Origin of the sequence: Caballeronia sp. dw_276, from assembly GCF_018449635.1 — a bacterium.
Lineage (GTDB): Bacteria > Pseudomonadota > Gammaproteobacteria > Burkholderiales > Burkholderiaceae > Caballeronia.
This window is the reverse complement of record NZ_JAAVUV010000020.1, coordinates 1-57671: the sequence shown is the minus strand read 5'-3', so window position 1 is coordinate 57671 and position 57671 is coordinate 1. Positions and strand designations below refer to the sequence as shown.

The following is a 57671-nucleotide window of genomic DNA, read 5'->3' as shown; positions in this document are numbered from 1 at the left end:
GTATTCCTTCGAAGCCGATCTCGAAGACGAGCGTCGGCGTGACGCTTCGCACCGGTCCGAATTTTTCGATGGTCGTCTTGCGCACGATGGCATCGACCTTGCGCATTTCTTCATCGGTGAGGCCCGAATAGGCTTTCGCGAAAGGCACGAGCGTGCGCACGCCGTCGGCTTCGTCCCACACGGCGAACGTGAAGTCGGTGTACAGACTCGCCCGGCGTCCATGACCGCGTTGCGCGTAGAGCAGCACGGCATCGATGGCATATGGCTCGATCTTCCACTTCCACCACGTTCCCGATGCCTTCGTGCGGCCGACGCCGTACATCGAATCACGGCCTTTGAGCATCAGCCCTTCCACGCCGCGGCCGCGGCTTTCTTCGCGCAATGCGGCGAGCGCGGTCCAGTCGCCGGCATTCACGACCGGCGAGACACGCAGCAAATCCACCGCGAGTTCGTTCGCCAATGCATCGAGTTGCGTGCGGCGTTCTATCAAGGGCGTCATGCGCAGGTCGCGGCCTTCGGCTTCGAGCAAATCGTAGGCAAGAAACGTCGCGGGTGAATCGGCGAGCACTTTCTTCGATAAGGTCTTGCGCGTGATCCGCGGTTGCAGACGCGCGAACGGCAAGGGCGCATCGGCGCCCGGTTCCCACGCGAGTATTTCGCCATCGATCACAGTGCCGTCGGCGAGCGCTTCGCCCAGGGCGGCGATCTCCGGAAAGCGGTCGGTGATGAGATCTTCACCACGCGACCAGACCCACACGCGCCCGCCGCGCTTCACCAGTTGCGCGCGAATCCCGTCCCACTTCCATTCGATGACCCAATCCGCCGGTGCGCCGAGCGTGGCCGGATCGGCTTGCAAGGGATGCGCGAGAAAGAACGGATAAGGCAAGCCGATATCGCTTTCATGCGGGGCGGCGGTTTCATCGTCGGGTGAGGTTTCGGGCGCGACCAGCCGGAGATAGCGCGCGGCGTCCGGCGCCTGGCGCGAGTCGGTCCAGCCGACCATGCGTTGCGCGATGCGTTTGTGATCGACGCCCGCGACCTCCGCCAGCGCGCGCACGACAAGCTGCCGCGCGACGCCGACGCGAAATCCGCCGCCAATCAGCTTGGTCAGCAAGAAGCGCTCGCCCCAGTCGAGTTCGTCCCAGTATCCGAGCAAACGCGTCTTGAGTTCATCGGGTTCGACGCCGCGCAAGGTCAGCACGCGGCTTTCTATCCATTGCGCAAGGCCTAGCTCGGACGTGCGTTCCGCGGGCGGCAAAATGTGCGCGATGGTTTCGGCGAGGTCGCCGACGGCCTGATACGACTCTTCGAAAAGCCATTCGGGCAGCCGGGCGCGCTCGCGGGCAAATTCGCTGAGAAGGCGCGTGGGTACGGATTGGCGCGGCTTGCCGCCGCTCAGGAAATACGACGCCCATGCCGCGTCCTCGGGCTCCGCCGCCGAGAAGTACGCGATCAGCGCCTCGAGTTTTTCTTTCGTCGATGTCGTGCCGTCGAGCGCGGTGTATAACGCGGCGAAGCGCTTCATTGAGGGGCCGCCTCGGCTTGAGTGGCTTGGGTGGCTTCGGCGGCATCGGCCGCGTCCGCTTCGATCGCATCGTCGCCGTATTCGGTCGTGAACGCGCCGGCTTCGAGTCCTTGCTCGCGCAGCCACCGGACCATCGGTTCAATCTGGCCGTGCGTGACGATCACGCGTTCAGCCTTCGTCGCGCCGATAGCCTGCTGCAGGCCCGGCCAGTCCGCGTGATCGGACAGCACGAAACCGCGATCCAGGCCGCGCCGGCGCCTGGTGCCGCGCAAGCGCATCCAGCCGGAAGCGAAGGCATCGCTGTAATCGCCGAAACGCCGCATCCACGTGCTGCCTTGCGCCGACGGCGGCGCAATGATCAACGCGCCCTTGAACACGGCTTTGTCTTTCGCGGCGATATCGCTGACAAGGCGCGTTTCCGGCAACGCCACGCCCGATGCCCGATACGCCCGGTTCAGCGGTTCCACGGCGCCATGACAAAAGATTGGCCCGATAGTCGCATCGACGCCGGCAAGAATCCGCTGCGCCTTGCCAAACGAATAGCAGAACAGGACGGATGCGCGTCCTTCTGCCGCGTTGTGCCGCCACCACGAATCGATGCCGCCGAAGGTGACGTGCGACGGATCCCATCTGTAGATCGGCAGGCCGAAAGTGGACTCCGTAATGAAGGTGTCGCAGCGAACGGGTTCGAACGGCGCGCAGGTCGGGTCGGGGTCGACTTTGTAGTCGCCCGATGCAACCCATACGCGGCCTGCATGCTCGACGCGCACTTGCGCCGATCCGAGCACGTGCCCGGCGGGGTGGAGCGAGACGGTGACGCCATTGATCACAAGGCGCTCGCCGTACGGAACGCCTTGCAGGTCGATGCCGGGTAAGCGCGAGAGCAATACACCAACGCCCGCATCTGCCGCAAGATAGCGGGCGTGTCCGAAACGGGCGTGATCTGCATGGGCGTGCGTGATGATTGCCCGATCGACCGGCCGCCATGGATCGATAAAAAAGTCGCCCGGCGGGCAATAAAGGCCTTCAGGCCTCGCAACAATCAGGTCTTTCGATTCGTCCAACCCGCCACCCGCTTGGAAAAGGCACAAAACGACCGGAAGCGGTCGATAGGGCTATTACCCAAGCAAATGGTGTGCCTTTGCAAATGGATCAGATAGACATCTTCCCTTTTTAATTTGTATGAAGAATAGAAAAGTTAATAAAAATGTCCGGACTAATCAATTGCCCGGTTTCAAATTATCTTATTGGATCGCGCATTGCCAATGCGCGATGTCCGAATGAGAAGTTTTAGAAATCTGTTTGATTACGCGGTGAACCGTCAAACCACGCTTTTACGTTTCCAAGTGTCGTGTTTGCAATCTCGCTCAGGGCTTCCCGCGTAAAGAACGCCTGATGAGAAGTAACGATCACATTTGGAAAGGAGAGTAAGCGCGCAAGGACATCGTCCTGAAGCAGATGATTCGAATGGTCTTCGAAGAACAGTCCGCCTTCTTCTTCATAGACATCCAGTCCCAGGTGACCCAGTTGTCCGCTTTTCAACGCATCCACGAGCGCGCTGCTATCGATTAAACCGCCGCGGCCCGTATTGATCAGCATTGCCCCATGTTTCATCTGTGCGAGCGCATCTGCGTCGATCAGGTGATAAGTGGAAGGCAGGAGTGGGCAATGCAGACTGACAATATCGGATTGAGCAAGCAGTGCTTCAAGCGGCAGATAACGCGCCCCGGCCGCAATCAGGTCCTCTGCGGGCGGCCCTGGATCGTGTGCCAGCAAAGTCATACCGAAACCGGCCATGATTTTGCCGAACACACGTCCAATGACTCCTGTACCGACAATCCCGAGCGTCTTGCCGTGCAAATCGAAACCCAGCAAGCCGTTAAGCGAAAAATCACCATCGCGGGTTCGGGCATAAGCGCGATGCAACTTGCGGTTAAGCGTCAGGATCAAACCAACTGCATGCTCGGCGACCGCGTGCGGCGAATAAGCCGGCACCCGGACCACGCCGATTCCAAGCCGCTTTGCGGCAGCCAGATCGACGTGGTTGAAACCCGCCGAGCGCAGTGCCACAAGTTGAGTGCCGCCGTCGTGAAGCGTTTCCAGCACGGCTTCGTCGACGACGTCATTGACAAATGGGCATACCACTTTGCAACCGTGCGCCAGTACCGCCGTCTGCGCGTCGAGTTGCGATTCCTGGAACTGCAGGGCGTAGCCGAATGCCGCGTTTGCCTCGGTGAAGACGTCGCGATCATATTGACGGCTGCTGAAGACGATCATTGAGACCGACATCGAGTTCTAACCCCGCTTTCATGCACAAAACGTTTTAATTGGCGATAGCAGTGGCCGGACGCGCCATCGAAAGCCGGGCCAGAACGCTGTCCGGATGCTGCGGTACGCCGACTTCGCCCCCCGGGCCCATATGTTCGAGAGTGTAATCGATGAAAGCACGGGTTTTGGCAGGCAGATACTGGCGCCCGGGATACACGATCGATACCTTGACATCGGGGTCGTCGATCGCGTAATCGCCGAGCACGCGCACGAGCGATCCGTCCTCCAGATCCTTTGACACAACGCCTTCCGGAAGGATCGAGATGCCCATGTGAGCGAGCGTGCCGAGCCGGACCATCAGCGCGCTGTTGACCGTGTAGACGGGCGCGAGCGTGACCTGGTCGGCGCTGCCGTTGCTGCGATGGCGGAAGTGCCACGTCGCGCTGCGCATCTCGCTTGGCAACGCCACGAATGAATGATGCAGCAGATCGGCAGGCTGGCTGGGCGAGCCGTGCTCCTCGAGATAGGCGGGCGTGGCGACCGGAATCAGCGTGTTGGTGGCGACAGGACGTTCGACCAGCGCCGTGCTCGACACCATGAATGCAGTCACGATTCCCACGTCGAAACCATCTTCGACCAGATCGACGTGACGCTCTGAAAGCGTAAGGCGGACATTCACCTTTGGATAAACCTGCCGGAATCCGTCGATGAGCGGCGTAAGCGCCATGAGCGACAGCGATCCGGACGCCACCACGCGCAATGTTCCGCTGGGGTCGCCTTCTGTATGGGCGACCATCGATTCCAGATGGTCGAGCTCTTCGAGTAATGCACGGCAACCTTCGAGATAACGAGTGCCGGCTTCCGTCAGTGAGAGGTTACGAGTCGTTCGATTGATCAGGCGCGTACGCAAATGCGCTTCGAGCATCGCAATGGCGCGAGTAACAAGGGCGTTCGATACATCGAGTTGTTGTGCGGCGCGTCTAAAACTCTCGGTTTCCGACACCCGCACGAACACTCGCATTGCATGGATTTGATTCATCGTCTCTTACCTCTCAGTGTCCTAAATAAATGTTGTGCTGTATTGCGTATCACCCACGCACGCAGCGTTTTTTGTTTCGGTATCAATCGACCACATTGACACCTATGCGGAATTGCAATATCTACTTTATTTCTCGTCTGCATTCCGCATTAACGTAAGACTTTCACATTTGGAAAATCATTGCAATGAAAAATTACACTTCTACCGATTTTGGAATGGATCGTCAGATTTATGCAGGTTTGTGTTTCACGACTCGGACCAGGTGATTTGACCTTTGACATGGCGTTAAACGCATGGCGGTTATTTTTGATCGAAACAATGGACTTTGTCCCAACAATTGCTTCTTGCGGATACGCAGGCCGTGCAAAGCTTCCGGGCGCGTTCCACCTGAATGAGGTATTGGTCTCATCACAAACCACGACATTGCCGTGACTATAAAAAATTTGCAGATCCGGGTTATCGGGATCTTGACAATTGCCAGTCCAGCAGACAGCCAGGCAATATGATTTAACTTTAACGATAATAAATTAGTTAACCGGATCCTTAATTCGAATGCTTTTGAGTGTTTAATCGTTGCAATTCGATATTCAATCGAGGCGATAATTTCATGATTTGGAACTTGTTGGCGCGGCAACCGGAAATTGCCTTATTTGCCAGCCTGGCAATCGGCTTTTTCATCGGTTCTTTCAAGTTGGGTCCAATACAACTGGGAGGTGTGTGCGGAACGCTGATCGTTGCATTGATTCTCGGTCAAAGCGGCGCGCGGCTTTCTCCGGACCTGAAGAACATTGCGTTTGCACTGTTTATCTTTGCACTCGGTTTCACCGGCGGGCCGCAATTCTTTGCCAACATCGGCAGGGGCTGGCGGTATGGGCTTCTGTCGATAGTGGAAATCATCGTCGTGCTCGGACTGGTGCTCGGCGCCGTGGCCTTGTTCAAGCTGGATCGCGGGACGGCGGCCGGCCTGCTTGCCGGCGCCGCGACGGAATCCGCCGTGGTCGGTACGGCGTCTGAAGCCATCGGCAAGCTGGCTTTGCCCGCGGCCGAGATTGCTCGGCTCCAGGCCAATATCGTCACCGCGTATAGCGTGAGTTACCTCTTCGGGCTTGTCACCATTGTCTTATTCACGAGCCAGATCGCGCCGCTGATGTTGCGCGTGAATCTGCGCGACGAGGCCGAGCGTCTCTGGCGCACGCTGGGCGGCGACAGCGCGCTGGGCGAGGGGCAGAAGCTCGCGGCGCCGTCGCTCGTGGCGCGGGAAGTGCGCGTGACGGTTGCGGCGCAAATGCGGATCGATGCGCTGGAAAAGCGCTTCGGCAACGAAATCACCGTTGGGCGTGTCGTGCGCGGCCGCGCGATAGTCAAGGCGCAGCCGGCGCTGGTGTTGAAGCGCGATGACCGCATTGTGGTCGGCGGCCGACGCGCGGTGTTGCTGGAAGCGCTGCCATCGATTGGCGAGGAAGTCACGGGCAGCGATGTCGCCGATGTCTACGCCGAGACGCTCGATGTCATGCTCACCCGGCGCGAGATACATGGGCTGACGGTTGCGCAGGTACGCGCCCGCGCCACACCCGCCGATGGCCACGGCGTCTACATCTCGGCCGTCACGCGCCTGGACAGCACGATTCCGGCGCTGCCCGGAACGGAGTTGCATCGTGGCGATGTGCTGACGCTGATCGGCGCTCCCGAAGACGTCCGGCGCGGCGCGGCGAAGCTGGGTTACATCGTGCGCGCGACGCTCAAGACCGACTTCGTGTTCCTCGGCATTGGCGTGATCCTCGGGATCCTTATCGGACATTTGAGCGCGCAGCTGGGCGATATCCAGATTGCGCTCGGGACGGGCGGGGGATGCCTGCTGTCGGGCTTGCTGTTCGGCTGGATTCGTTCGCGCTTTCCGGTTATCGGCTCGCTGCCTTCCGCCGCCGCGCAAGTGCTGAAGGATTTTGGGTTGTGCACGTTTATCGCGGCCGTGGGTCTTGGCGCCGGCGCCGATGCGATCCGCCTCATCCGTGAATACGGTATTGCCTTGCCGCTCGCGGGCGTTGTCATTACGCTCGGACCGGCGCTCGTGTCGCTCGTGATCGGACGATGGTTGCTCAAACTGGAAGTGCCCATGTTGCTTGGTGCAATAGCGGGCCAGCAATGCAGCACACCTGCAATCAGCGCACTCGTTGGCGTGACGGGCAACGCAACACCTGTTATTGGTTACACGATCACCTATGCGCTGTCGAACGTGTTGCTGCCGCTGATGGGCCCGTTGATTGTCGGGCTCGCTGGCAAGCTCGGATAAGAAGCGAAAAAGCAACAGAAGCGCGAAGCGAAACGCGCTGACGAGAAAGGTCGGACGGGAACACACTCTAGCGAGGGCATTATGGAATGGATACACCAGATTTTCACGAAGTCTCCGGAAATAGCGCTGTTCCTGTCGCTCGCGGCGGGTTACTTCATCGGCCAGATCAACTTTGGTAAGTTCCAGCTGGGCGGGGTCGGCGGGTCGTTACTGGCCGCAGTGGTCATCAGCCAGTTTGGCGTGCAGATCGATAGCGGCGTGAAGTCCGTGATGTTCGCCATCTTCATCTATGCAGTGGGTTACGACTCAGGTCCGCAGTTTTTCAATTCGTTGTCGCGCAAGACGCTGCGTGAGATCGCGATGGCGGTGTTTCTCGCGGTATCGGCGCTGGTCACCGTGCTGATCTGCGCGAAGCTCTTCGGGCTGAACAAGGGCATCGCGGCGGGGTTGGCCGGCGGCGCGCTCACGCAGTCGGCGATCATCGGTACAGCGGGCGATGCCATCGCGCGTCTCGGTCTGCCTGTCGCCGAGACCAAGTCGCTGCAATCCGATGTCGCCATTGCCTACGCCGTGACCTACGTGTTCGGGTCACTCGGGGCGATCATCGTATGCGTCAACATCCTGCCGAAATTCATGGGGCAAGGTTTGAGAGAGGCTGCAGTCGAAGCCGAGAAAAGCTTGCTCGGCGGGACCACCGCGCGTGGGCCGGGACAAACGGCGGCGTTGCCGGAACTCGTCGGGCGCGCTTATCGGGTAACGGGAAACAACGCGGGAGGCGTGGTTACCGGAACAGGCGGCGGGGCGGGGCGGACGGTTGCCGAGATCGAGCTGGCCGGGTCGGACATGATCACCATCGAGCGAATCAGGCGGGCCGGCAAGGCACTCGAACCGCGTCCGGACGTAATGCTGCAGGTCGATGACGTCGTGCTCGTAGTAGGACGGCGCGAGGTGATGGTCGCGACGGCGCCGAACATTGGTGAAGAGGTGGCGGATACGGATGGCATCAGCGTCGTGATGCAGAATCGCCAGGGCGTCTTTACGCGCAAGGGCATGAATCACATGACGATCGCCGCGGTGCGCACGACGGTGGATCGCGACCTGCGTCATGGCGTGTTCGTGCAGGAGATCAGGCGTGCCGACCAGCCGTTGCCGATTCTGCCCGAAACCAAGCTCGAACACGGTGACGTGATCACGTTCTACGGCTCGCCGCAGGATACGAAACGCGCCGTCGATGCAGCCGGTTACGAACTCCCCGTCACCAACAAGACCGACTTCATCTATATGGGCGTGGGGATCGTGCTGGGTCTGCTGATCGGTTTGATCGTAGTGAATGTGGGGGGCGTGCCGTTGACGCTGGGTTCGGGCGGCGGCTGCCTGCTCGCCGGCTTGCTGTTCGGCTGGATGCGCGGCAAGCATCCGATGTACGGCGTCATGCCGTCGGCGGCATCGCAATTGATGAAGGACTTCGGGCTTGCCGCGTTCGTGGCTGCGGTCGGCTTGAACTCGGGATTGCAGGCGGTGGTGACGGTGAAGCAAAGCGGCATGACCATCTTCCTGCTGGGCGTGGTCGTGACCGTACTGCCGCTCATCCTGACGATGATCTTCGGGCGCTACGTCCTGAAGTACAACAACGCTGCGCTGCTGGCAGGCGCGCTAACCGGCTCGCGCAGCGCGAACCCGGCGTTTGGCGCATTGCTGGACAAGACGGAAAGCGCGGTTCCTACCGTGCCGTTCGCGATCACCTATGCGCTCGCCAATGTCTTGCTGACGTTGCTCGGACCGTTGCTCGTGGGTCTGGTCTGATCATTGGGCGAAGGCGTGCGCAGCAAGGGCACGCCTTCGCGCATTGAAATGTTGAACTGCTACGCTCATCCGCGGCCCAACGAGACTTCAGACCGAGCGAGACATCCGATGACTTCACTGCAAAAAACCGTTCAACTGCCATCCGGCGAACAGATTCCCGCCTTGGGCCAGGGGACGTGGGAAATGGGCGAGAAATCGCGTGCGCGGGCCGATGAAATCGAGGCGCTGCAAACCGGCGTGGACCTGGGCCTGACGCTTATTGATACCGCGGAAATGTACGGCGATGGCGACAGCGAAAAGCTCATTGCCGAGGCGTTGGGTCATCGGCGGAATGAACTCTTTATTGTCAGCAAGGTGTATCCGCATAACGGCAGCGAAACCGGCGTCAAGGCAGCGTGTGAGCGCAGCCTGAAGCGTTTGCAGACTGACTGTATCGATTTGTATTTGCTGCATTGGCGGGGCGGTGAAGATCTGGAAGGCGTGATTGCGGGGTTTGAGAATCTCAAGGCTGCCGGCAAGATCCGTCACTGGGGCGTGAGCAATTTTGACACTGAGGACATGGTCGAGCTTTTTGCGCTTGAGAACGGCAACCGGTGCGCGTCCAACCAGATCTTGTACAACGTCGCGCGACGCGGACCTGAGTTCGATCTCTTGCCTTGGATGCGTGAACGAAACATGCCTGCGATGGCCTACAGCCCGGTCGATCACTCGCGTTTGCCCAAGCAAAGTGTACTGAACGATATTGCCGAGGCACGCGGTGTTTCACCGACGCAAATCGCGCTTGCGTGGGTCTTGCAACAACCTGGAGTGCTTGCGATTCCAAAGGCGTCCACGATTGCGCATGTCAAAGAAAACGCGGCCGCGCGGGATATTGAATTGTCGTCGGAAGAACTCGCACAAATCGATGCGCAATTCAAACCGCCGAAGTCAAAGCGTCCGCTGGAGATGCTTTAAATCAGTTGAGATGGCGCAAGTGTCAACGGCGGTCCAAGTACCTCGGGCATTTGAACTTGCCCGAGAGCACTGGTGGCGAAGCGTGTGGATGTAAGGGTACGGAGGGGGAGGGTTTCAAGTGTTCTTGACTGCGGCGTCGAGCGTGCTTTTGGGGTACCAAATAGTTGTAACTGCACGCTTGGGACACTTATGAGCCGATTGTTGGAAGGCGTTTTCTTTGCTTCGTTTCTTTGTCGCCGTTGGACAAAGAAATGAAGTGCCGCCACGCACAGTGGCTAACGGTGCTAAAGAGGACAGCCAAAAACGAACGCGCGAAGACCTAAAAAGCAGCAACCCGGCACAAACCCCGCCCACTAAACCGCCCGTCCAAGCGCCAGCGACCCCACCCTCACATACAAGCATGATGCGAATGCACCGACCCCAAAACGGCGACTTCGGCCGGCGTCCGCTTCAGTGCATCTTCATCGACTTGTTTCGCATCGGCGAGGAACTCGTCCACCAGCGTTGCGACTGGCGTATTGGTCAAACACAACGACACCGCTTGCGTCTCATTAGGATTCAACTGCGAACGCTGCCCTAGAAACAGCACCCCATACTGATACCCTCGCACGATCCCGCGCACCGCGCCTATGCATTGTCCTGACGCGGCGTTATCGCCTTTCTGGGCACACTCCTGCACGAGCGTGTAAGCAGAAAAGCTCGGATCGACGGAAGGTGTCTGCTGCGCCTGGGCAAAAGAAACCGCCCCAAACGTGGTGACCATTGCAAGCGCAGAAGCCGCGAAGAAATTTCGTTTCATGTTGTATCCCTCGTGTCGGACGTTGAACTCGATATGAGACGACGCACGGCGATTGGTTCCATCGGCGTCGTTCCCGGCTCACCCGGCCTTCTGCAATTGCCTCAACTCTTCCAGCGGAATATGGCAGCGGATCCTGTGTCCATTCGCAGCATCCACATAAGGCGGTTCCTGCTGCTCGCAAACGGCGCCGATCTTCCTCGGACAACGCGTATGAAACACGCAGCCCGAGGGCGGATTCGCCGCGCTCGGCAATTCACCCGATAAACGGATCCGTTCCCGCGGAACGCTCGCGCCGTCGAGCGCCGGCACCGATGACAATAGCGCCTCCGTATAAGGATGATGCGGACCGTCGAAGACATCGGCGGCGCGGCCGATTTCCATCAACCGTCCGAGATACAGCACCGCGATCCGGTCCGACAGATACCGCACCACATGCAGATCGTGCGAAATGAAAACGTAGCTCACGCCGCGTTCGCGCTGCAGGTCTGCGAGAAGGTTGAGAATCGCGGCCTGCACGGAGACATCGAGCGCGGAAGTGGGTTCATCGCAGACAACCACGCGCGGATCGCCCGCAAACGCGCGCGCAATCGCGACGCGCTGCTTCAACCCGCCGGACAACTGCTGCGTGCGCGAGCTCAGATACCGTTCGGGCAACCGCACGGCGGCGGTCAGCGATTGCAGACGCGCTTCCTTCGCGGCGCCGCGCAACGCGCCGAGTTTCGACAACGACCGCGCGATCAGACGTCGTACCGAATGCGCGCGGTTCAACGCCGAATCCGGATTCTGGAACACGATCTGCAGCGACTTCACTTGCTCGTCGTTGCGGCTGGTGACGCGCGGCGGGAGCGGGGCGCCATCGAGTTCGATGGAACCGCCTTCGTCCGGCGACAACAAGCCGAGCAAGAGCTTCGCAAGCGTCGTTTTACCGCTGCCCGATTCACCCACGAGGCCGAGCGTTTCGCCGAGCGCGAGTTCCATCGATACATCGTGGACCGCGCGTATGGATTCCCCACCGACATTAAACGTCTTCGATAAACCCACTGCCCGCAACGCGATCGCCGTGTCATCACGTTCAACATGCTCGCTCAGCACCTCGGGCGTCGCACGTGGCAATTCGGTTGCGCGCTCGTGGTAATGGCAACGCGACATCTGGTCGCCATGCGCGGCTTGAACGCGATAAGGCGGCGGCGCTTCACGATGACACCGGTCATCGGCGAGCTTGCAGCGCTGCGCGTAGATGCACCCCTGCGTCACGGTTCCCGGCAGCGGCAGCGACCCGGGAATAGTGTCGAGGCGCCCCGTGTCCTTGCTGCGTCCCGTGGTCGGCAGGCAGCGCAAAAGCCCGACCGTGTATGGATGCCGTGGCTTTGCAAACACATCCTGCGTTGCGCCTTCTTCGACCAGCTTCCCCGCGTACAACACACCGACGCGATCGCACATGCGCCCGATCACCGCGAGGTTGTGGCTGATGAAAAGCACCGCCGTGCCGAGTTCCTCGCGCAGTTGCGCAATCAGGTCGAGCACTTCGGCTTCCACGGTGGCGTCAAGCCCGGTCGTGGGTTCATCGAGGATCAGCAGTTCCGGGTTGCACGCAAGCGCCATGGCGATCACCACGCGCTGCTGCATGCCACCCGACAATTGATGTGGGTAGCTTTCCATCACGCGCTCGGGCGACGAGATGCGCACGCGCCGCAGGATATCGATGGTGCGCTCCAGCGCCTCGCTCACCGATGACCCTGCCAGCTCGAACGCCTCCGACACTTGTCGCGCGATCGTCAGCGATGGGTTCAGTGCGCGCCCCGGGTCCTGATATACCATCGATACCGCGTTGGCGCGCATGTGCCGCAACGCATCGGCGTTCATCGAGGAAATGTCGTGTCCGGCGATAGAAATCTTGCCCGCCTTCACGCGCCCGTTGCGCGGCAGATAACGCAGAACGGCGAGCGCGGCGGTGGACTTGCCGCAACCCGATTCGCCGACAAGCCCATACGCCTCGCCGCGTTTCACCCGCAGCGATATGTCCTGCAGGACTTCACGATCCCGCCCGCGCATGCGATACGCGACCGTCAATCCAACGATGGTCAGCGCATCGGTTTCGGCGCTCTTCGATCCATCGAAGATGGGGAAGGCTGATGGAGGCGGGCCGTTCATCGGTCGAGCACTCCCTGAATGCCATCGGCGACGAGGTTCACGCCTACGACCAGCGAGGCGATCGCGGCGGCATCGAAGACGACCGTCCACCACGCGCCGCCCGCCATCAGCGTGTAGCACTCGGAAAGCGCAAGGCCCCAATCCGCCGATGGCGGCTGAATCCCAAAGCCAAGAAACGACAGCGTCGCGACGGAAAAAATCGCGTAGCCGAGCCGCACGGTCGTCTCCACGATGATCGGCTGAAGCACGTTCGGCAGGATCTCCGCGAACATGATGTAGAAGGCGTTCTCGCCACGCAGTTGCGCTGCGAGCACGTAGTCGAGGTTGCGTTCGGCGAACACGGCGGCGCGTACGGTGCGTGCGGTGATTGGCGTGAACGTGATGCCGATCACGAGAATCACGGTGAGGTTGCTCGCGCCCACGGCGGCAAGCGCGAGCAGCGCGACGATCACGAGAGGCAGCGCAAGAACGGCATCGATCAGGCGGCCGACCACGTTGTCCACCCATCCGTCGAAATAACCAACGATCAAGCCGACCGCCGTTCCCGCGACTGTGCCGAGCAGCGTCGCCAGCGGGGCAATGGTGAGAATGTCGCGCGCTCCGACGATAACGCGAGCGAAGACATCGCGGCCGAGTTGATCGGTGCCGAACCAGTGCGTACCGTCGGGCGGCGTGAGGGAATTCAGCGGATCGGACGCGTAGGGATCTTGCGGCACGACCCAATGTCCGCCGATTGCGCACGCGACCCAGAACAGCAGGATCAGCGCGCCAACCAGGAACGTGGGCGAGCGCAAGAGCGCTTTTGTGCGTTCGTACTTTGGTGCTTTGTATGTTGGCGCTGCGGTCGTCGTGCTCATTGGGCGTTCCTCACCCGCAAGCGCGGATTCAGCACCACATACAACGCATCGGCGATGAGATTGGCCGTCGTATAGATCACGCCGATTGTCAGTACGCCCGCTTCGAGCATCGGGAAATCCTTGCCTTTCGCCGCGTTGTAGATCAGCGAGCCGATCCCCTGATAGTGGAACAACGTCTCCACCACGACCAGTCCGCCGATCATGTAGCCGAGCTGCGTCGCGGCGACGGTGACAGTCGGCAGCAACGCGTTGCGCAACACGTGCCGCATAATCACGACGCGGCGCGGCAAGCCTTTGAGTATCGCGGTGCGCGTATAGTCGGCGTCGAGCGCTTCAACCGTCCCGGCACGCGCCATCCGCGCGATATAACCAAAGAACACAAGCACGAGCGGCAACACGGGCAGGATCAGATGCTTCAACTGAACCAGCACGTTCGCTTCAGGCGGATAAGTCGCTTCGATCGGCAGCCATTGCAGCCAGATGCCGAACACGAGAATCAGCACGATCGACGAAACAAACTCAGGCACGACCGTCGCCGACAACCCGGTGATGCTGATCGTCCGGTCGATCCATCGGCCTTCGTGCAGCGCGGCGTACACGCCGCCGGCAATCCCAAGCGGCACGACGACGATAAACGCCAGCGCCCCAAGCTTCGCCGAGTTGAGCAACGCAGCGCCAATGAACGGCGCGACCGGCGCGCGATACGAATACGACTCGCCCATATCGCCACGAAGGAAATGCCCGATCCATCCGGCGTATTGCGTGAGCAAGGGCCGGTCTACACCAAGCTGATGATTGAGCGCGGCGACGGCGCGTGCGTCTGCGAGCGGCCCGAGGATTGCACGGCCGACATCGCCGGGAAGCAACTGGCCGCCGGCGAACACGATGACCGAAAGCAGCCACAAAGTGATCGCCGCCAGAAACAGCCGCACGCCGATAAACCGCGCGATGCGCAGCGCGCTGCCTGCATTGGAACGTGACGCGGCTTTCGAAGCGACCGGTGGAGAAACCGTGTTCATGGATCGAGGCGTCCTGTGATCATCGACGAATCACCAACTAAGCGCCGATGGTCGCGCGTTCGAAATACAACTGCGAAATGGCGTTGAAACGCACGCCCTTCACGTTCGCCCGCGTGACGATCAACTGGTCGTAGAAATACGGAATGATGACCGGGGTTTCATCGAGCAGAAGATTTTGAATCTGACCGGAAAGCTTTTTCTGCGATGCCACGTCGAGCGCCGCCACAAAGTCGGCGACCAACTTGTCGTATTGCGGGTTCTTGAAATGCGCCGCGTTCCACGTGCCTTCGCTTGTCAGCGGCGCGTTCAGGAACACGTTCGGCACGCCACGATGCCCGTAATCCGTGATGCCCAACGGCGAATCGAGCCAGTCCGATTTGCCGAACGTTCCCGCGCCGTAATACAACTCCTGGCTCTCGACTTTCAGCGTGATCTTGATGCCGATTGCCTTCGCCGCGTTCTGGATCACCACCGCAAGATCGGGGATCTCCATGTACTTTTCGGTCGTGAGCGTGACATCGAAACCATTCGGCACGCCGGCCGCCGCAAGCAGTTGCTTCGCTTTTGCGATATCCAGCTTGCGTTGCGGCACGCTCAAATCACTCGATGGAAACACCGGCGAGAATGGACTGTCGTTGCCCAGCGCCGCATGGCCCTTGAACAAGCCCTTCACGATCACATCCCGATTCACCGCAAGCGCCAGCGCCTGACGCACGCGCTTGTCCTTGAACGGACCGGTGTCGATGCGCATGTGGATCTGGCGATGCGCGCTAGATTTCACGCCCAGCACCTTGAACTCGGGGTTCGTCATCATGCTCAAGCCGCCCTGGACGGTGAAGTCGCCCATTACGTCGGCCTGACGTCCCTGCAATGCGAGGAGTTCGGATTGTTCATCGGCGTAGAAGGAGAACTTAATGCGTTCCGGCAGCGCCTTTTCGCCCCAATAATCCGGGTTTCGTACGAACGATGCACCCACCTTCGGCGTGTACGACTCGAACTTGAACGGTCCCGTGCCGGGAAACGACTTCTCGTAGGTGCCGCTGAAGTTTGCCGGCAAGATCACGGCGTTGTAGGTATCGGACGAAACGTAGTACGGGAAATTGCCGTTCGGCGCATCGAGATGAAACTCGACCGTCATGTCGTCGATAGCCTTCACCGCGCCCTTCGACAACACGCCCTTGAGCACGGACAGCGCCGCCGAGCCGCTGCCCGGATCGGCCAGACGGTTGAACGTTGCGGCGACGTCCTTGGCGGTCATCGGCTGGCCGTCGTGGAACTTGACGTTCGGGCGCAGCTTGAACGTCCACACATCGCCCTTCGCGTTCGGCTTCCAGGAAAGCGCGAGAGAAGGGCGCAGCACGAGCGCCTGACCGTCGTCATCGATGAGGAATTCGCCGGTTTGATTGATCAGCGCCAGACCGGCCGGATCGGTCACGGTCAGCGGATCGACCTGACCCGATGGCGTCAAGTGCGCCACGCGAATCGTGGCTCCGGGCTTGCCGGCAGGCGCCTGGGCACGCGCGGAAGGCATGCCCAGCAGCCCACCTGCCGCCATCGACAGACCGAGCAGGCTCGCATGCCTCAGCAATTCGCGCCGCGAGAGCCGTCCGGCCTTGAATTCGTCGATGGCATGATTGCCCAGTTCTCCCGCTGAGTTGCGCGCTGCGTCGAGCGCGGAATCGGAGAAAAAAGGCGAGGTGGTTTTCTTCATCGGGCTGTCCGGTTCGGGGTTCGGGTTGTTGTTCTCGACTCGACGACACTGCGCGCACCGGCGCGGTTCAAAGCCGCTTTCCGATGCACATCCAGTTTAGCGGAGCAAATTGCGTTCCGATTCCCGGTCCGCGTTTCGCCGCGCAAAATATTCGCCCTGGAAAAGCGCGGTCTATCAGTGCTGATGCGGATGCTTATGGATTGGATCGACCCAGAACACTTCCTCGGGTTGCTCCACCGCGTCGATGTTCAGGTTCACCACGACCGCCTCGTTGTCGCTCCTCACGAGCACGCATTCGAGCGGTTCATCGGTCAGCGCGTTGATCTCCTGATGCGGCACGTACGGCGGCACGAAGATGAAATCTCCCGGGCCGGCCTCGGCAGTAAATTCCAGATGATTGCCCCACTTCATGCGCGCTTGTCCACGCACCACGTAGATCACGCTTTCCAGCGCGCCGTGATGATGGGCGCCGGTCTTGGCGTTAGGGTGGATCGTGACCGTGCCGGCCCAGATTTTCTGGGCGCCGACGCGCGCCGCGTTGATCGCGGCGGCGCGGTTCATGCCGGGCGTCTGCGCGGTGTTGGTATCGAGCTGATCGCCCTTGATGACCTTGACGCCGTTCTCGCGCCAGTCGGTGTGCTCGTGGTCATGCTCGTGCTGATGTTCGTCGCTCATTCTGTTCCCCGGCTGGACGATGGATTAAACACATGAAAAAAGTCCGCTGCCACCGGCAGGCAACAGCGGACTTCATATGAACTGCCAAGCTTCGAACTTGACGAGATTTATTTCGACTTCGAATTGACGATAGCTTCCGCGACGTTGTTCGGCGTCTCGGCGTAATGCTTGAATTCCATCGTATAGGTTGCGCGACCCTGAGTCAGGGAGCGCAGCGTGGTCGAGTAGCCGAACATTTCCGCCAGCGGCACTTCGGCGCGAACCAGCTTGCCGCCGCCGCCCGCGATGTCTTCCATGCCCTGAACAATGCCGCGCCGTGACGACAGATCGCCCATCACGTTGCCCATGAAGTCCTCGGGCGTTTCAACTTCCACGGCCATCATCGGTTCGAGCAGCACCGGTTTGGCCTTGCGCATGCCGTCCTTGAACGCCATCGACCCAGCCATGCGGAACGCGTTTTCGTTCGAGTCGACGTCGTGGTACGAGCCGAAAGTCAGCGTCACTTTCACGTCGACTACCGGATAACCCGCCAGCACGCCGGCCTTCAGCGTTTCCTGAATGCCTTTGTCGACCGCCGGAATGTATTCGCGCGGGACCACGCCGCCCTTGATGGCATCGACGAATTCATAACCCGTGCCGGGCTTTTGCGGTTCCAGTTTCAGCACCACGTGACCATATTGGCCGCGTCCGCCCGACTGCTTGACGAACTTGCCTTCGATGTCTTCCACCGGAATGCGGATCGTCTCGCGATACGCCACCTGCGGTTTGCCGACGGTCGCTTCGACATTGAACTCACGACGCATCCGGTCGACCAGAATTTCCAGGTGAAGCTCGCCCATGCCCGAAATGATCGTCTGGCCGGACTCTTCGTCGGTCTGAACGCGGAACGACGGATCTTCCTGCGCGAGGCGATTCAACGCGATACCCATCTTTTCCTGGTCGGGTTTCGTCTTCGGCTCGACGGCCTGGGAGATCACCGGTTCCGGGAAAATCATGCGTTCGAGAATGATCGGATGAGCCGGATCGCACAGCGTGTCGCCGGTCGTGGCTTCCTTCAAACCCACGGCCGCAGCAATGTCGCCGGCCCGCACTTCCTTGATTTCCTGACGCTCGTTCGCGTGCATCTGGAGAATCCGGCCGAGCCGCTCCTTCTTTTCTTTGATCGCGTTGTAGACCGTGTCGCCGGAATTCACCACGCCCGAATACACGCGGAAAAAGATCAACTGGCCGACAAACGGGTCTGTCATGATCTTGAACGCGAGCGCGGAGAACGGGTCTTCATCGGTCGGATGACGTTCCGCTTCCTTGTCGTATTCGTCCACGCCCATGATGGCGGGCACGTCCGCTGGCGACGGCAGATAGTCGATAACCGCGTCCAGCATGGCCTGCACGCCCTTGTTCTTGAATGCGCTGCCGCAGAACATCGGCACGATTTCGCTGCGCAGCGTACGTGCGCGGATGGCGGCCTTGATCTCGTCTTCGCTGATTTCTTCGCCGCCGATGTACTTGTCCATCAACGCTTCATTTGCGTCCGCGGCGGCTTCGATCATCTTTTCGCGCCATTCTTCGGCGGTCGCGCGCAGGTTGTCAGGGATTTCCTGATACTCGAACAGCACGCCCTGGCTCGCTTCGTCCCAAATGATCGCCTTCATCTTCACCAGGTCGATCACGCCCTGGAAATGATCTTCGGCGCCGACGGGGATTTGCATGGGCACGGCGACGCCTTTCAGGCGCTCGCCAATCTGCCGCTGCACGCGGAAAAAATCGGCGCCCACGCGGTCCATCTTGTTCACGAACGCAATGCGCGGCACCTTGTACTTATTGGCCTGGCGCCACACGGTCTCGGATTGCGGCTGCACGCCGCCGACCGAGTCGTAGACCATGCACGCGCCGTCGAGCACGCGCATCGAACGTTCGACCTCGATGGTGAAGTCGACGTGTCCGGGTGTATCGATGATGTTGATCCGGTGCTCCGGATAATTCCCGGCCATGCCTTTCCAGAAGGCCGTGGTGGCGGCGGAGGTGATCGTGATGCCGCGCTCCTGTTCCTGCTCCATCCAGTCCATCGTCGCCGCGCCGTTGTGAACCTCACCAATTTTGTGGTTCACGCCGGTGTAGAAAAGAATGCGTTCGGTGGTCGTGGTCTTGCCGGCATCGATATGAGCGCTGATACCAATATTCCGATAGCGGTCGATGGGAGTCTTGCGGGGCACTTGAACCTCCTGTTGATTGGATGGAGCTTTTTGATGCCAGACCGGCGCGAAATGCTGAAAATGGCGGTTTGGCGGCTCCGGAGCGAAGCGTTATGCGCGTTTCGCTGGTTTATTAGGATAGCGCGTCGAGGCTCTCTTTGCAGGAATCTTGCCAGGGCGGCGAAAACTGTAAATCGACGCGCGTAAGGCAAAGGAAGCGCTTTAAGCGCCGCGAAATGCAAAAAGCCGGCGCGCGCTCGAAAGCGGCGGCCGGCTTCAAAGTCCGACACTGGCGCGGCCGGCGATTCGGGGCGCCAGAGAAAATGCTTATTGAACGGGCGGCAAGCCCTGAATTTTCATGCCCGGCTTGATTCCCTTCGCGGTGAACCAGCCCTTGCTCATCTCGAGCGCGTACACGCCGTTGTTGCGCGGGCAATGGTTGTTTTCCGTCTCGGCCTGCATTTCATCGATATCCGTCACCGTGCCGTCCTCGCGAATAAACGCGATCGACAACGGGATCAGCGTGTTTTTCATCCAGAAGCAATGCACCGCGCGCTCGTTGAACACGAACAGCATGCCTTCATTAGGCGCGAGCTTCGTGCGATACATCAGGCCTTGCTCGCGATCGGCATCGGTGGAAGCGATGGCGGCGTCGATCACATACATGCCGGCCGTCAGCTTGGTGTGCGGAAAATCGCCGGGTTGCTTCGCGCCCGGCGGCATTTGCTGCGCATGAGCGCCCAGCGAAACCAGCGGCACCGCAAGTGCCACGAGCGCACGGCGAACCAGCCGGCCAAGGTCAAACGATGAAACTGAGCGGGGTGAAAACCTGGAAAGCCACGAAAGACGCACGGCGAAACTCCTCACGGGATAAAGCCGGTTGACTGAATGATCCGGCATGACTGGCGCATGTTACTTGAGCACGTGCAAAAAGAAAAAGGCAGAACCTGTGTAGGTGTCTGCCTTTGAATGCCGCTTGCGCGGCGGCACTACTTGGTCTTAGCGCCGCGTTACCGCGATCTATGACCAATTGATGCGACTTACTCCGACGCGGCCGAAGCTGCAGCAGCCGAAGCTGCCTTGTGGTGCGTAGCCTTCTTGTGGGTCGACTTCTTGTGTGCCGACTTGTGAGCGGTCGAAGCAGCTGCAGGAGCCGATGCTTCCGGTGCCGAAGCTTGTGCGAATGCAGCCGTTGCGAACAGGCCAGCGACGAGAGCAGCGATCAGTTTGTTCATGTTGCGAATCCTCAGCTTTAGTTTGATTTAACCTTGTGACCCGGTCGTTGGAGTCATGTCGGTAAACGAGCCATCCACCTTTTGGTTGACAGGGGTTTCGAACAAAAGCTCGATCCCGCTGCGAGCACTTGAACCTTACGTTAGGCCTTCATAAAAGGGTCGTTCGTTGCAGTTCTTCGCTAATGCCGGATGGCGTTTTAAGGCATCTGCTGCGAATAACGCCGCATGCGGGAAGTCGGTTGACGTGAATTTTCAGCGGAGTTAAATATGAATTCGTTTGGAAAACGAAATGAATTCGTAATGTGATGCGCGGGCTGAAACCAGCATCATCTAGACAATGCCATTCCACGGCGCGCGAGGAGACAGGGCCATCGATGCGCCGGGTTCAAGACCGAGACCGAATATGTCGAGCGCGCCGATACCTACGCGCACCAGCCGCAAGGTTGGATGACCAACCGCTGCGGTCATACGGCGTACCTGCCGGTTGCGCCCTTCAGTAATCTGCAACTCGATCCACGTTGTGGGGATTGCAGCGCGGTATCGGATAGGCGGGTTGCGCGGCCAAAGCGCTTGCGCCGATTCGACGAGCTTCACCGTGCAGGGTCGCGTGACGAAATCCCCGAGGTCGACGCCCGCGGCCAGGCGTTCGAGCGCCGCTGCATCGGGCGCGCCTTCGACTTGCGCCCAGTATCGTTTCACGAGTTTGTGACGCGGTTCTGAAATGCGCGCTTGAAGCGTGCCGTCGTCGGTGAGAAGGAGCAGGCCTTCGCTGTCTGTATCGAGCCGGCCTGCCGGATAAACACCGGGCGTCTTCACCCATTCAGCCAGCGACGGATGTTTTTCGTGCGCCGAAAACTGGCAGATCGTGCCGAACGGTTTGTTGAGGGCAATCAGCGGCATGGCATGGGTGCGATGTTGATGCAAAGTGAGTGCGTGAGCGGGCGGATGCCGGCATCTTAATGCACCGCCTTCAGCGGCCCGGCGTGAAGCGCGATCCGGGCGGACGCTCCATACCGTGGGCTAGAATAGCCTTCGAAGCCGTCTCGGGCGTGCCCCGGCCCTGGCAGCAAGGCCGCTGACATTGCCTGGCTACCTCCTTTTTTGCCGCCGATTTCCGTGCCTTTCCTTAATCTACAGCCCAGCTTTAATTGGAGTCGATCATGCCGTATCAGCACATCCAGGTTCCGACGGACGGTGAGAAGATCACCGTCAACGCCGATTACACCCTCAACGTGTCCGACCAGCCGATCATCCCGTTCATCGAAGGCGATGGCACGGGCGTGGATATCACCCCGGTGATGATCAAGGTCGTCGATGCAGCCGTGGAAAAAGCGTACGGCGGCAAGAAGAAAATCCACTGGATGGAGATCTTCGCCGGCGAGAAGGCGACCAAGGTGTACGGCCCCGACGTGTGGCTGCCGGATGAAACGCTGGACGTGCTCAAGGAATATGTCGTCTCCATCAAGGGGCCGCTCACCACGCCGGTTGGCGGCGGCATCCGTTCGCTGAACGTCGCGCTGCGCCAGCAACTCGACCTGTACGTCTGCCTGCGCCCAGTGCAGTATTTCAAGGGCGTACCGTCGCCGGTGCGCGAGCCGGAGAAGACCAACATGGTCATCTTCCGCGAGAACTCGGAGGACATTTACGCCGGTATCGAATGGCCGGCGGAGTCCGACGGCGCGAAGAAGATCATCAAGTTCCTGCAGGAAGAGATGGGCGTGAAGAAGATCCGTTTCCCGGAGACATCGGGAATCGGGATCAAGCCGGTGTCGCGCGAAGGCACCGAGCGCCTGGTTCGCAAGGCGATCCAGTACGCGCTCGACAACAACCGCAGCTCGGTCACGCTCGTGCACAAGGGCAACATCATGAAGTTCACGGAAGGCGCGTTCCGTGACTTTGGCTACGCGCTGGCGCAGAAGGAGTTCGCGGCTGAACTCATCGATGGCGGTCCGTGGATGAAGATCAAGAATCCGAAGGGCAATGACGTCGTGATAAAGGATGTGATCGCCGATGCATTCCTGCAGCAGATCCTGTTGCGTCCGGCAGAATACGACGTCATCGCGACGCTGAACCTGAACGGCGACTACGTTTCGGATGCTCTGGCGGCGCAGGTTGGCGGAATCGGCATTGCGCCGGGCGCCAATATGTCCGATTCGGTTGCCATGTTCGAAGCCACGCACGGCACGGCGCCGAAGTACGCGGGCAAGGACTACGTCAATCCGGGCTCGGAAATTCTTTCGGCGGAAATGATGCTGCGCCATATGGGCTGGACCGAGGCCGCTGACATCATCATCAAGTCGATGGAAGCATCGATCCTGCAGAAACGCGTCACGTACGACTTCGCGCGCCAGATGGAAGGCGCGACGCAGGTGTCGTGTTCAGGGTTCGGGCAGGTGCTGGTCGAGAATATGTAGGCTTGTAGCTTTTATCGAAAAACCCCGGCAGACCAAAGTCTCCGGGTTTTTTATCAAGTCGTTGAAGCGTGTAAGCGGATGCCGAGTGCGCGAACGACTTTCCAGATTGTGGCGAATTCCGGATTGCCTTCGCCGGACAGGGCACGATAAAGGCTTTCGCGCTTCACTCCGGTATCTCGCGCAAGCTGGGACATACCGCGAGCGCGCGCTATCACGCCCAGCGCGTGGGCAATGAACTTCGGATCGTCGCCGGCTTCCTCAAGGCATGCATCGAGATAGGCCGCCATTTCCTCTTCGGTGCGCAGGTGCTCGGCAGAATCCCAAGCTGCAGTTTTCACTTTGGTCATGATTCAGTCCGTGTCGAGGTTTGCTGCAAGGCTCTTCGCCCGGTCTATGTCAGCTTGCTGCGTGGATTTATCGCCTCCGCACAGCAGAATTACCAGTACTCCGCCGCGTTGCGTGTAATACACCCGGTAACCGGGACCTTCGTCGATCCTCAACTCGCAGACGCGGCCCCCGACCAACTTATGATCACCGGGGTTGCCGCTCGCCAACCGGTCGATTCGCGCCTGAACCCGGACCCTGCCACGCAGGTCGCGCAAACGGCTAAACCATTGGTCGAAAACTTCGGTGGTACGAATATTCAGCATGCTGAATTGTAATCCATGGGGGACAACAAATCAATGTTACCCATGGATCGCATCGTTTCGCCTTGCTGATCCCCCAACAAAAAAACCCGGCTCGCAGCCGGGTTTCGAGGACAGTGCGCTAATTCGAACGGTCAGGCAGATTCCTGGATGTTCGATGCCTGTTTGCCCTTCGGTCCCTGGACAATCTCGAAGCTGACCTTTTGGCCTTCCTTGAGCGTCTTGAAACCATTCATCTGTATCGCCGAGAAATGTGCAAACAGATCCTCGCCGCCTTCATCGGGCGTGATGAATCCATAGCCTTTCGCGTCGTTGAACCATTTGACCGTACCTGTTGACATCACTTCCCCTCTTACTCTCGTCGCTACCACGAGCACGCTCGAAAAGCTTGACGACCCACTATGTGAACCGCCCCCTCCTCACAAGCTCACCTCGGCCTTTCTTCACCTGAAACGCTTCGGAAAAAAATGCCAATTTGATTGTTTAATCTCTTAAATCAGGTGTCAAGAAAATTTTGAGATGGCCGTAAAGCCGTTGTAAATATCTCATTTCAAGGGTTTTTCCCGCTTTGCGCGTATCCCGCCGCACAAGCACGCCATCTTGAAAAGTCGCATAATCGTCGCACATGCAGTACAGGCGAAAAGCGGCACGGGACATGCGCAGTACTAGCGGGCCGCAGCGCTCCTGTTCACAGCAGCAAAGTCGTCTGGGAAGCGATTAAGGCAGGCCGCACAAGGTGAACAATTCGTTTTTTTGAGAGCTGTGCGATACTGGATTCAACGGTGTTTCAAGAGGGTCGGTTCGGTAAGAAGAGCCGGCGGAATTCAGCAAGCGACAGGTTGCGCGAAGTGTGCGGCGACATCGATTCGGCCTATATGGCGAACGGAGTTTTGGCGAGATGGCGAGCCTGTCCAAGTTGTTTAGAATGGGCGTATGGCGATCAATCCCAACAAGCAGGATGGCACCGTACTGGAGCGGCAGGAACAAAAGCTGAAACAGCCGTCCATGTACAAAGTGGTGCTGCTGAATGACGACTTCACGCCGATGGAATTCGTCGTGTTCGTTGTGCAGGAACATTTCAATAAGGATCGTGAGACTGCGACGCAGATCATGCTGAAGGTTCATCGCGAGGGCAGGGGAGTTTGTGGGGTCTATACGCGGGACATTGCGTCGACCAAAGTTGAGCAAGTCGTTAGCCACGCGAGGCAAGCGGGTCATCCGCTGCAGTGTGTGATGGAGGAAGCATGATTGCCCAGGAACTGGAAGTTAGTCTGCACATGGCGTTTATGGAAGCACGTCAGGCGCGGCACGAGTTCATTACGGTCGAGCATCTTTTACTGGCCTTGTTGGACAACCCGACCGCGGCTGAAGTGTTGCGTGCATGCGCAGCAAACATTGAAGATTTGCGGCAAAACCTGCGCAATTTCATTCATGACAATACGCCCACCGTACCCGGTACGGACGACGTCGATACTCAGCCCACGCTTGGTTTTCAGCGCGTAATTCAGCGCGCGATCATGCATGTGCAATCAACGTCGAACGGTAAGAAGGAAGTCACCGGCGCGAACGTGCTGGTCGCTATCTTCGGCGAAAAGGATTCGCACGCCGTCTACTACCTGCAACAGCAGGGTGTGACTCGCCTCGACGTTGTCAATTTCATCTCGCACGGTATCGCGAAGACGAATACGGGTGACGCGGCGAAGGCGAGCAGCGACGCGAATCCGGAAGCGGAAGACGCGGCTGCGCAAAAGGAAACACCGCTCGCGCAATTCACGCAGAACCTTAACCAGCTCGCGAAGGACGGCAAGATCGATCCGCTGATCGGCCGCGAACTGGAAGTGGAGCGCGTTGTTCAGGTGCTGTGCCGCCGCAGGAAGAACAATCCGTTGCTCGTAGGCGAAGCTGGCGTGGGTAAGACCGCCATTGCTGAAGGGTTGGCCTGGCGCATTACGCGCGGCGAAGTGCCGGATATTCTTGCGGATGCACAAGTGTATTCGCTCGATATGGGCGCCTTGCTCGCCGGTACTAAATACCGGGGTGATTTCGAGCAGCGTCTCAAGACGGTGTTGAAGGAGTTGAAGGAACGCCCGCACGCGGTGTTGTTCATCGACGAAATTCATACGTTGATTGGTGCGGGCGCGGCATCGGGCGGTACGCTGGATGCATCGAATCTGCTGAAGCCGGCGTTGTCGTCGGGTCAGTTGAAGTGCATCGGTGCCACCACGTTCACGGAATATCGCGGGATCTTCGAAAAAGACGCAGCATTGTCGCGTCGTTTCCAGAAGGTCGATGTCGCCGAGCCGACCGTCGAGCAGACTGTTGCGATCTTGCGCGGCCTGAAGTCGCGCTTCGAAGAGCATCACGGCGTGAAGTATTCGTCGGGTGCTTTGTCGGCTGCCGCTGAATTGTCGGCGCGTTTCATCACGGATCGTCATTTGCCGGACAAGGCGATCGACGTGATCGATGAAGCGGGCGCGGCGCAACGCATCCTGCCGAAGTCGAAGCAGAAGAAGACCATCGGCAAGAACGAGATCGAAGAGATCATCTCGAAGATCGCGCGCGTGCCGGCGCAAAGCGTTTCGCAGGACGATCGCAGCAAGTTGCAGACGCTGGATCGCGACTTGAAGAGCGTGGTGTTCGGGCAGGATCAGTCTATCGACGCTCTCGCGGCCGCCATCAAGATGGCGCGTGCTGGTCTCGGCAAGACGGACAAGCCGATCGGCGCATTCCTCTTCTCGGGTCCGACGGGCGTCGGCAAGACGGAAGTGGCGAAGCAGCTGGCGTTCACGCTGGGTATCGAGTTGCTGCGCTTTGACATGTCCGAGTACATGGAACGTCACGCGGTGAGCAGGCTGATTGGCGCGCCTCCTGGATATGTCGGGTTCGATCAGGGCGGTTTGCTGACTGAAGCCGTCACGAAGAAGCCGCATTGCGTGCTGTTGCTGGACGAAATCGAAAAGGCGCATCCGGATATCTACAATGTGCTGCTGCAGGTCATGGACCACGGCACGTTGACCGATAACAACGGTCGCAAGGCGGATTTCCGTAACGTCATCATCATCATGACGACGAACGCGGGTGCCGAAGCGATGCAGAAATCGGTGATCGGCTTCACGAACCGTCGCGAAACCGGCGACGAAATGGCCGATATCAAGCGGATGTTTACGCCTGAGTTCCGGAATCGTCTGGACCAGATCATCAGCTTCCGTTCGCTCGATGAAGAAATCATCATGCGCGTGGTCGACAAGTTCCTGATGCAACTGGAAGATCAGTTGCACGAGAAGAAGGTCGATGCCGTCTTTACCGACGCCTTGCGCAAGCACCTGGCGAAGCACGGTTTCGATCCGCTGATGGGCGCACGGCCAATGCAGCGCCTGATACAGGACACGATTCGTCGTGCGCTGGCGGACGAACTGCTGTTCGGCAAGCTGATGACGGGCGGCCGCGTGACGGTCGACGTGGACGAAAACGACAAGGTGTCGCTGACGTTCGACGAAAGTCCGGTCCCGCGCAATCCGAATCCGGAAGCGGTCGAGGTGGAGTAAGCGACAAGCAGGTGGTGACTGAAGTCAGATGACGCGAGCGTAAGGTGTGTCATCATCGGCGAGGCGGCGCGGAGAAATTTTCCGCGCCGCCTCGCTTTTTTGTGTCCGCGATCGTTGCGGATCTTGACTTCAAGAGGTTGATTTGAGCTTTGAACGTGGGTCGTTCGAGACCATTGTCGAACGGGAGAAAGGGCTGCACCGGAGTCTGACGGCCGGACAGATGTCGATGATCGCCATCGGCGGCGCGATTGGAACGGGGTTGTTCCTGGGCAGCGGTTTTGCGATCGGCTTCGCCGGGCCGAGCGTCTTGCTGAGCTACGCAATAGGCGCGGTCATTGCGTTGTTGCTGATGGGCGCGCTTGCTGAAATGACCGTCGCGCATCCGACGTCGGGATCGTTCGGCGCGTACGCGGAGTTTTATATCGGGCCGCTTGCGGGTTTTCTCGTCCGATACGCGTACTGGTCGGCGGTTGTGTTCGCCGTCGGCACCGAGGTCAGCGCGGTGGCTGTGTTCATGAAGTACTGGTTTGCGAATGTGCCGGGCTGGTACTGGATCGTTGGATTTTCAGGCGCGTTGATCGCCGTGAACGCGGCGAGCGTGAAGGTGTACGGCGTCATCGAATACGCGTTTTCGATGTTGAAGATCGTTGCGATCGTCGCGTTTATTCTGCTTGGCGCCGTGTTTGTGTACGGCGCGCCGGTCTCTTCTGGTGTGGGTTTCAGCAATTTCACCGCGCACGGCGGGTTCTTTCCGCACGGCTTGAAAGGGATGTGGTTTGCGGTGATCGTGTCGATCTTCAGTTACCTGAATATCGAGACGATTGCGGTCGCGGCGGGCGAAGCGCGGGACCCGCAACGTGCGGTTGCGAAAGCGTTCAGGTCGACCGTGTTCCGGCTCGTGCTGTTCTATTTGCTCACGCTCGCGTTGATGCTTGCCATCGTTCCATGGACGCAGGCGAGCACCGACGAAAGCCCGTTCGTCAAAGTGATGGCCGCCACGCACGTCCCCTACGCGGCCGGGGTGATCAACTTCGTGGTGCTCGTCGCGGCGCTTTCGGCCATGAACAGCCAGCTCTATATCACCACGCGCATGATGTTCAGCCTGTCGCGCGCGGGTTACGCGCCGGCGCGCTTCGGGCGCCTCAGCGCGAACGGCGTGCCGACCGCAGCGCTTTCCATCTCCACGATCGGCATCGCGCTCGCGACCATCCTGACAGCGTTCTGGCCGACGATGGCCTTCGGTTTGATGATGTCGCTCGCCATCTTCGGCGCGATGTTCGCGTGGCTGATGATCTTCGTCACGCATCTCTTTTTCCGTGCGCGTTACCGCGGTCCCGCATTGTCCTTTCGCATGATCCTGCATCCAATCGGCAGTTTGCTCGGCGCGGGCCTGATGGCGTCGATCATGATCACGACCGCGTTCACCTCGGAATTCCGCATGACGCTCGTCTACGGATTCGCGTTTATGGTCGTCCTGATTGGCGTCTACGCCCTCCGATACCGAAAACGCATCTGAAACGCGGGTAAACACCGACGACAAACCGCTTTGCGTCTCTTTCGTTTCGAAACTAGAATCTTTCGAAACGAAAGTGCAAAGGTGGTTTGTTCGTGCTGGCCAATAAAAACTCGCTTCATCGACGTCTTCGAATTGTCGAACTTGTCCGCAAGAGGGGCGAGGTATCGGTCGATGAACTCGCGACCGCGTTCGATGTGTCGAGTGTGACCATTCGCTCGGACCTCAATTACCTCGAGCAGCAGCGTTATCTCATCCGCGCGTTCGGCAAGGCGCGCTACGTCGCGCAGCGGCCGGGCGAAAACGTGTTGTCGGCGGTGTCGGCGAGCGCAACGCGCCAGGCCGCCGATATGGCCATCGCGCGGCTGGCGGCGGATTTCATCGATGACCACGCGTCTGTGTTTATCGGCGCCGGGACGATCACGCACAAGCTTTTGCCATTGCTCGCGGACCGTGCGAATCTCGCGTTGACGTTGAACGACATCGCCATGGTGCCGACCGTCCAGCGTTTCATGCGCTGCGAGTTGCGTCTTTCCGGCGGAACGCTCGACGACGATTCGACGGTTCTTCTCGGGCCCGATGCGGAGCGATCGTTATCGGCTTTATCGCTGGATCTGGTTGTGCTCGAAGCGATGGGCTTTGATCGCGAAGGCAATTTGCTGTGCGCCGATCCGCGTCTTGCCGACGTCTATAAAGCGGCGTTGAAGAACGCGAAACGTATCGTAGTAGTGGCTTTCCAGCCCGCGCTGCAAGGCGAGGGCAAGGCGTTTTGCCATGTAAGCCGTCTTGGCGGATTGGTCCTCGATGACGCTATCGACCCGCCCACGCTCGAACTCATTCTCAAAGCCGGACTCGATGTGAACCGGCGTGAAGAAGGCATTCTCGAATTTCGTAATCAGCAACCCTAAACAATATCTGGAGACATGTTTATGTTTCGTCGTTCAATGCTGGCCGTTCTCGTCACTGCTGTTACAGCCACGGCCGCAAACGCCGCCGATGTAAAAATCGGCGCATCGCTGCTCACGCAACAGCATCCGTTCTACGTCGAACTCGCCAACGCAATGAAAGCGGAAGCCGCGAAGGATCACGCGCAGATCGACATTGCGATTGCTAATCAGGACCTGAGCAAACAGATTGCCGACGTGCAGGATTTCGTCACGAAGAAGGTCGATGTGATCGTGATTTCGCCGGTTGATTCCAAGGGCGTGAAAGCGGCTGTGCTGACGGCCGAGAAGGCCGGCATTCCTGTCATTACCGTCGATATCAGCGCGGCAGGCGTTGAAGTTGCATCGCATATAGCCACCGACAACTACGCCGGCGGCCTGCAAGCCGGCACGCTGATGTGCAAGGTGCTGGGCGGCAAGGGCAAGGTCGGCGTGATCGATTATCCGACGATTCAATCCGTGATCGACCGCGTGACGGGCTTCAAGAAGGCGCTGGCCGCATGCCCGGACGTGAAGATCGTCGCGATCCAGCCGGGCATCACGCGTGCCGATGCGCTGAGCGCGGCGCAGAACATGTTGCAGGCGAATCCTGATCTCGCAGGCATTTTCGGTTTTGGCGATGACGCCGCGATGGCCGCAGCGGTCGCAGGAAAATCGGCAGGCAACAAGGTGAAGGTGATCGGCTTCGACGGCATGCCGGAAGCACGCGCCGCGGTCGATAAAAACCCGAACTTCGTCGGCGTGATCCGTCAGTATCCGGACAAAATGGGCGCGCTTGCGGTCGACACGGCCGTCAAGGTCGCGGCCAAGCAAGCCGTGCCGAAGCTGCAGCCGGTGACGCCGGGGCAGTATCTGAACGCGTCGGTGAAATGAATACCGTATTGAAGCCTCACGCAGATCGAGCCTTGCTCGAGCTGCGCGGCATCGCAAAATCGTTCGGTCCGGTCGAGGCGATCAAGGACGTGTCGCTGACGATTTTGCCGGGCCGCGTGCATACGCTGCTCGGTGAAAACGGCGCGGGAAAATCGACGCTGATGAAAATTCTCGCGGGCGTTCACGCGCCAACGCGCGGCGAGATCCTGATGCACGGCGCGCCCGTTGCGTTCGCGAGTCCCGGCGAATCGCAGAAAGCGGGTATCGCGATCATCTATCAGGAGCTGAGTCTCGCGAAGAACCTGAGCGTCGCCGAGAACATGTTCGCGGGGCACGAGCCGCGTCGTTTTGGCGTGGTCGATTTCAAGCGTCTGTATGCACAAGCGCAGGTTTTGCTCGATGACCTCGGTATCGATATCGACGCAACCGCGCCCGTATCGCGCCTTTCCATGGCGCAGCGTCAACTCGTGGAAATCGCGAAGGCGCTGAGCCGCGATGCATCGCTTGTGATCATGGATGAACCCACGTCGTCCTTGAGCGATCGTGAGGCGGAGATCCTGTTTCATATCGTCACGAAGCTGACGGCGAAGGGCGCTGCGGTTGTCTATATCTCGCACCGGATGGACGAGATCATGCGCATCTCCGACGATATCTCGGTCATGCGCGACGGCCGCTACATAGCGACGTTGCAGAAGGATCAGACGACCATTGGTGCTTTGATCGCGATGATGGTCGGCCGCGAAATGAACGATGTTTATCCGCGGCGCGAGACGCCTTATATGCGGCCATCATTGCCGTTGCTGAAGGTTGGCAGTCTCACGTTGCCCGGCCAGTTCGAAAACATCAGCTTCGAGATTCACGCCGGTGAAATTCTCGGTTTCTTCGGCCTGATCGGCGCCGGACGCTCTGACGTGATGAAGGCGTTGTTCGGCATCGGCCGGCCGAGCGGCGAGATTTCGATGAGCGGCAAGCGCCTCAAGTTGCGCAATCCGGCGCACGCCATTCGCGAAGGCATTGCGTTCGTCACGGAAGACCGCAAGCACGAAGGTCTCGTGCTGATGCATTCCATTGCCAACAACGTGACGATGGCGAGTTTCGAAGAACACGGTTCGCGCTTCGGCATTTTGAATCGCCGCTTCGAACGCGATGAAACCGCGAACGCCATCGCGCGCATGAACATTCGCGCATCGGGTCCGTTCCAAGCCGTTGGAAACCTGAGCGGCGGCAATCAGCAGAAAGTCGTGTTCTCGAAATGGCTGGCGCTGAAACCCAAAGTCCTGATTCTCGATGAACCCACGCGCGGCGTCGACGTTGGCGCGAAATTCGAAATCTATCGCGTGATTCGCGAACTCGCCGCGAGCGGGACGGCGATCATTCTCGTTTCATCGGAATTGCCGGAAGCGCTCGCCATGAGCGACCGGCTTGTCGTGATGCGTGAGAAACGCATCGTCCATGAATTCAACGCTCAAGGTCCGACGCAGGAAGAAGTCATGTCGTACGCAACGGGAGCCACAACAGCATGAACCCGAGTCAACTCAGCGGCGCGGCGACGCGCCGCTCGCACGCAAGCGGCGCATTCAATCGCGCGCTCAGGCATTACGGCGGCATCGTGGTCGGCCTGATCGTTTTATGCGGATTTTTCTGGGCGTTGTCGCCCAACTTCATGTCCGTGAACAATCTGTTGAATGTCGTGATGCAGGTTTCCATCATCGCGATACTCGGCTTCGGCATGACTTACGTGCTGCTGCTTGGCGATATCGACTTGTCTGTCGGCGCGACCATGGCGCTGGTCGGAACCGTCTGCGCGTTTGCGCTGGAGCACGGCGCGTCGCCGTTCGTGGCGGTGCTCGCCGCCATGGGCACCGGGCTCGTTCTCGGGGCCATCAACGGCTCGCTTTCGGCGTTGCTCACCATTCCATCGTTCATTGTCACCGTCGCCACCATGGGCGTGTTTCGCGGTTTCGCGTACTTGACCTCGAACGGCGTGCCGATTTCCATCGATAACGACGCGTTCGCCTTTCTCGGCAACGGCTCCGTGCTCGGCATTCCGCTGCCCATCTGGATTCTCGCGGTTCTGCTCTTGTTGAATCACTTCGTGCTCTCGCGTACCGTGTTTGGACGCAAGGCGTATCTGGCGGGCGGAAATCGCGAGGCGGCGCTGTATTCGGGTATCGATGTCAACCGTCTGCGAATCATGATCTTCATGATCTCGGGATTGCTTGCGAGCATTGGCGGCGTGCTGATGACGTCGCGCCTTTATTCGGCGCAGCCGAATGCCGGTATCGGATATGAACTCGATGCCATCGCCGCAGCCGTGCTCGGCGGCACGAGTCTCTCGGGCGGTTACGGAACGATCACCGGAACGCTGATCGGCGCGCTGATCATCGGCGTCATCAACAACGGCATGAACTTGCTGAGCGTTCCGTATTTCTATCAACTCATCGTGAAAGGCATCGTGATTCTGGTCGCGGTGTGTATCGATGTTCAAACGAAAAAACGTCATGCCTAATTCAAACGGTGTTCCCTCGAAGGCCGGCACCATCGTCGCGATGGGCGAGATCCTGGTCGAGATCATGGCCACGAAGATCGGCCAGCGCTTCAGCGAACCAGGCACGCTGATTGGCCCGTTTGCGAGCGGCGCGCCGGCGATTTTCATCGATCAGGTGGCGAAGCTCGGCAGCCCGTGCGCGATGATCGGTTGCGTGGGCGACGACGACTTCGGCGTGCTCAACGTCGAAAGATTACGCACCGATGGCGTGGACGTTTCCGGCATCGCCGTGCTGAAAGACGCCACCACGGGCAGCGCGTTTGTCACGTACCGGGAAGACGGTGATCGCGATTTCATCTACAACATTACGAACAGCGCATCGGCGCAATTGTCGGTCGCGAACTTGCGCGAAGACCTGCTTGCGAACTGCGGCAATTTCCATGTGATGGGTTCGTCGCTGTTCTCGTTCAGGATCATCGAAGCGATGAAGCAGGCTATCGAAACGGTGAAGAAGAACGGCGGCACGGTGAGCTTCGATCCGAACATCCGCAAGGAAATGCTGCGGATTCCGGAGATGCGCGATGCGCTCGACTTCATCCTCGATTACACCGATGTCTTCCTGCCAAGTGGTCACGAAGTCACGTTGCTGGCGAGCGCGACATCGGAGCGTGGGGCTATCGATGAATTGCTCAAGCGCGGCGTGAAGGAAGTGGTCGTGAAGCGCGGCGCGCAAGGCTGCAGTTTCTTCGATGCCAACGGCGAGACACATCGCCCGGCGTTCAAGGTCGAGGAACTCGATCCAACCGGCGCGGGCGATTGCTTCGGCGCGACCTACATCAGTTGCCGCGCGCAAGGCATGGACGTGGAAACCGCGCTCAAATATGCGAGCGCAAGCGGCGCGCGTGCGGTCGGTGTAAAAGGGCCGATGGAAGGCACGGCGACGTTCGCCGAACTCGACGCGTTTTTAGCAACGGCAACCACGGAGTGATGTCATGAATTCGATCGTCTCGCGTTTGAGCAATGCGCATCCGGCGTCGGCGTGGCTCGCCGGCATCTATTCGATTTGTTCCGCGCATCCGTGGGTGCTCGAAGCGGCCATGCGGCAGGCGCTGGAAGACGGGACGCCGTTGCTGATTGAATCGACCTCGAATCAGGTCGATCAATACGGCGGTTATACGGGCATGAAGCCGGTGGATTTCGTCGAGTTCGTGCGTTCGATTGCCGAGCGCGTCGGTTACCCGCATGAGCATCTGATTCTCGGCGGCGATCATCTCGGGCCGAACGCGTGGCGTCACCTTCCAGCCGAAGAAGCGATGAAACGCGCGGATGCGTTGATCGACGCGTATGCATCGGCGGGATTCACGAAGCTTCACCTCGATACCAGCATGGCTTGCGCCGATGATCCCGAGCGGTTGTCGGATGCGGTGGTTGCCTCAAGGGCCGCACGGTTGTGCGCTGTCGCCGAAGCAGCTGTGAAGCGCGCGAGTTTGAGCGTGAGCCCGGTGTATGTGATCGGCACGGAAGTGCCGGTGCCGGGCGGCGCGGCGGAAGAGCTTGAAATCGTCGAGCCGACATCGCGTGAAGCGGCGGTTGAAACGGCGCTGGTCCATAAAAAAGCGTGGCAAGAACAGGGTGTTCAGGACACGTGGCCGCGCGTGATTGCGCTGGTCGTGCAGCCGGGTGTGGAGTTCGATCATACGAAGGTGATTGATTACGTGCCGCCGCGCGCCGAGTCGTTGAAAAGCGCGCTCGATGATCTGCCCGGCATGGTTTTCGAGGCGCATTCCACCGATTACCAAACGCCGGAAGCGCTGGCGGCTTTGGTCATCGATGGCTTTCGCATTCTCAAGGTCGGTCCCGGCGTGACGTTCGCTTTGCGCGAGGCGTTGTACGCTCTGGCGGATATCGAAACGCAATTGGTATCGGAGGACAAGCGCTCGAATCTGCGCGCGGTAGTCGAGCGCGTGATGCTCGACAACCCCGGCAACTGGGAAAAGTATTATCACGGCGATGCCGAACAGCAACGCGTTTTACGCACGTACAGCTATAGCGATCGCGTGCGATATTACTGGGCTGACCCGGAGATCACGAAGGCAGCGCAGACGCTGCTGGATAACCTGAGCGCATTGAAGATTCCGGAGAATCTGCTCAGCCAGTTCCTGCCCGATCAATATTGGGCAGTGCGTCGCGGTCAACTGAAAAACGAGCCGCTCGCGCTGGTTCAGGATCGCGTGCGGCAGGTGATCAGGACATATGCGGCGGCTTGCCGTGCATGACTCCCGGAAAGGCTCGTTGGCGGTCAGAAGCGCAAGAGGGCGAGTCTTCCTCGCCACTTGATTGCCAATGTAGCTTCAAACAAAACCAAGTCAGGATAAAAATAATTCTTTCAAGCTAAAGAAGACGACTTGGTTACCGAGCGGTTTTGAATTTCTGACTTCGTATTGTGCTTTCAGGGTGCCGGCCTAGCCGTTGCGGAGTGAGACAAGACAGACAGTCCGTTTGAATATCGCATCAAGGGGAAGGCGTTGACATTGCGCCTCCTTTGATCATCATTTATACCCGCACCTGCTGCCGTATTGAACCGGAGGATCACGCTTGATTCCCCATCCGGCGCCGCGCCGCGTGGCCGGTTCTGGCCGTCATTCACTTCTGAAGCGGCTTCAAATCTTTATTCGAGCTATAAACCGCGCTTGAACGGGTCCTGTTGAAGACATTATTTGGACGCACATTTCTGTTCGCACGCCTTCCATTGATCGAGTGCTTCCGGGTACCCGCAAGCGTTGCAGCAAAACATTCCAGCTCTTGTTGTCATCTATTGCGCATGCCGCGATTTTATCTTGACCATCAGATTGTCAAGACGTTTTACTTAGTTTATCGGAGACGCAAATTCCCCTGACTTTTATCAAAGAAAGAAAATAGATACTTCGCTAACCTAACATTGACGTCATAAAAAGTAGTTTCATAAAAAATATGCACAACGATTTAATATGGGGTACGGCATGAAAGCAGGTGAGATTTCTTCGGGGGAGAGGTCGAGCGTGGTATCGAATGCCGGTCTCAATCGCCAAGGACCAATCTCCTCTCGCCCAAGTGTCACGGATCTTTACGATCAAACTTTTTTCAAGCCAGGTCTCGGCCGCACTGCTACTGTCGTCGAGCTTAGTCGGACCGGAGCGCTTTCTCGAATAAAGACGCATGAAGAAATTCTCGCTTCGGCGAGCGTCCTGGCTGCAGAGATGTTGCGTCTGGGATGGCGTGGGCGTCGCGTTCTTCTTTGCCTGCGAAATGGCATCGAGTTCATTGAATTCATAGCAGCGTGTCTTCTGGCGAACGTAATTGTTGTTCCGGTGAGCGTCGCGCGCTCAAAGGCCCAACAAGAACGCCTGAGACTCGTGGCGCGAGACGCGGATGTCTGCGCAACTATTCTCGATAGTCCAGCGACGGCGAGCGTGCTGCTTGAGATCGGTGAACGGCGGGTTGCGACAATGGAGGATCTGAGGCAAGGCGTCTTGTCGCCTATTTCCGGATCTCCCGCGGCAACTGCAGATATCGCTTTTGTGCAATACACATCGGGTTCGACGTCAGACCCGAAGGGTGTAATCGTCACGCGGAAGAGCCTTGAGTTCAACGTCGATCTCATGACGAGACACTGTCGTTACTCGGCGAGCGATATCGCGTTGACCTGGTTGCCGATGTTCCACGATTTCGGATTGGTAGGTTTCGTGTACGCCCCGTTGCGCTATGGCATCAATCTTGTTTGCCTCGATCCGTTCGCGTTCGTTCAGAAGCCAGCACGCTGGTTAAGTGCCATTAGCGAATATAAGGCGACAATCACGGGAGCGCCGAACTTTGCCTACAAGCTCGTGGGCAGCCAGGTGTCCCCTGAGGACCTTGCCGGTATCGATCTTAGCCACTGGCGCGTCGCGTTCAATGGAGCAGAGCCCATTTCCAGGCGGGTGACAGATTCTTTTTGCGAGAAGCTTGCCCCTGCCGGTTTCGATCCGCGCGCCATGATGCCCTGTTACGGCTTGGCAGAAGCAACATTGCTTGTTACAGGTACGCCTACAGGCGAGGGGTACCGTCCTGCGCGTGCGTCCCCAGCCCATCCTGATCGGAGCATCAACGATTTGGTGTCATGCGGCAGGTTGCTTGAGGGCGTGCCAGTTTGTGTCGTGAATCCAATGAACCATGTCGTTCTCGCCGACGGGGAAGTTGGTGAAATTCTGGTTGGTGGCGCCGGCATCTTCGATAGCTATCTTGGAAAAACCAAGGCCGAAAGTTCAAAACTTCTGCTTAATAATGAGGAATACTTTAAAACAGGCGATCTTGGGTATGTCGAGGTGGGCGAGCTGTACGTGCTCGGCCGACTGAAAGACACAATCAATCTGCGCGGACGCAATATTTATCCAAACGATATCGAAGATCTTGTCAGCGGCGAGGTGGGAAGCGATCGACCGAATTCAGTCGTTGCGTTCGGGATTTCCAAGGAGGGCTCTGAAGCCGTCGTCTTGCTTGTCGAATCAACGGCCCCGCGTGCCAAGCCGCAGGCAATAGCGGCTCTCGAATCCGGGATTCGGAAGATCGTCATGGACACACTTCAAGTCTTTGTAAGCGACGTGGTTTTGGTAAAGCCAAACCGTCTTTTGAAAACATCGAGCGGAAAATTGCGAAGATCCGCGTGTCGAGCACTGTACCTGTCCGAAGGATTCAACGAGTGCCGGGTAGGGGAGGAAAACTAAATGTACGAGTATCTTTTGTCGGCGTATCGGGATCCAATGTTTCTGATGTTCCCGATCTATACGACCATCCTGGGTGTATTTCTTTATCTGCTGTTCGCCCTTCCGCTTAGTGCGATCGCACACTTTGATCCGGTCTGGGCACGCAAATACAAAGTGTCTGACAGACCCATCAACGTGTCGGAATATTTTTTTGAAATCGCTCGGACTTCTGTTTGGACATAATGCCGTTCTGTTGGTGATCCTTACGATTGCATGGCCCGTCGTGCGGCTATTAGGCGTTCACGCAGGCCCCATGCCGCCGTGGTGGGTCGTAATCCTTCAGATTCTCATTTTCCTCTACGTAGACGACTTCCTTACGTACTGGGCGCACAAGGCTCTCCATGTAGGTTGGTTTTTCAAGAAAATCCATTCTATTCATCATCGCGTCTCTCATCCGAGCGCAATGGATAACTCCTATTTTCACTTTGCAGAGTTTCTGATTTTGATGGCTACGGGCCAAGTGGCTCCGCTTCTCATGGGCGCAAACATCTACGTAATCTGGATATGGCTCGCCATTCGAATCTGGCAATCGGTTGTCGGCCACTGCGGCTATGCGTTCTGGTGGGATCCCGTGCGACTCGTTCCGCTCTATGAAGGAGGCGACTATCACTATTTTCATCACATTGACGCCCGCGGGAACATTTCGGGAATTCTTCCTTACCTCGATCGAATCTGGGGCGCGGTGGCGCCGAAATACGCGATCTACAAAGGTGAGCGGCTTGGAGGTAAGCGTCGCTTTCTGAAGCTCAGGTGGAATCCGTCGCAAGCAGTTGCTCGAAGACAACCTTCTTCACGAGGAAAATGAGCCGTGTCCCCAAACCCGTCGATGGGCGCACTGGATGTTGCCGTCGTTGGCATGCACTGTCGTTTTCCCGGTGCGGAGAGCGTCGCGGATTACTGGGACGTCATCCGCAACGGTGAGTCGTGCTTCTCCGCAACAAGCGGGCGCCCGTTCCATCAGATGCTTGCAGACGCGTGCGCACGTTTTGGCATGGACTTGAAAGCCGCGTCTACCGCTGGATTGATCAGCAACCCATATGCGTTCGATAACAAATTCTTTCGGATATCCGGGCGCGAAGCAGAGGCGATGGATCCGCAGGCGCGAGTGCTTCTTGAGGCCGTCGTGCACCTGTTGGAGTCGTCCCTTGTTGCAAGCACCGATATTGAAGGCGCGAGGGTTGGGCTTTTTGTCGGCATCAGCAATGCGGATTATCTGCACGACATCATTGGGCGCCTCGGCGCGAGAGATCGTATTTCAATCCATCACGCGGTTGGGAATTCGGCGGCGACAACGGTTGGAAGGGTAGCCTATCACTTCAATTGGCACGGTCCCGCGTTGGCGGTGGACACCGCCTGTTCTTCATCGCTCACGGCCATCGGACTCGCCTGCGATGCGTTGGAATCGGGAGCCGTGGACATTGCGATTGCCGGAGGGGTAAATCTCATACTGAATCACCTTTCCACTGTCGCGTTCATGAGCGCGAACATGTTGTCGCCGGACGGTCAATGCCGGCCGTTCGATTCGCGCGCGAACGGTTATGTACGCGGCGAAGGGTGTGGACTTGTCATGCTGAAGCGATTGGCCGATGCACAGGCCGACGGCAATCAAATCCACGCTGTCGTGAAGTCGGTTGCAACCAACCATAACGGTACTTCGTATGGTTTGACAGCGCCCAACCCGGCCTCTCAGGCAGAATTGATTGCCGCATGCTGGCTACGCTCCGGGCTACATGAAACCCGTCTCGACTATATCGAGGCGCATGGAACCGGCACGAAGCTGGGCGATCCGATCGAAATTCGCTCACTTTCCTCACAGATCAAAAAATTCTCCGCCGGTCCGGTCCGCATTGGCTCCGTGAAGGCAAATATCGGACATTGCGAGGCTGCCGCCGGAGTCGCCGGTTTCATCAAGGCCGTCCTTGTCGCGAAGCATCGGTTGGCCCCGCCGCAAAGTAATTTCGAGGAAATCAATCCGCTCATCGCCCAATACTGCGACGACGTTCTTATCAATAAGACGTCAACAGCGCTTGACCCGAGCGCGACGGTCAGAGTCGCGGTCAGCTCGTTTGGCTTCGGCGGCGGGAACGCTCATGCGTTGATCGAATCCGCGCCAAATGCCGAGTCGACGCCGTCCGCAGCTATCTCCGGTCCTTCCTTGATTGGTATTTCCGCGAAAACTGCGTCCGCTCTTGAAATACGACTGACCCAGCTCGAACGGCTACTGGAAGCTTCGGACGCCGGTGGCGGGGTTTCATTTTCATACGTCGCACAAGAAGCACAGTATTTCGACCATCACGAAAAGCGCATCTCGTTGCTTGCCGAAGACGTGAACGGGTTGAAAAAAGGAGTGCGCAATGCCTTGCATGCATTGTCAAGGAGTCCTTCAGCTGCTGCGAGTACGCGTTGGAAGCTAGCTTCCTTCTGTTCGGCAGACGCGTCAGAAGCTTCGGACGAGCTGCTCGATGCCTATCGCGCGTTCGATCTTTTCGGAACGGCATTTGATCTCGCCACCAGGGCCGGTGAACATCTATCTTCAAAGACAGCTGCAGCGCTGTTTCATCTGGTCGCGTCGCATCTTGCGCCGGATCGGCTGGCCCCACTCAGCGGCCAGGGAGAAGCACATCGAACGCCGACTGGCCCCCGGTATCCGGCCAAGCCGGACTCGCAGTTTATAAGCCGCTTCAACACAATTGCGTGCGTTGAACCGAAAGCACTCGACGGCACACTCGTGCTTTCGATTTCGGACGAGCTGCGGATCACGAATCCGGAATTTGCCAAAGCGTATGGACAAAGCAAGTATTGCAATACGCTGACGACATTCGGCGTGCTTTATAGCCTGGGGATTCTCGACTCGCCGCCGAGACTTCGAACGGCACGTCCCGCGGTGCGTGCAACGCCTTTGTACCCCTTCGAGCGAGTCGAACATTACCATCAGGAAAAGGGGGCGGCCGGCAGCTCCGAGAGCCATACGCCTTCTCCTCCCGACGCCCTCAGTTCGCTGCTTTATCGCGATATCTGGCGGCCGGTCGAAGTAGCGTCCGTCGAACCTGGCTCTATCGTTTTTTGTACCCCGCGCTCCGCCCAGGTGCCGGAGCCGGTGTTCGGCGATTCAGGCGTCGTAGTGTTCACAGATGCCGGCGAGCTCACGTCTTCGCTTTCGGCTCTAACCCCCCGTTCCGTTGTGCTGTGTCTTCGTGCGCAGCAGTTGCGCGAGATCGGGCAAATCTGCTGGGACGCCCTGTCGATTTGTCGCGCGATGGCGGCCTTTGACAAAAGCGCACTTTCGTTGCATATCGCGGTCGATATGAGTTCTCCTGGCGGCGAACCACTGTTCGGCAGTTTGAGTGGGCTCATGGCAACGTTGGCGCTCGAAATTCCCCATGCGAGCGGCATGCTGATCGCCGTGGACGATTTTGGCGATCGGAAGAGTTTCGACGCGTTGACCGCGCTCGTTGAAAACGGCCTTTCGCGCGTCGAACTTTACGCTCGCATTCAGAAAGGCGACGTTTTCGTCAAGCGCCTGACTCCCGTTCCTTACGCAGCGCCGCGTGGCGGCCCTGTTTCAGCCGATGCTCGTCATGGCGCGATTATCTCCGGCGCGGCGTCCACTCTCGCGCTCGGAGTGGCGCACCGTCTTCTTCGACAAGGCGTGAAGGATCTGATCCTGGTCGGCAAGAGTGCACCAACGGAGGCTGTGTCCGCGTTCGTCGCAGAGGCATCCGCCAAGGGTGCCAGCGCCCAATACGTTTGCTGCGATTTGCTCGATCAACCGGTCGTTTCCCGACTGAGCAAGACGCTCGACCGAAGCCGAACTTACACGCTGTTCCATGCTGCTGGCGTTCTTGGCTCGGCCTCCCGGATGGCAGATTTGCCCCGCGAAGATTTCGACGCAGTGTGGCGGCCCAAGGTCGACGGTTTTCTCAACCTCGTCGATGCATTCGGCGAACGCATATCGAGTGTGTATCTGTTCTCTTCGGTCTCCTCCCTTTGGGGCCTCGCTGGTCACGCGCCTTACGCGATGGCCAACGGATTCCTGAACGGAATCACCGCACGCTCCAGCCCGTTTGGGGCAGACTCTCCCAGGATCACGTGTCATCTGTGGAGCATTTGGCGCGACAGCCGCATGGCGCAGGCCATCGACGACCTTTCGAAGCTGGAGACAATTGGCCTGCGTCCGCTGTCTCACGAGCGTGGACTGGATTGCCTCGAGCAACTGTTCGCGACGAGCACGGACCGGTACGTCGTGGCGGATCTGGATCCGGCGGCAACAGCTTCAAGTCTCACGCGAGCTGCGTCCCTGTTCAGGGAGATCGTAGAGAGGCGAGCAGCGGTTAATTCATCGGTTGCAAAGGCGCAAGTGCGCAAAGCCGCCTCGCAGGGCTCGATTGTCCAGTTCATTCTGAACCACCTCAAAACGAGGGAAAAGCTGCAGCTCGATTCGAATGGCGACCTTGACAAAGGCTTCTATTCATTAGGACTCAACTCGCTCGCGATACTTGAACTCAAGTCCGTCCTGGGCAAGGAGTTTGGCGTCGACCTTTCTGCAAATGACTTGTTCAACGCTCCGACGATAAATCTCGTCTCCAAGTTGATCGCTGAAATGACGGTAGCGTCGTTCGAAAGCGCGTCACCCGCTACCATCAAATGAACGAATGGACTCAATCATGGATGCATTGTTTTTCAACGCCGTTCGAGATGACGAAACCCTGCCGGTGACTCCGATGTCGGACAAACCTGACTCGATCGCGATCGTCGGAGCCGTTTGTCGCTTGCCTGGCGGAATACGCTCTATAGCAGGTCTCGCGGACGCGCTCGCTGAAGAAGCGACGGTGCTGGGTCCACTTCCAGCGGATCTCTTCAATCGGGATATGTCGATGCGCTCCGGCGTGGTCGGCGGTCTTATCGATGACGTTTTCGACTTTGATCCGCTACTTTTCGGCATCTCCCCGCGCGAAGCGCAATGCATGGAGCCGCAGCAACGTCTCGCCTTGAAGCTGTCCTGGGAGCTTTTTGAAGCAGCCGGCATACCACGCGGCAGCTACGCGAACTCAAAGACTGCGGTGATTCTCGGAGTCTCGGACAATTCATATGGTCACAGCATCGCAGACGTGCTGCCGGAGCGCGACCGCATGTATTTGCCTACAGGCAACGCGGCGAATGTGATTTCCGGACGTGTAAGTTTTTGCTTCAACCTGAGCGGCCCTTCACTTGTCATCGATAGTGCGTGCTCCTCGTCGCTCGTTTCGATCGCACTCGCCACGGAAGCATTGAGAGCTGGCAAATGCGACCAAGCTATCGCAGGTGGTTTCAATGTAATGCTCGATGCCGCGAGAAACCAGATCCTCACCGAAATAGGAATGCTTTCACCGGAGGGCGTCTGTCGGGTTTTCGACGCGCGAGCGAACGGGTATGTCCGAGCGGAGGGCGCCGGTCTGGTCCTTTTGAAACGCTTGTCCGACGCCGAACGAGACGGCGACAACATCCTCGGGATACTGCGCGGCGTCGCAATGAATCACAACGCGATGAGTGCTGGCCTGACCGTTCCAAGCGGCAATGCACAACAGGACGTCATGCGCGATGCGCTTTCCAATGCTGGCATGAGTCCCTCGCAGATCGACTGGATCGAAGCACACGGAACAGGGACCAGCCTGGGCGACCCAATTGAGTTCGAGGCAATATCATCCGTCTATGGCGGCAAGTGCGACGCGAAAAGCCGGCTTGATCCTTTTTGGGTGTCGTCGATCAAGTCGCAGTTCGGTCACACCGAGGCAGCCGCGGGTGTGGTCAGCATTCTAAAAGCGCTCACCGTGTTCCGTTCCCGGACGCTCAGCCCGCAATATGGCCTGCTGGAGCTGAATCCGGCGATCGCTCAGGTCGATACATCAATTGCGATCCCGCGAGCGCCGGTGGACCTGGCCGGCCGCGAGCGGCTCGTAGCGGCGGTAAATGCGTTTGGTTTCTCCGGAACCAACGCCTCGATCATCGTGGAGGCGCCGCCAAAATCGCCGAATGCCGTTCGCGACGTGCCTTGCGGTGTGTTAGCCGTTTCAGCTCATTCGCGTGACTCGCTTACTCAAAGCGTGGCCGACTTGAAGGCGTTCGTCGATCGACGTGCCGATGTCGATGCGCAAGACGTTGCGGCAGCGCTCAACCTGGTTCGTCCCGCGCAGAAGCATCGAGCGGTCTTTGACTCGTCGACGCGACATACGTTGACACAGTCCCTCGCCGCATACGACGCCAGCGTCGCCAGTGGCCGGGCCAGACCGTCCGTGGTTTTCCTCTTCCCGGGTCAGGGTGCGCAGTATCGTGGAATGGCGCGCTCGCTTCACTCCAGTTGCGACATTTTCGCGACGGAGTTCGATCTGGTGACGAAGCGCCTTTCGTCGCGGATCGGTGTGGATATCAAGGAGATCATGTGGAATGCGCTCGACGATTCGTTGTCGGAAAGCACGGTGTACACCCAGGCTGCACTGTTCGCGTATGGATATGCGCTCGCGCGCACCCTGGCAGCTTTAGGCGTCACGGCTGATTACTTGATTGGCCACAGTGTCGGCGAGCTCGTGGCATGCACTATTGCGGGCTTGTGGGATATCGAGGACGCGTGCGATATCGTGCTCGAGAGAGCGAGGCTGATGGATCAGCCGTCTCATCATGGCCGGATGTTGGCGGTGCGCGTCAATGCCGGGAAGGTGAAGCAACTCATTCGCGAGGCCAATCTCGCAATCGAGATCGCGGCCATCAATGAAGAGGAGCTCACAACGGTTAGCGGTTGCGCAGAAGATATCTCCCATTTCGCCCGAATCCTGTCCGACATGGACATTACGTCGATCGAACTGACGGTCCGCTACCGTTTCCATTCGATGGCGATGCATGGTGCGGCGACGGACTTCGCGCGCTTCCTGCAGAGCAAAAAATCGAATCGTCCGCAGATGCGCATCGTCTCCACACTGACTGGGCAAGAGGAGGACGCGATCTTCACGACGCCGGAGTATTGGCAGCGGCAGATGCTCGAACCAGTAAATTTCTTCGATGCTGCGAAGGTCGTCGCCAACAGCGGGCCTTGTTGTTTCATTGAGCTAGGAGGTAATTCGATTCTCTCGGATTGCGTTTCCCGCTCATTCCCGAACGCCCAGGAACACAGCTTCGTCGCCTGGGAAGGTCTTTCCTCAAGACTTCGCAAGAAAGACTTCGTGACGACGCTGGGCGAACTGTTCACGCTCGGAATCAATGTGGAGTGGTCGGCGCTTTTTTCCAGAAAACAGCTCGCATCGCTTTTTGGTGAGCTGCCCGCTTACCCCACCGGAAAGGCGTGCACGCCGCCTTTGGCAAAGCCAGGAAACTCCCCACGCCAGGCGAGCACAGGAGACATGCATTTTGTCGTCTCGCCAAATCAGGACTGGCGCTTGGCAGAGCACGAATTCTCGATTCAGACGCACGAATATGTGCAAGATCACGTGATTTTCGGCGAGTACCTGGCGCCTGGCGCCATGCATTGCGTCTACGCCCTTGATGCCCAAAATGGATGCTACGGCGATCGACCGTTGCGCGGATTGCGGGACATTCAATTCACTGAAGCTGCGATCTGCCGGGACGGCGTCCATCGTGTTTTGCAGACTGTTTTCCAGGAAGTGGCGGGGAAGGTAGAGTTCGCGACCGTGAGCTTTGTCAAGAACTCAAGTGAGCTCGCGGATCCGCAAACTCATGCGATTGGTGAAGTAAAAACCCTTTCAACGTTCGACGATTGTGCGGAATTTATTGACCGTGCCAGGAATGCGCTTCGAACGGGATCGCATACTGTTTCAGGCGAAGAGTTCTATGCTCGGTTTGCTTCCATGGCCAGTCTCGTCCTGGGTCCCTCTTTCAGGTGGTGTCGCTCCATTGAGCTCGCGGGCGGCTACGCAATTGTCGATTTCGAGCGGAGCGCGGGATCGAAATCGTCTCCTTTCTCGATCGAACCCGGTCTTCTGGATGCTTGCTTTCAGGTTATCGGCGCACTGCCGCTTGTCGGGCTGTCGGAGAATAAGACCTACGTTCCGTTTGCCGTGCGTGGCGTAACTGCTGCGCCGGTCATCAAGGGAAGCAGATTCACCTGCTATGCACGAGCGGAAAAATCGGACGACGCGTCCAGCTCGATGGTCACGGGCGAAGCTGTGCTCGTCGACGAAAAAGGTAAGGTGGTGCTTCGCGTAGACGGCTTGACTGTACGGCAAATCGACCAGGGGCGACTTCTCCGGCACGTGCAAAGAGCAGAGGAAGACTGCCTGTATTCTTATGCGCTGGACGAGATCCTTTACGCCGGCGTATGCGGATCCGACCGGATTCCGGTGCGCGAAAGGCTTGCAGCAGATCAAATCGATGTGGCGCTTGGTGACCAACGGCTCATCGAGCTGGTTGCGAGGGTCTCTGCGGAGCGAGTTCATCGTGATCTCAGTTCGGGTCGCTCGTTCGACCCTGCGCTTCCTCGCCTGTGGCGGCGAATTGAAGACCTTGCGGCTTCTGCAGATGACGCACGCAACGCAAGCGCGGAATTCGGAGCCTCGGGCGAGCAACTCTGTTCCCTCACGCGCGACCAGATATTCTCCTGGGCGCGCACAAAGGCATCTGCCAACCATCACGAGTTGGCCCTTCTTGAGCTCGGAGTCACAAGCGCCGAGGCTGTCCTTCGCGGCGACCGCGACGGTGTCAGCGTCCTGTTTCCCGAAGGCGATGCGTCGATCGTCGAAAATGTCTATCTGCATGCCCCGATGGCTAAAGCAATAAATCGCCAAATCGTGGACAGCATCCTGATGAACATCGATACGTCGCGGAAAATCCGGATTCTTGAGATCGGCGCGGGAACCGGCAGTACGACTTCGTTCGTGCTGGACGCACTTTCCGGACATCGATTCGAATACTGCTTCACAGATATATCGCCTTTGCTTGTCGCGCGGGCGGCGGAGAGGTTTGCGCGCGAAGGCGTCAGCTTCAGCGTTCTCGACATTGAACGCGACGTCGAAGCTCAAGGGTTTCAGAATGGGACGTATGACGTTGTAATTGCAGCGAACGTCCTCCATGCAACCAAGGATCTGAATGCCTCGGTTGCTCGCGTCAACGAGTTGACCAGGCAGGGGGGGCTTGCCTTCTTGCTCGAGGGCAATGGTCAGCAAGCCTGGCTGGACCTGACCTTTGGTCTCACGGATGGCTGGTGGCGCTTCGAGGATCAACGTTCGCCAAGCAATAGCGCTCTGATCAATCACGGGCAATGGACCGCTCTTCTTGAGAGCACAGGGTTTGCGGTCGCACCAGTCGATGAGCTCGAGCAGGCTTTGAGTCAGGTCGTCTATGTCGCGCAAAAGCTGGTCGACGCGAGTCAGCTATTAGCGTCATTCGTCCTGGTTGGCGATAGTGAAGACATTGTTGACAACCTTGCTTCACTGTTACGCGCGCAAAGCGGATGCCATGTAGAGCCGGTTTTCCTTGCTCCCACTGCTTCCAACTTTCTGGAGCACATCACCGACCGCATTCATAAAATCAAGGCGTTGCACGGTGACACGCGTCCATGCACGGTGGTATTCCTTTCGCGGGAGTCACATGAACAAGCATTCAACGCCCGCGACTATGGACATTTTCATGACGCCTTCAAGACGTTCCTGCCAGCGCTGAAGGCCCTGAAGGTGGCTGTAGCCGAGATGGGGTGCAGCGGTGCGTATGTGAAGGTTACTGGCGCGCAGAACGCGTTTCATCCGGTTTCCTTTGAATGTGCAGCTATCAAGACGCTGTCGTTCGAAACGCTGTCAGAAAAGGTTCGATACATCGAGGTCGAGAATGTTGCCCAGTTGCGATCAGAGTTGCTGGGAGCATCGAGCGATGCTTGCACTGTGTTTGCCGACGGCAAGCGAGCAGCCCGACGGATTGTCAAAAAGGCACCGCAGACTGGCGACGAGACGAAGCTCGACGAATCCGCAACCTATCTAATATCCGGAGGCTCTTCGCCACTGGCGATGAGCGTCGTCAAATGGATAGTCGACCATGGTGGAAAGCGCATCGACCTCCTCAGTCGCCAACCCGTCAACCTGGAGTCAAGGGAGTGGAGTTCGCTGCGTGACCGTTCGGTAACCGTAGTCAGTCATCGTTGCGACGTTCGCGACAAGGACATGGTCAGGCGTTGCGTCGAGGAGATCGAGAGATCCGGCAAACGGGTGGACGCGGTCTTTCATTTGGCGGGCGTGCTCGACAACCGGCTCATCGAAGATCAAACCCTTGAAAGCCTCGACGAGGTTGCATCGACCAAGGTGTTGGGTGCGTTCAACTTGATCCATGCTCTCAAGGAGCACGGCCTCAGCCGATTCGTGGCATATACCACTGCTGCTTCGGTCATAGGATCACCGGGGCAGGCCAATCACGCCATTGCCAATGCGCTGCTGGATGATCTGGTCGCCCGGCTGCCGCCGGAGATCGCTGGCGTCACCATTCAGTGGGGCCCGTGGGACGAGATTGGCGCCGCTGCGCGTGATGACGAACTTCAGAAGGCCAGGGGATGGGGCGTCGTCCCGTTCCTGCCGCGCTTCGGGGAACGCTTGACGCACCATCTCTTGAGCGCTCAGTCGGGATGTTATCTGGCGTTGGACATCGATTGGGCTGCCTTGAAGGAACGAGCGGGCCGCGTTTTCGTGGTTCGCGAGGCTGTTTCTTTGATTCAGCAAGGAAAAGGAACTGCCAGGAAGGAACGGAGCGAGATATTGGCGCCGCATCGGGAAGAACTTCTTGCGCTTGACAAGCAAGAGGCAATCAGCCGCATAGCGCACTATCTCGCACAACTGTTGGCGTCTGCCTTGAACATGGAGTCCGACAGCTTGTCGATCGATGACAGAGTGCATGACATCGGACTTGATTCTCTCATTGCGCTCGAACTCAAGGGGCGGATTAAATCGGCGTATCAAATTGACGTTCCGGCGAAGATTTTTTTGGACAATATCTCTTTAGGACAACTTTCGGAAAACGTTTTTCGAGGTCTCGGCGACTCTGTCGAAAAAGTAGACCAATTTATAGATGGAGCGCTTTGATGAATACCCTGATTGCGGACTATCTCTACCGCGGCGTGATGCTTTGGATCGACGATGGCAATGTTCGCTATCGGATGCGTGCCGGCGATCAGTCAACTGATCAGATCGAGGAAATACGGGCGTGCAAAACTGAAATCCTGGACGCCCTGACAAAGGAGAAGGCCGAGGGTGGATGGAACGCGGTCACCGAAAATCAAAGGGCGCTGATCCTCCACCAGATGCTTCATCCGGCTGACACTGCGTACAACATTGCAGTTGCTCTGGATGTTCCGTCGCATATCGGGTCGGGCGAACTATCCGAACTGTTGACCACGCTTTGCGCGTGGCATCCGTCGCTGAAGCGAATATATAAGATCAAAGGCGATCATGCGTACCAGCGCGTCGCCTCAGAGATCGATATCCCGCTCGACGTGATGCGCTTCGCCAGCCGGCCCGACTGCGACGAAGCGCTCTCTGCGTTCAAGCGCATTGCATTTACGATGGATGGATCTGCGTTGATCCGGACAGCGCTCTATGAGTGCCCGGAAAGCGGCGGCGATGCGCTCCGCGTGTGTGTTCTTGTCTTACACCATTTGAATGTCGATTTTTGGTCGTTGGGGATAATCGTGCGTTCGCTCGAGCGGTTGATGTCGGGCAACGGAAAAAATGTTCTTACGTGCGGAAGCGATGGATTTCTAGAACATGTCGCGCGTCAATTTCTGCAAGCGCCCCCAACTGCTCAGATGGAGCATTGGCGAAGCAAGCTGGCCCATGGATACGAACCGCTCTCGCTTCCCTCGCATGCGGCAGAACAGCGTGACGGCGCCGCGGAACCTCGCTCAATTGAATTTCAGATTCCTTCGGAAATGCGAACGCGCATTCTGAACGCGGCTAGACAGGCCACGGTCTCTCCATTCGTCGTGGTCCTTGCAAGCGTCTTTCATCTGCTTGCGCGCATAACAGGAAAGAGCAGTCTTGCCGTGTGCATGCCCACATTCGGACGCGATGAAGATGAGCGCGATGCAGTGGGCTATTTTGTGAATCCGCTCCCCGTCCTGCTGGATCTCGGGTCAATCAAGAGCGTGGCCGATCTCCTTGGTACATTGAAAGGCGGTGTCGTCGAGGCTTTGGATAATGACCAGATATCCTATTCGAAAATTCTGTCGATCGTTCGGGAGAGGTTCCCGGAAGCTGCGGGACGAGAGTTTCCGGTATTCGTGAATTGGAACTCGCTGCCTGAAGAGGCCGCCGAAGATCTGGGCGAGATGGGGCGGCTGGAGCAAGTTGGCGGCTTTTGTCCATTGATGCTCACTGTGTCAGAGCTGAACGGGGCATACGCCGCGAACTGGACATGCCAAAGCGGTTACGCGCAGCATCTTGAAGACTGGCACGCGCTTTTCCTCGAAACACTGGAGGCGATCGTCTCGGACACCGCCACAGAACTTGCCGCGTTACCCAGCCTTTGTTCGGCCGACGTCGCGCTGATCAAGTCAGCGAACGACACCGCCGTTCACTATTCGGACGACAGTACAATTCTCGATTCGATCCTCGCCCAGTGCGCGTCCCGTGGAAGCGCGGCGGCGCTATGGTTCGATGGTGTGTCGATATCTTATGCTTCCCTCGAAGCGGAGACGGCCGCCCTTGCGCTTACTCTGTCGGAGCGTGGCGTTGGACCGGGAAATTTCGTCGCCTTGTGCTTTGACCGATCCCCGGAGATGGTCCTTTCAATGCTGGCGGTCATGCGGGCTGGCGCAGCGTTCATTCCGCTGGATCCGTCTTATCCGAGCGCGCGGATCGACGCAATGATCGCCGACGCCGAGCCAGTGCTGGTCCTGACGTCCGGGCTGTTCGGAGATCTGCACGCTTTCCCGGCCCATCGGTCCCTTGTCGTCAATCGACGAGCACTTGCGAACGATGCCCATGGAGTCAAGCTGTTCAACAAGGCGACGGCCACCGGGGCAGCGTACATGCTGTACACCTCGGGTTCCACCGGGCAGCCCAAGGGCGTGGTCATCCAGCATGACGCGCTGTTGAATCGTTTGATGTGGATGCAATCGGCATACGACCTTGGTCTTGCCGATCGGGTGCTTCAGAAAACGCCGTACACCTTCGACGTTTCGATGTGGGAGTTTTTCTGGCCCCTGATGTTCGGGGCGACCCTGGTGATCGCCGTGCCGAATGGCCACAGGGATCCGGATTATCTGCAAAGATTGATAATCGAACAGCAGGTGACGCGGCTGCATTTCGTGCCATCCATGCTCGATGCATACCTCGAATATATTGACATTGCGCAGCAGACGGACCTTGTTTCGGTCTTCTGTAGTGGTGAGGCGTTGCAGCCCGCCCATGTCAGGAAGTTTTTCCAGTCTTATCCGAACGTCGGCCTTCATAACCTCTATGGGCCAACCGAAGCTGCTATCGACGTAAGCTACTTCGAATGCCAACCGCGGGATGCGCAGCGATCCATCATTCCGATCGGTCGGCCCGTCGGCAACACGCGACTTCATATTCTCGGAAACGACGGACGTTTGGTTCCCGTTGGATCAGTCGGCGATCTTTATATTGAGGGCATCCAACTCACTTCCGGTTATCACAAGCGTGATGAGCTGAACAGAGAGCGCTTCTTGCATGTGGCCATTCGTGAATATGGCGGGGAGACACGGCGGCTTTACAAGACCGGAGATCTGGCACGTTGGAACCACGATGGAGACATCGAATACCTCGGCCGTGATGATCATCAGGTGAAGATCCGTGGACAAAGGGTCGAGCTCGGCGAGATCGACGCTTGTCTGGAGCAACTGCCGCAGGTGCGTAGCGCCCGAACACTACTCCCATCTACGGGCGGTGCGTCGACGCTTGTGTCATTCGTCGTTCGAGAATCGGAGGACACTGACGAAGCTACCGCGGCACAAGATATTCGTGCCGCCGCGGAAGCAATTCTTCCGTCTCACATGCGCCCTTCGCGCATTTGCTTTGTTAGCGAATTTCCGACAACGGAAAATGGGAAACTTGCGCGCAACGAACTGCTCGCGCATTACGACCGGACAAGAGCGGGTGAGCATGGAGAAGAGGAAAAGATTCGGTCCGGATCGTTGTTCGATAAAAGGTTGACTTCCAGTTGGACAGGTGTTTTGGGCGCACCATCGGCGTCGCGAGGCGATTCCAACTTCTTTTTGGAAGGGGGCGATTCTATTAAGGCACTCCGGCTACTTGGATTGCTGAGAAAGCAAGGCATCGACTTAACCATCCACGATCTGTACGTGTCCCAAACGCTCGAACGGCTCGACGCACGTATCCGTGAAGTCGGCGGCGCGGGAACTGGAAGCGGCCTCACCGGTACGCCGGTTGGTGTCTTCGAGCTGGCCGATCAACCGTTGACTGCAGAAGAGAAGAGCCTGGAGGATCTTTATCCGCTAACGACGCTCCAGGAGGTCATGTATGCCCAATCGCTTCTGAACCAGAACGCAGCGGTTTATCGTGATGTATTCGTAGTTCGTGTCGCGCGCCCCGTGGATCCCACCCTGTTTCGGGCGATGATACTTTCGATGACGAGTGAACATGCCGTTCTCCGAACCCGAGTCTTCGAGCGGGACCACGGCGAATTGGCACAGGGTATCGTGCGTCACTCCGATGTCGATTTTTCGGTTACGACGCTGGGAGATGCAGAGGATTTCGATGCCTCCGTCGACCGGATGGTCAGAAGGCTCAAGCGACATCAGTTCAACACCGTCGATGATCCGCTCATCCTGTTTCGCCTTGTTCAGAACAGTCGGAAGGCGACGCTGGTAGTTTGCTTTCATCACATGATCCTTGACGGATGGAGTGTGGCCTCGCTTATCGTGCAATTGTTTCGATCGGTTTCGCATGGGCGCCTGGTCCACGGCGCATCGTCGAAATATCGATTTGCGGATTACGTCGCATTGGAACGTGCCGAGTCCCGGTCACCAGAGTCCGCGGCCTATTGGGCAAATACGCTGGACGGCGTGTCGCCGTGTCTCCTCAAAGGACCAGCCAGCCAGAATGGCTCTGTCTCCCAAGACAACGTGGCGCATGAGATCGTGCAGATTTCGCGCACGGAGCACGCGTCTCTGGTCCATGCAGCAAGGCGCATCGGCGCTCCGCTCAAGTCAATTCTCATGACGATGCACGGGTATGCGCTCGCTCGCCTGTTCAACCAGGAGCGGATACTGACCGGTTATGTCGTCGACGGCCGGCCGGAATTCGAGAACTATGAGAGCGTCCTTGGGCTTCACCTTAACACCTTGCCGATCGTTCTTGATTTCCCGGCATGCTCTGCCGCGGACGTAGCGCGCAAGGCCGCATCGCAAGAGGTTAAGAATCTTCCTTACCGCCGTTACCCGTTGCACTCCATTACTAGAGATGCGAAGCGCGGGAAGCTGTTCGATACCGTCTTCAACTTTACGAGCTTTCATGTGTACGACGAGGGCGAAGCTGATGCCTCTCTCGTGGAAGACGTGGAGCCACATGAGTTTACGGACTTCGACTTTGTCAGCAGTTTCAGCATTCATCCGAAAAGCAAGGAATTGCGTCTTCGGCTGGATTTCAATTCTGCTGTGGTTACGGCGGAACAGGTCGTGGCTATCCGTCAGGCATACGGCGAAATCATAGGGAAATTGGTTCGGAGCGAGGAAGCGTGCGTACTTGAGTGCGTGACACCCCAAGACGACGTGCGCCGTGCATTGGCAACGGCAAGTATGGTTTACGGCGTTGAGCGGGCACGTGATGCGACGCAGGACGGTGCTTCCAAGCCTTGTCTCGAACTGACGCCGACAGTGGACGCGGTTCCACAGCTCGCTTATTTCACGCGCCACCCTGAGTTGAAGACTCATCGTCTTTCGAACGATCTGGTCATTTCGGTCATCAACAGGACGGAAGCCGATTTCAATTTTCAGGAAATTTTCGAGGACTCTTATTTCAAGCGACTGGCTCTCGCATTGCCCTCGCAAGCAACGGTCTTCGACGTGGGTGGCAACATCGGGTTGTTCACGCTTTCGCTGTTCGATGAACACCCTGACATGCGGTTCTTTGTGTACGAACCAATGGCGGAAATCGCATCCGCCCTGCGACACAACATGCGTGCACATCTGGTGCCAGCCGACGTAGTTGAAAAGGCGTTGTCCAGGTCGATCGGGAAGGCCGACTTTGTCTTCTACGAAAACAATACGCTTATATCTGGGTTGTACGCTGACGTCGACGACATCGAGGTTACCGCTCAAGCGCTTGTCAATCAGCAGGATGTGAGCGCAGAAAACGACGGGGTCAACATGAGCGATCTGATTGCCGACAGGCTTTCTACGCGTACCGTCGAAGTCGAGACTACAACCTTGTCCGCTGAAATCCGTCGGCTTGATATATCGACAATCGACCTGCTTAAGATCGATGTAGAAAAAGCCGAAATGGACGTTCTTGCTGGAATCGATGCAGACGACTGGGAGAAGATTCGCAATCTGTATATCGAGGTCCACGATATCGGGGGGCGCCTCGCAGAGATCACAAGCATGCTTGTGCGCCAAGGGTTCTTTGTGATCCACGAGCAGGAATCGCTACTGCGTGGCACCGCAATCCATGTGTTGGCTGCGTCTCGTGACCCGATCAGCTTGCGGCAGCCGTCTGCCCAGCCGATCTGGAGGTCTTCCGAACGCCAAATGGTATTGAACGTCGCCACGGCGCTGGACAAGGCAGGGTTGGACAGCAACAAGTTCGAGGTTCGAATCGTGCAGCAAGCGCGGTCATTGACTACGCCACGGCGGCAGGACATCGCTTCTTCGTACGAGGATGAGGTCAAGCTAAGAAATCTCTGGGCTACGATGTTTGACGAACATCCATTGGATCTGGACAAAAGCTTTTATGAACTCGGTATCGATTCCATTTCGCTTCTGCGATTTTTGAGGCGCGCGAACGCGGCGCTCGGCAGTAACACGCCAGTAGCAGCAGTAAAGGTCGATATGACGCCGGGTGAATTCCTTGCGCTTGGGACGAATTTCCACGGCTCGGTGGTTGTACAGCCTATCGCCATGCGTCAGAACGCTCCAGTACTTTTGTTCGTCGTCCCCTTTGCGACCACACCCAGAATCTATGACGAAGTAATTCAGGGATTGACTTCGACATGCTCCATAAAGGTATTGAGGGCTCCGGAGCAAGCGTATCGCGATGGGAATTTCGACCGGATCCTCGACGAGCAGTTCGAGGACTGGCGACGCGATGCGTCAAGCGCCAGCGCGATTGTCGGCTGGTCGCTCGGCGGGAACCTGGCGCTTGCGATTAGCGAGTCGCTATTCAGGCGGGAGGAAATATGTCCGAATCTTGTTTTGATCGACAGCTATTTCTGCAACGACAACCTGAAGATCGACGACTTCAAAGCAGATATCGAGGGCGCCCGCCACACAGATGACTACCTTGAAGAGCGGATTCAATTGTTGAAGGGCTACCGTCCGACCGCAGCGCCTTCTCGAGGCCTTTACATCAAGGCTATTCAAAACGAGCGTTCGCGTGTGGAAGGAGTTGTAGAAGGTGGTGCTTATCTGAAGGAAGGCGTTCGCGTGGAGATCGATGCGGACCATTTCACCATCATGCAAGGAAACGCAGCAACTCAGGTCGCGCGTGCGATCCGGAATTTTGTAGGGATAGAAACCGTTGAAAAACTGGAGGCAGTATGAATGACGTTACACCTGACGCACGTTCGTCAGGAATACTGTCGATGATTGTCAAGGCGACCAACCTTTCAATGGTTGGACGCGTCATTCGGCAGTTTCTTTCATCGAGTCCCGCGCTCTATTATGAGGATCTTGGATACGACATTCTGGAGAGCGGGAAAACCGCGTCCGCGGGTAATAGCGTTACGCTTTGGCAAAACTGCGGTTACTGGCAGGGAGATTCCACGTATGAAGGCGCCTGCGAAAACCTTGCTCGTAAAGTCGGCGAGGTCGCCACGCTTGATGAATCGGAGGCAACACTAGATGTCGGCTTTGGATTCGGTGAACAAGACCTTTTCTGGGCGCAGAATTTCAAGGTGGGTCGTATTGTCGGCGTGAATATCTCTCCGTTCCAGGTTGAGTTCGCGACGGCACGAATCCGACATGCCGGCCTGGGCGATCGTTTGAGTTGCATCGTAGGGGACGCAGTTCAGCTGGATCTGGCCGATGAATCCTTCGATCGTGTTATAGCGCTGCAATCCGCCATGCACTTCAATACGCGCAGCGATTACTTCCGGGAGGCTTATCGTGTGTTGAAGCCGAATGGACGTCTTGTCATGGCCGACATGATTCTAAAGTCGGGAAAACGGCCAAGATTCTCCCTTTGGGCAGCATTCACCCGGCGTAGGGTCGGGTGGTCCGGCAAGAATGTATATGACGCGGCCGAATACGAGCGGCTATTGCGCGAGGCTGGATTTTCCAACATTGAAATTGAGGATATTTCGGATAACGTATTTCCGGGAATGCGTGAATACATCACAAGACGATACCGGGGTGAGGTATCCAGCGGTATCAGGGTCAACGCAAGCACTGCCGACCGCGCCTCGGGCGTCGGGCTGTGGCGGTTTCATTATGGCGTCGATTCCTATGTAATCGTGCGCGCAACCAAAGGAGCTCAAATTGAGCATTGAAAACGTAATCGTGTCGTATCTCGAAGGAGAACTTGGCGACAAGGTTTCACGAGACGTGCTGTTATCGGCCCCTTTTGCGGACTTGGGGCTCGATTCAGCCGGCGCGGTACTTTTGACGGGGAAGCTGGCCGACCATTTCGAGGTTGACATCGATCCCGTCGTGGTATTCGAATATCCATGCGTGCCGAGTCTTGCGAGCTTCATAAGGGAGTTGCTCTCGAAAAACTCGAACGAAGCTTCCGGCGAAGAGTTGCTTGCAGAGCAGGAAGAGGCTTGAACAGCGTCGTGAAGCGGTCGCAGCCAAAAATTTATCGTTGATCAGCACTAGCGCAGCGCCCGGGCCGGCGCGGCGCTAATGTCAGCATCTGTGCCAAACGCTACAGCTGCCGCATATCCATCAATTTCGTTTAACCAATTGAAGTTGAGCCCTGCTGGCATTCGTCTGCTTGCGAGATCGATTGATTTCAAGCCGCTATCCACACCAATGCCCAGGCCCGTCGCTTTCAGTAACGCCTCCTTGGCGGTCCAGCATTTATAAAAGTCGACCGCATCCAATATGTGCGGTACTTCCTCGGGTACGCATACGCTGTCTAACAAAGTCCGCCATTCGAGCGCCGCATTCTCTACCTCGATATCCACGCCGACCGTTCGGTGCATCGATACGCCGATCAATATACGCTCGCCCGAATGTGACACATTGAAGGAGACGCGTGGATGGCCGATCAGGGATGGTCGTCCGTAAGCGCCCACCTCGAACTCGAGTCGCGCGGGATCGCACGCCAACCGACGGCCGAGAATCTTGCGCAACGTCGATCGCGCGAACTTGAATCGAGCACGGTCGTCGCGCCGCACGAAACGCGCCATCCGCTTGTGTTCATTCTCGCTGAGGAAGCCGCCGATTTCAGCATCGCTTTTGCGCAAGTCCACGTTGACGAGCCACAACTCGACATCGGACGGCCAGCGGCCTTGATTGGTAATCAGGATAGGTGGAATTGGCATGGGTCAGCCGATCGAGGGTGAGATTGAGGCGCGTGATGCGACGACTAATGTGCACAAGCCGATCGGTCACATGCACGCTGCATCTTCCATGGGCGAGGAGAATGACATTCGATATACTCCGTCCGCTTAGTTCAAAGCCGTCATTAACAAGATGCAAATGATTAGATATACGAAATGTAAATTTCGTACGAGGATGACCTGCAGCAGAGTATTTTTGTGCAATTGATCAGTACGAGCAGTCACGCTGGCGGATGCATCCGCCGCAGTCTACATCAGGAGCGCGCATTTCGATGAGACCCCCCAACGC

Annotated in this window: 38 protein-coding genes (1 of these 38 running past the window's edge); 20 read left to right on the top strand and 18 right to left on the bottom strand. The window is 58.0% G+C overall.

What is annotated here, in order from left to right; all coding sequences use genetic code 11:
* From HB633_RS29545 to HB633_RS29530, 4 genes are all read right to left on the bottom strand, one after another.
* A protein-coding gene (locus HB633_RS29545) for an ATP-dependent DNA ligase (protein ID WP_213781671.1) crosses the window boundary here: on the bottom strand, positions 1 to 1525 show its 5' portion. Its footprint begins 134 nt before the window's first position; only the first 1525 of its 1659 coding nucleotides appear in the window; its start codon is at positions 1523 to 1525; the stop codon falls past the left edge of the window.
* Positions 1522 to 2589 carry a ligase-associated DNA damage response exonuclease gene (locus HB633_RS29540; protein ID WP_213781670.1) on the bottom strand — a complete coding sequence of 356 codons (1068 nt, stop codon included), beginning with the start codon at positions 2587 to 2589 and terminating at the stop codon, positions 1522 to 1524. Before HB633_RS29540 ends, HB633_RS29545 begins: the two co-directional genes overlap by 4 nt.
* Positions 2590 to 2815: 226 nt before the next feature.
* The gene (locus HB633_RS29535; protein ID WP_276572792.1) at positions 2816 to 3802 is read right to left on the bottom strand and encodes a 2-hydroxyacid dehydrogenase; all 987 of its coding nucleotides are present in this window, start codon (positions 3800 to 3802) and stop codon (positions 2816 to 2818) included.
* A 46-nt stretch (positions 3803 to 3848) separates the two neighbouring features.
* Complete coding sequence (locus HB633_RS29530; protein WP_213781668.1) at positions 3849 to 4832, bottom strand: LysR family transcriptional regulator; 984 nt, start codon at positions 4830 to 4832, stop codon at positions 3849 to 3851.
* Positions 4833 to 5439: 607 nt separating this feature from the next.
* Between HB633_RS29530 and aspT (HB633_RS29525) the strand changes: the two genes are divergently transcribed.
* From aspT (HB633_RS29525) to HB633_RS29515, 3 genes are all read left to right on the top strand, one after another.
* The gene (aspT, locus tag HB633_RS29525) at positions 5440 to 7122 is read left to right on the top strand and encodes an aspartate-alanine antiporter (protein ID WP_213781667.1); all 1683 of its coding nucleotides are present in this window, start codon (positions 5440 to 5442) and stop codon (positions 7120 to 7122) included.
* Between the two features lie 81 nt (positions 7123 to 7203).
* Positions 7204 to 8925 (top strand): aspartate-alanine antiporter, encoded by a 1722-nt coding sequence (gene aspT, locus HB633_RS29520; protein ID WP_213781666.1) that lies wholly within the window; start codon positions 7204 to 7206, stop codon positions 8923 to 8925.
* Positions 8926 to 9033: 108 nt separating this feature from the next.
* On the top strand, positions 9034 to 9879 hold the full coding sequence (locus tag HB633_RS29515; protein WP_213781665.1) for an aldo/keto reductase: 846 nt from the start codon (positions 9034 to 9036) through the stop codon (positions 9877 to 9879).
* 388 nt (positions 9880 to 10267) lie between these two features.
* Here HB633_RS29515 and HB633_RS29510 read toward each other — a convergent pair whose 3' ends face one another.
* The 10 genes from HB633_RS29510 to HB633_RS29465 form a co-directional block, all read right to left on the bottom strand.
* The gene (locus HB633_RS29510; RefSeq protein ID WP_255581281.1) at positions 10268 to 10642 is read right to left on the bottom strand and encodes a hypothetical protein; all 375 of its coding nucleotides are present in this window, start codon (positions 10640 to 10642) and stop codon (positions 10268 to 10270) included.
* A gap of 114 nt (positions 10643 to 10756) precedes the next feature.
* Positions 10757 to 12829 (bottom strand): ABC transporter ATP-binding protein, encoded by a 2073-nt coding sequence (locus tag HB633_RS29505; protein WP_213781664.1) that lies wholly within the window; start codon positions 12827 to 12829, stop codon positions 10757 to 10759.
* Positions 12826 to 13686 (bottom strand): ABC transporter permease, encoded by an 861-nt coding sequence (locus HB633_RS29500; protein ID WP_213781663.1) that lies wholly within the window; start codon positions 13684 to 13686, stop codon positions 12826 to 12828. The genes HB633_RS29505 and HB633_RS29500 overlap by 4 nt, the downstream gene beginning before the upstream one ends.
* Positions 13683 to 14705 carry an ABC transporter permease gene (locus tag HB633_RS29495; protein ID WP_213781662.1) on the bottom strand — a complete coding sequence of 341 codons (1023 nt, stop codon included), beginning with the start codon at positions 14703 to 14705 and terminating at the stop codon, positions 13683 to 13685. The genes HB633_RS29500 and HB633_RS29495 overlap by 4 nt, the downstream gene beginning before the upstream one ends.
* A 37-nt stretch (positions 14706 to 14742) precedes the next feature.
* A complete protein-coding gene (locus HB633_RS29490; protein WP_213781661.1) occupies positions 14743 to 16416 on the bottom strand; it encodes an ABC transporter substrate-binding protein in 1674 nt (557 codons plus the stop codon).
* Positions 16417 to 16590: 174 nt separating this feature from the next.
* The gene (locus tag HB633_RS29485) at positions 16591 to 17091 is read right to left on the bottom strand and encodes a cupin domain-containing protein (RefSeq protein ID WP_213781660.1); all 501 of its coding nucleotides are present in this window, start codon (positions 17089 to 17091) and stop codon (positions 16591 to 16593) included.
* Positions 17092 to 17198: 107 nt separating this feature from the next.
* The gene (fusA, locus tag HB633_RS29480) at positions 17199 to 19304 is read right to left on the bottom strand and encodes an elongation factor G (RefSeq protein WP_213781659.1); all 2106 of its coding nucleotides are present in this window, start codon (positions 19302 to 19304) and stop codon (positions 17199 to 17201) included.
* A 306-nt stretch (positions 19305 to 19610) separates the two neighbouring features.
* On the bottom strand, positions 19611 to 20183 hold the full coding sequence (locus HB633_RS29475; RefSeq protein WP_213781658.1) for a DUF192 domain-containing protein: 573 nt from the start codon (positions 20181 to 20183) through the stop codon (positions 19611 to 19613).
* 140 nt (positions 20184 to 20323) lie between these two features.
* Positions 20324 to 20518, bottom strand: a complete 195-nt coding sequence (locus HB633_RS29470; RefSeq protein WP_056351580.1) for a hypothetical protein — start codon at positions 20516 to 20518, stop codon at positions 20324 to 20326.
* Between the two features lie 330 nt (positions 20519 to 20848).
* Positions 20849 to 21418, bottom strand: a complete 570-nt coding sequence (locus HB633_RS29465; RefSeq protein ID WP_213781657.1) for a pseudouridine synthase — start codon at positions 21416 to 21418, stop codon at positions 20849 to 20851.
* A gap of 260 nt (positions 21419 to 21678) precedes the next feature.
* On the opposite strand from HB633_RS29465, the gene icd reads away from it, so the two are divergent.
* Complete coding sequence (icd, locus tag HB633_RS29460; protein WP_213781656.1) at positions 21679 to 22932, top strand: NADP-dependent isocitrate dehydrogenase; 1254 nt, start codon at positions 21679 to 21681, stop codon at positions 22930 to 22932.
* A 53-nt stretch (positions 22933 to 22985) separates the two neighbouring features.
* Here icd and HB633_RS29455 read toward each other — a convergent pair whose 3' ends face one another.
* From HB633_RS29455 to HB633_RS29445, 3 genes are all read right to left on the bottom strand, one after another.
* On the bottom strand, positions 22986 to 23279 hold the full coding sequence (locus tag HB633_RS29455; RefSeq protein ID WP_213781655.1) for an addiction module antidote protein: 294 nt from the start codon (positions 23277 to 23279) through the stop codon (positions 22986 to 22988).
* A gap of 3 nt (positions 23280 to 23282) precedes the next feature.
* The gene (locus HB633_RS29450; RefSeq protein WP_213781654.1) at positions 23283 to 23582 is read right to left on the bottom strand and encodes a type II toxin-antitoxin system RelE/ParE family toxin; all 300 of its coding nucleotides are present in this window, start codon (positions 23580 to 23582) and stop codon (positions 23283 to 23285) included.
* 131 nt (positions 23583 to 23713) lie between these two features.
* Positions 23714 to 23920: a cold-shock protein gene (locus HB633_RS29445; RefSeq protein WP_035497884.1), complete on the bottom strand. Its 207-nt coding sequence runs from the start codon at positions 23918 to 23920 to the stop codon at positions 23714 to 23716.
* Between the two features lie 592 nt (positions 23921 to 24512).
* Between HB633_RS29445 and clpS the strand changes: the two genes are divergently transcribed.
* The 16 genes from clpS to HB633_RS29365 all read left to right on the top strand — a co-directional run bounded on the left by clpS (position 24513) and on the right by HB633_RS29365 (position 56642).
* Positions 24513 to 24827, top strand: a complete 315-nt coding sequence (gene clpS / locus HB633_RS29440; protein ID WP_031359828.1) for an ATP-dependent Clp protease adapter ClpS — start codon at positions 24513 to 24515, stop codon at positions 24825 to 24827.
* Positions 24824 to 27124, top strand: a complete 2301-nt coding sequence (gene clpA, locus HB633_RS29435) for an ATP-dependent Clp protease ATP-binding subunit ClpA (protein WP_056351588.1) — start codon at positions 24824 to 24826, stop codon at positions 27122 to 27124. The genes clpS and clpA overlap by 4 nt, the downstream gene beginning before the upstream one ends.
* 142 nt (positions 27125 to 27266) lie before the next feature.
* On the top strand, positions 27267 to 28640 hold the full coding sequence (locus tag HB633_RS29430) for an amino acid permease (RefSeq protein WP_213781653.1): 1374 nt from the start codon (positions 27267 to 27269) through the stop codon (positions 28638 to 28640).
* A gap of 92 nt (positions 28641 to 28732) precedes the next feature.
* Positions 28733 to 29545, top strand: a complete 813-nt coding sequence (locus HB633_RS29425) for a DeoR family transcriptional regulator (protein ID WP_213781652.1) — start codon at positions 28733 to 28735, stop codon at positions 29543 to 29545.
* 21 nt (positions 29546 to 29566) lie between these two features.
* Positions 29567 to 30454, top strand: coding sequence for a substrate-binding domain-containing protein (locus HB633_RS29420; protein WP_255581277.1), 888 nt, complete (start codon positions 29567 to 29569; stop codon positions 30452 to 30454).
* On the top strand, positions 30451 to 31977 hold the full coding sequence (locus tag HB633_RS29415) for a sugar ABC transporter ATP-binding protein (protein ID WP_213781650.1): 1527 nt from the start codon (positions 30451 to 30453) through the stop codon (positions 31975 to 31977). Before HB633_RS29420 ends, HB633_RS29415 begins: the two co-directional genes overlap by 4 nt.
* Positions 31974 to 32963: an ABC transporter permease gene (locus HB633_RS29410; protein ID WP_213781649.1), complete on the top strand. Its 990-nt coding sequence runs from the start codon at positions 31974 to 31976 to the stop codon at positions 32961 to 32963. The genes HB633_RS29415 and HB633_RS29410 overlap by 4 nt, the downstream gene beginning before the upstream one ends.
* Positions 32956 to 33930, top strand: coding sequence for a sugar kinase (locus tag HB633_RS29405; RefSeq protein WP_213781648.1), 975 nt, complete (start codon positions 32956 to 32958; stop codon positions 33928 to 33930). The genes HB633_RS29410 and HB633_RS29405 overlap by 8 nt, the downstream gene beginning before the upstream one ends.
* Positions 33931 to 33934: 4 nt before the next feature.
* Positions 33935 to 35218 (top strand): D-tagatose-bisphosphate aldolase, class II, non-catalytic subunit, encoded by a 1284-nt coding sequence (locus tag HB633_RS29400; RefSeq protein ID WP_213781647.1) that lies wholly within the window; start codon positions 33935 to 33937, stop codon positions 35216 to 35218.
* Between the two features lie 723 nt (positions 35219 to 35941).
* The gene (locus HB633_RS29395) at positions 35942 to 37681 is read left to right on the top strand and encodes a fatty acyl-AMP ligase (RefSeq protein ID WP_213781646.1); all 1740 of its coding nucleotides are present in this window, start codon (positions 35942 to 35944) and stop codon (positions 37679 to 37681) included.
* A gap of 190 nt (positions 37682 to 37871) precedes the next feature.
* Positions 37872 to 38525, top strand: a complete 654-nt coding sequence (locus tag HB633_RS29390) for a sterol desaturase family protein (protein ID WP_213781645.1) — start codon at positions 37872 to 37874, stop codon at positions 38523 to 38525.
* A 21-nt stretch (positions 38526 to 38546) separates the two neighbouring features.
* Positions 38547 to 42368, top strand: coding sequence for an SDR family NAD(P)-dependent oxidoreductase (locus tag HB633_RS29385; RefSeq protein WP_213781644.1), 3822 nt, complete (start codon positions 38547 to 38549; stop codon positions 42366 to 42368).
* Positions 42369 to 42384: 16 nt separating this feature from the next.
* Positions 42385 to 48762: a type I polyketide synthase gene (locus tag HB633_RS29380; RefSeq protein ID WP_213781643.1), complete on the top strand. Its 6378-nt coding sequence runs from the start codon at positions 42385 to 42387 to the stop codon at positions 48760 to 48762.
* The gene (locus HB633_RS29375) at positions 48762 to 55418 is read left to right on the top strand and encodes a non-ribosomal peptide synthetase (RefSeq protein WP_213781642.1); all 6657 of its coding nucleotides are present in this window, start codon (positions 48762 to 48764) and stop codon (positions 55416 to 55418) included. Before HB633_RS29380 ends, HB633_RS29375 begins: the two co-directional genes overlap by 1 nt.
* Positions 55415 to 56365, top strand: coding sequence for a class I SAM-dependent methyltransferase (locus HB633_RS29370; protein ID WP_213781641.1), 951 nt, complete (start codon positions 55415 to 55417; stop codon positions 56363 to 56365). Before HB633_RS29375 ends, HB633_RS29370 begins: the two co-directional genes overlap by 4 nt.
* Positions 56355 to 56642 carry an acyl carrier protein gene (locus HB633_RS29365; protein ID WP_213781640.1) on the top strand — a complete coding sequence of 96 codons (288 nt, stop codon included), beginning with the start codon at positions 56355 to 56357 and terminating at the stop codon, positions 56640 to 56642. The genes HB633_RS29370 and HB633_RS29365 overlap by 11 nt, the downstream gene beginning before the upstream one ends.
* Before the next feature lie 47 nt (positions 56643 to 56689).
* Here HB633_RS29365 and HB633_RS29360 read toward each other — a convergent pair whose 3' ends face one another.
* A complete protein-coding gene (locus tag HB633_RS29360; protein ID WP_213781639.1) occupies positions 56690 to 57307 on the bottom strand; it encodes a 4'-phosphopantetheinyl transferase superfamily protein in 618 nt (205 codons plus the stop codon).
* Between the last annotated feature and the right edge of the window lie 364 nt (positions 57308 to 57671).

Coding starts and splice junctions, on each gene's coding strand:
- HB633_RS29535 (WP_276572792.1), bottom strand. CDS start 3,802: ATGATCGTCTTCAGCAGCCGTCAATATGATCGCGACGTCTTCACCGAG.
- HB633_RS29530 (WP_213781668.1), bottom strand. CDS start 4,832: ATGAATCAAATCCATGCAATGCGAGTGTTCGTGCGGGTGTCGGAAACC.
- aspT (WP_213781667.1), top strand. CDS start 5,440: ATGATTTGGAACTTGTTGGCGCGGCAACCGGAAATTGCCTTATTTGCC.
- aspT (WP_213781666.1), top strand. CDS start 7,204: ATGGAATGGATACACCAGATTTTCACGAAGTCTCCGGAAATAGCGCTG.
- HB633_RS29515 (WP_213781665.1), top strand. CDS start 9,034: ATGACTTCACTGCAAAAAACCGTTCAACTGCCATCCGGCGAACAGATT.
- HB633_RS29510 (WP_255581281.1), bottom strand. CDS start 10,642: ATGGTCACCACGTTTGGGGCGGTTTCTTTTGCCCAGGCGCAGCAGACA.
- HB633_RS29505 (WP_213781664.1), bottom strand. CDS start 12,829: ATGAACGGCCCGCCTCCATCAGCCTTCCCCATCTTCGATGGATCGAAG.
- HB633_RS29500 (WP_213781663.1), bottom strand. CDS start 13,686: ATGAGCACGACGACCGCAGCGCCAACATACAAAGCACCAAAGTACGAA.
- HB633_RS29495 (WP_213781662.1), bottom strand. CDS start 14,705: ATGAACACGGTTTCTCCACCGGTCGCTTCGAAAGCCGCGTCACGTTCC.
- HB633_RS29490 (WP_213781661.1), bottom strand. CDS start 16,416: ATGAAGAAAACCACCTCGCCTTTTTTCTCCGATTCCGCGCTCGACGCA.
- HB633_RS29485 (WP_213781660.1), bottom strand. CDS start 17,091: ATGAGCGACGAACATCAGCACGAGCATGACCACGAGCACACCGACTGG.
- HB633_RS29475 (WP_213781658.1), bottom strand. CDS start 20,183: ATGCCGGATCATTCAGTCAACCGGCTTTATCCCGTGAGGAGTTTCGCC.
- HB633_RS29470 (WP_056351580.1), bottom strand. CDS start 20,518: ATGAACAAACTGATCGCTGCTCTCGTCGCTGGCCTGTTCGCAACGGCT.
- HB633_RS29465 (WP_213781657.1), bottom strand. CDS start 21,418: ATGCCGCTGATTGCCCTCAACAAACCGTTCGGCACGATCTGCCAGTTT.
- icd (WP_213781656.1), top strand. CDS start 21,679: ATGCCGTATCAGCACATCCAGGTTCCGACGGACGGTGAGAAGATCACC.
- HB633_RS29455 (WP_213781655.1), bottom strand. CDS start 23,279: ATGACCAAAGTGAAAACTGCAGCTTGGGATTCTGCCGAGCACCTGCGC.
- HB633_RS29450 (WP_213781654.1), bottom strand. CDS start 23,582: ATGCTGAATATTCGTACCACCGAAGTTTTCGACCAATGGTTTAGCCGT.
- HB633_RS29445 (WP_035497884.1), bottom strand. CDS start 23,920: ATGTCAACAGGTACGGTCAAATGGTTCAACGACGCGAAAGGCTATGGA.
- clpS (WP_031359828.1), top strand. CDS start 24,513: ATGGCGATCAATCCCAACAAGCAGGATGGCACCGTACTGGAGCGGCAG.
- clpA (WP_056351588.1), top strand. CDS start 24,824: ATGATTGCCCAGGAACTGGAAGTTAGTCTGCACATGGCGTTTATGGAA.
- HB633_RS29420 (WP_255581277.1), top strand. CDS start 29,567: ATGTTTCGTCGTTCAATGCTGGCCGTTCTCGTCACTGCTGTTACAGCC.
- HB633_RS29415 (WP_213781650.1), top strand. CDS start 30,451: ATGAATACCGTATTGAAGCCTCACGCAGATCGAGCCTTGCTCGAGCTG.
- HB633_RS29410 (WP_213781649.1), top strand. CDS start 31,974: ATGAACCCGAGTCAACTCAGCGGCGCGGCGACGCGCCGCTCGCACGCA.
- HB633_RS29405 (WP_213781648.1), top strand. CDS start 32,956: ATGCCTAATTCAAACGGTGTTCCCTCGAAGGCCGGCACCATCGTCGCG.
- HB633_RS29400 (WP_213781647.1), top strand. CDS start 33,935: ATGAATTCGATCGTCTCGCGTTTGAGCAATGCGCATCCGGCGTCGGCG.
- HB633_RS29395 (WP_213781646.1), top strand. CDS start 35,942: ATGAAAGCAGGTGAGATTTCTTCGGGGGAGAGGTCGAGCGTGGTATCG.
- HB633_RS29385 (WP_213781644.1), top strand. CDS start 38,547: ATGGGCGCACTGGATGTTGCCGTCGTTGGCATGCACTGTCGTTTTCCC.
- HB633_RS29380 (WP_213781643.1), top strand. CDS start 42,385: ATGGATGCATTGTTTTTCAACGCCGTTCGAGATGACGAAACCCTGCCG.
- HB633_RS29375 (WP_213781642.1), top strand. CDS start 48,762: ATGAATACCCTGATTGCGGACTATCTCTACCGCGGCGTGATGCTTTGG.
- HB633_RS29370 (WP_213781641.1), top strand. CDS start 55,415: ATGAATGACGTTACACCTGACGCACGTTCGTCAGGAATACTGTCGATG.